Genomic DNA, 54,870 nt, shown 5'->3' on the forward strand with positions numbered 1-54,870 from the left:
TGAAGGTAAAGAATGTTGAAGGGTGCAATCTAAATTTTCAGATAAAGTCATAAAAAAATGAGCGTATTTACATACACTCATTTTTACTACATTTTACTAATATTTGCTTAACTGACTGGCATTACTCTAAATGAGGGCTTTTTTATAGGCAAGAGATTTAAAAATAGCCTAAGCATTTAAATCATCAGGCTATACTGATTTAAGGTATTTAATAAAATTAATCCTTAAAGGTCTCGTTTAGTGCATTCTGAACAGCTTCCACTCGAGATTTACAGGCTTTATACGCCTGCATAGACTCTTCAACGATTTTCATCAGATTATCAATATCTGGTTCTTGCTGAGATTCAAGTAATTCAGCATTCTTTTTCAAGATGTCATAGCCTTCCTGAAAGCTCAAAGTATCATGACTCATGGGGAGTTACCTGCGTAAGTTGTGCTGAAAATAGGCCATCGTGTAATTCAACCTGAACGGGTTGTTGGACATCAATTTGATGGATTGAACGAACCACATGTTCTTGCTGGCGCACAATGGCATAGCCTTTGGACAAAACATGTTTGGGATTTTGCAGCAGTGTTTCCCGCATCAGGGCATCTAGCTGCTGGTTAATCAGTTGGGTCTGTTGCTGGGCAAGGTTAGAGGTGTTGGACTTGAGCTGCTCTAAACGTTGCAAGGCATTCATAATCTGGTGATTGGCCAAATTTTGGATTAGCTTTAGATATTGCTCATTCTGGCTTTGATAAGCTTGAATTTGCTGTTGAGAAAGTCTCTGGATACTTTGCAGGTTATTTATAACTTCTTGCGTCAGCTCGACGACATGATTGCGAATTCCAGCAATCACTTTACTTGGTGTGTCGAAAGAACGATGAGCAATTTCATCCAGAATCGTCCTGTCTTTTTCATGACCAATACCAACCCAGACGGGAACTGAACGTTTGCAGAGCAGGGCAGCCAATGCATAGTCATTTAAATAAGCTAGATCATTGACTGCACCACCGCCACGAATGATTACGATCAGGTCAGGCGCGTTATGATAAGTTTGTGCCCACTGCTTTAAAGCTTGTGCCAAGCTTTGCATGATGCTTTGCGCTGCCGTATTTCCCTGAAAGGTCGCACTGTGATAGATAAATTCGCATACCTGAGCTTTTTGTAAAGCATCAGCATCTTTCTTGAAATCGCCCAGACCTGTAGCCTTTTCTGGAGCAATCACCAGAATCCGGTTTAGGTCAAAAGGTGTAGGCAGATTTTTATTGCGATTAATCAGACCTTCGGTTGTCAGTCTTTCTACAATCTGCTGATAACGTCGGGCTATATCTCCCAAGGTATATCCAGAATCAATCTCTACAATATTTAGGGAAAACCCATATTGCGGATCAAAGCTGGCTTTGACTTTGATTAAAACCTTAAGGTCCCGGCTTAGCTCAATACCACTTTCACGTTCAAATTGCGTCACAATTTTCTGTGCAGCAAATTTCCAGATGGTGGCCCGGCAACTGGCAATGACCTGATCATTGTCAGGATCTTTTTCTGCCAGTTCCAGATAGTAATGGCCAGCTTTGATATTTAAATTTCGAATCTCAGCTTTGACCCACACCGGTGTATCGAAAGTGATTTTAACTACTTCCTGAACCGTAGAAAGGTATTCTTTTAAGGAAAGCTGGAGATCGTCTTGCATGCCGAGATAAAGTTTAAAATTCAATCAAATATTAAATCAATATGATTGCTAGTACAAACACTAAGCTCAGCGCATAAAGAAGACTAGGATAAAAAACTGAGGCAAGAATTAGCTTAATAGTCTAAAAACAAAATATTAGAGTAATCCTTGGTTGATGAAAGGTAATAAACACTTTGTATAATAATGTAATGACATTGTCATCTTGAAGCCATTCCAATATTTAACTGAATCTAAATTTTAGTTAGTTTAAGAAAGAGATTACTTTTAAAAGCTAATTATTGATTGATATAAATCATAGGAAATAGTGAGAACTTAAATGGGGTTAAACCTAATGATATTAAAAAATGATCCTGCCGCTTTTTACAGAATTACAAACACTCAAGCCTTTTCAGATCTGACGCTATAAATGGAATATGCTACATTAAAGGCGAATTCCTTTAGAAGAATACCGCTCATGAAAAAAATAATTTTATCTGGTTTGTCCGGATTATTTGCATCCATCCTCCTTGCTGGTTGTAGTACAACCCAGTCGCCTGATTCAAACTCTGCGTCATTAGGAACAGCCAATCCAGCGAGTGCCTATTGTATCAATCAGGGTGGAAAGCTGGAAATCCGTAATGAAACTAATGGGCAAGTGGGCTATTGTCATATAAAAAATGGGCAAGTGGTCGAAGAATGGGAATATTTCCGAGCAAACCAGCCTAAATGTATCGCTGATCAGGCAGCTGCACTGGTGGGTCAATCGAATTTAACTGAAGCGCAAATCAAAGAAAAAACCAAAGCTCAAATGGTACGCATGGTTGCACCTGGCCAGCCTGTCACTATGGATTATCGTGAAGAGCGCGTGACGGTCACTGTAGATCCAGCCACTAAGAAAGTAGTTCAGGCCAGCTGTGGTTAAGATATGAAATGCTACTTTCGAGCAGGCAGTATCAATAAGAATAGGTAGAAATTTCATTTTAAATGACAAATCTGTGCTGATCTCTTATAGTGCCTCTCGGAAGGAGAAATTCATGAAAAAGTTATTTGCTTTATCGCTGATGGTTGCTCTGGTCGGCTGTGCAGAGAAAAAACCTTTAACCCCTGAAGAGCAGTGGCATGGCTATTGTCGTAGTGTGGGGAATGCTGCACGGACCATTATGCTGGATCGTCAGAATGCGATCGAGAAAGAAAAGGCTGTTGAGCATGCCAACAAGATTGATGACGACATTACTCGCGGTTTTATCCTGAATATTATCGATGAAGTCTATGCACTTCCGGAACAGGAAATTAAGACCGATGTAGATGCAGCCCGTGAGAAAGTCCGCGCTGAATTTACCGAAAAATGTATCGCCACACCGCATGATAAAATGCCAGATTACAAACCGTTCTAAGGAACGGTTTTTTATATTTAAATAAAACAAACTAAGAAATCATCATTCAAAATAAATAGTGGTTTATAGATATAAGAAAATTCTTCTAATAATAAAAATAGCCTAAGCAATATTAAATATAATTTGTGACAATTGCTAAATCTAAAATATAGAAATGCTTATCTTTATATTGAATAATGAATTTAACTCCAAAGCCTTGAGGAGAACAATAATATGGACGTCGTGAAGTATTTATATCACTCAGATCTGCTGTTAGAAGATGAAAAAGGATTGGCGATTATCGGTGGCGGACGCTATGTCCTGAGTGTAGGAGACAAGGTCGTGATTAAGCAGATCTTGGAGCAGGACAAAAAACGCTGTCTGGTCGAGATTTCCTTTGCCAGCAACAACCATAGTCAGACTTATGAAGATCAATGCGAATTAAAATTTGAGGGTTGTCGGGACGCTTTTCAGCAATATTTGAACTCGACGACAGTCCACTAAGGTGGAGTATCTTTTTCTAAGTAAATCAGGCAACATCGATGTTGCCTTTTTTATGCGTCAAATTTGGTTAAAAGTTGCCATATCTGTACTTAAATTATGCAAGGCGATGATGATTTGATTATTGAATGATCTTTATAAGCATCATTTAGTTATAAAATAATGAGCATCACAAAGAAACACTGTACTTGCATTAACTTTTAACTGGAATTTTAGTAAAATTTTAGAGTCCATATTATTTGTGAAGCTTTTATAAAGCAGGAATTCACAGGTAATTTTTTAAAAAAGAGGAATAACACCGTGCTAGAAGCTTACCGCCAACACGTTGAAGAACGTGCCGCACTCGGAGTCCCACCGAAGCCACTTGATGATGCTCAAACTGCTGCATTAGTTGAATTATTAAAAAATCCCCCAGCTGGTGAAGAAGCATACTTAGTTGACTTGCTTGAAAACCGTGTTCCAGCGGGTGTTGACCAAGCTGCATACGTAAAAGCTGCGTTCTTAGCTGCATTGGCAAAAGGCGAAGCGACTTCTCCACTAGTTTCTAAAGAACGTGCGGTTTACTTACTGGGCACTATGCTTGGTGGTTATAACGTTGCTCCTTTAGTTGAACTTCTAGAAGACGCAGAGCTTGGTGGTCTTGCTGCTGAAGCTTTGAAAAAAACGCTTCTTGTATTTGATGCGTTCCATGACGTAGCTGATAAAGCACGTGCAGGTAATGCAAATGCAAAAGCTGTTCTTCAATCATGGGCTGACGCTGAATGGTTCACAAACCGTGCAGACGTTCCAGAAGAAATCAAACTGACAGTTTTCAAAGTAACTGGCGAAACGAATACTGATGACTTGTCTCCAGCACAAGACGCTTGGAGCCGTCCAGACATTCCATTGCACGCAAATGCAATGCTGAAAAACGAACGTGATGGCATCAACCCAGAAGTTCCTGGTGAAGTTGGTCCATTAAACCAAATTAAAGATCTCATCGCGAAAGGCAACAAAGTTGCTTACGTAGGTGACGTTGTTGGTACAGGTTCTTCTCGTAAATCTGCAACTAACTCTGTACTTTGGTTCTTCGGTGACGAAATCGCTCACATTCCTAACAAGAAAGAAGGCGGTTATTGCTTAGGTTCTAAAATTGCTCCGATTTTCTTCAACACTATGGAAGACGCTGGTGCGTTACCAGTTGAAATCGACGTAGCAAACATGAACATGGGTGATGAAATCACTCTTAAAATCGACAAGGCTGCTGCTAAAGTAACTGCGTTCAAAGACGGCGCTCAAATCGCTGAAGCTGACCTTAAAACTCCAGTACTTTTAGACGAAGTTCGTGCGGGTGGTCGTATTAACCTGATCATCGGTCGTGGTTTGACAACTAAAGCACGTGAAGAGCTTGGTCTTGAGCCTTCAACTCTGTTCCGTACTCCAGTACAACCTGCTGACACTGGCAAAGGCTTCACCCTTGCTCAGAAGATGGTTGGTCGCGCTTGTGGTCTTCCTGAAGGTCAAGGTATCCGTCCAGGTACTTACTGTGAACCACGTATGACTACTGTTGGTTCTCAAGATACTACTGGTCCGATGACTCGTGACGAATTAAAAGACTTGGCTTGCCTAGGCTTCTCTGCTGACTTGGTAATGCAATCTTTCTGTCACACAGCTGCGTATCCAAAACCAGTTGACGTTCAAATGCAACACACGCTTCCTGATTTCATCATGAACCGTGGCGGTGTTTCTCTACGTCCAGGTGACGGTATTATCCACTCTTGGTTAAACCGTATGCTTCTTCCAGATACCGTTGGTACTGGCGGTGACTCACATACTCGTTTCCCAATCGGTATCTCATTCCCAGCGGGTTCTGGTCTTGTAGCATTCGCTGCAGCAACTGGTGTTATGCCACTTGATATGCCAGAATCTGTTCTTGTGAAGTTCAAAGGTAAAATGCAACCTGGTATCACTCTACGTGACCTAGTTCATGCAATTCCTTACGTAGCGATCCAAGAAGGTGACCTGACTGTAGAGAAGAAAGGTAAGAAAAACATCTTCTCTGGCCGTATCCTTGAGATTGACCTGACAGAAATGGAAACTGACCTGACTGTTGAGCAAGCATTCGAACTTTCTGATGCTTCTGCTGAACGTTCTGCTGCTGGTTGTGCGATCACTCTTTCTGAAGAGAAAGTTGCTGAATACCTACGTTCTAACATCACTATGCTGAAGTGGATGATTTCACAAGGCTATGGCGATGCTCGTACTATGGCGCGCCGTGTTGAGAACATGGAAAAATGGTTGGCTAACCCATCACTTCTTAAAGCTGATGCTGATGCTGAATACACTAAAGTGTATGAAATCGACCTTTCTACAATCACAGAACCAGTTCTTTGCTGCCCGAACGACCCAGATGATGCGAAACTTCTTTCTGACGTTCAAGGCGTGAAAATTGATGAAGTATTCATCGGTTCTTGTATGACTAACATCGGTCACTTCCGTGCAGCTGGTAAACTTCTAGACAAAGTACCTGGTGGTTCTTTATCTACTCGTCTATGGTTGGCTCCACCAACTCGTATGGACGAACACCAATTGATGGAAGAAGGTTTCTACAATACTTATGGTAAAGCTGGCGCTCGTACTGAAATGCCAGGCTGTTCATTATGTATGGGTAACCAAGCACGTGTAGCTCCAAACACTACTTGTGTGTCTACATCTACTCGTAACTTCCCGAACCGTCTAGGTCAAGGTGCTAACGTTTACCTAGCATCTGCTGAGCTTGCTTCTGTTGCTGCTGTATTAGGTAAATTACCTTCTCCAGAAGAATACCAACAGTACGCTGCTCAAATCGACAGTATGTCTGCTGACATCTACCAATACTTGAACTTCGACAAGATGAGCGAGTATACAGATGCTGCTAAAGACATCGATACCAAGAAAATTGCTGCTGCTCAATTAGCTTAATTGATCAAAAAGTAGTTTAGAATAAGGGCTGATTTATCAGCCCTTATTTTTTTATTTAGTATTTATAAGATGTACAAACTTATTTCGATTTTAAAAGAATTATCAGCACAACACGATATAAAAAATTATCATTGGGATATTCCCAAAAATTGCCCGATACAAATTCCAGATTATTTATCCTCAAACTTCGATAGAAATGTTTATCTCAAAGAACATTTCAATAAAGCCTTGAATAAAGGTGACTGTTTACCTGGTTATTATTGGATAATTCAAGAGTGGGGCGGGATTTCTTCTTTCAAACGTAATGAACTGAACGATGCCAAAATTTTGAAATTTTTAAAGGATCTTGAGGAAAAATCGCTTACTAAAGTATCTTTTGATCGTATTTCATCTTTTTCTAAAGTTGCTTCTTTCATTCAACCCAGTGAATACGTTATTTATGATTCAAGAGTGATTTATTCACTCAATTGGCTACTATTTAATTATGCATCTGAGTGGGAGCTGTTTAGTCAGCCACAAAGTCGAAATAGTGAGTTGATGAAATATGATATGCAAACAATATTTCGTCTGACAGGAAAGAGCCCTAAATACCGTAGTCATAAAAATGCTTATAATGAATATTGTGAGTTGATAAAAATGCTTTCTAAAGAAATCTATGAACAAGGTGGTAAGCCTTATTTGTTAGAAATGTTATTGTTTACTGTGGCACCAAATGCGATTGTAGAAGATATACAGAAAAAAGTTTCTCTAAAAATTGATTTAGAATTAACTGTTTAATTGAAAGATAATTTAAATAAGAAGTATGATTAGGGCTGACTTATGAACGCTTTTTTATATGAATAATCAATCTTGCTATATGTGTGATAATTTGGCGACAACAAAAGAACACGTGCCACCAAAATGCTTATTTCCAGAAAAAAAAGACTTAAAAGATATTAGTTTAGATTTAAGAAAAGGACTGATCAAAGTACCTTCATGTGTGAATCATAATTGTAAGAAGTCAGGTGATGATGAATATCTGTTGAATGTTTTATCAATGACAATTCAAACAGGTAAATATGGACTTTTAAATTTTGAAAGTAAGGTAATGCGTTCTTGGAGTAGAAAGGATCGAATATCTAAACTAAAAGAAAAATTAATATCGACAGCTAGAGCAGTAAAAATAAAAGATTCAGAGTCAGAAGATATTTTTGAAGCTTTGGAATTAACTGTAGATAGGGATAGATTGAAAGAAGTTTTAAGATGTTGTGCTCTAGGACTTTATTATTATGAATTTGGAAAGAGGTATAAGGGTTCAGTACACTCAACTCCTTTATTTTCACCAATCCCTGATAAGAATTGGATAGAACAACAAGGTCAAATGGAGGATTACTATTTTAATAAATTTAAGAATATTAAAAGAAAAGGAGATAATCCTGAGATTTTCCAATATGCGTTTTATCAAGATACATTTAATAATATGCTAGTAGTACTAATGTGGTTTTATGAAGGATGTAAAGCAATATCATTTTTCAGATAAGCATATATTTAAAAACTTCTACAAATTGCACATTTACTAAATATATCATGCAATTCAAATATTAAAAATTATTGAAAGTTGTCATAAAAGCCCAAACAATCTCGATTCCTCTGCATTGGTGGTTTCCTCAATGGAACTCAGGTTAAAGACCAAGGCGATAGCTTTGTCTGCGTCGAAAATGGTAAACAGGTGACTTACCATAAAAAGGAAATCTTCCATCAAGATGCTTGGGATCATGATTATTATGTTTGTGAAACTACGACTGACCAGCAAGCACGCAACTGGGTTTATGATATTCCACCACATTAATTGTCTCTATTCAGGCTGTAAATCAAACAATTACTAGAAACAATAACTTGCATAACATTTCTAAAATTGATTTTTCATACTATTTTCCTAAAACTGTATGAAAATAAAGCCAATAGGGAATATTATGAATTATGAAATCGATGCCTTTGGCACCTTGGTAATTGCAGTTTTTTTTCTTTTCATTGGGCGGTATCTGGTTAGTAAAATTGGCTTCTTTAGAAATTATAACTTACCCGAACCCGTAATCGGCGGTCTGATCGCAGCGATTACAGCTTTTATTCTCTATAAATTTTTTAATATCAGTGCCACATTTGACTCAGAAATCCAAACTATTTTGATGCTGATGTTCTTTACCTCTGTTGGTTTAAGTGCAGACTTTACCAAGCTCAAAGAAGGCGGGAAATCACTGCTGATCTTTCTGGTCTGTGTCATTCTATTTGTAGTTGTACAAAATGCGGTGGGTATGAGCTTAGCTACAGCACTTGGGCTTGATCCATTGATTGGTCTGATTGTTGGTTCTGTTACCTTAACAGGGGGTCATGGTACTGCCGGTGCTTGGGGTGAAGTTCTGGAAACTCAATATGGAATCCAGGGGGCAATTGTCCTCGGAATGGCAAGCGCTACTTTTGGTTTGATTATTGGTGGACTTGTGGGCGGTCCGGTTGCCAAATTCTTGATTAAACGCAATCAATTGGCAGAGACAGTAGCGCAAGAGACCAATGAGCAACAACTCGATACTAGCATCAACACCGCACCCTTCGAATATCCAAAGAAAACCCGGTTGATTACAGCCAGTAATGCAGTGTCGACTTTGGGGATGTTTGCGCTATGTATTTTTGTTGCGAATGAGATGACAGAGATCAGTCAGGGAAGATGGTTTGAACTGCCGACCTTTGTCTGGGCCTTAGGGACAGGGGTGATTGTACGTAACTTCCTGGAACATGTCCTAAAAGTCGATATCTTCGACCGTGCTATTGATGTATTCGGAAATGCGTCATTGTCTCTGTATTTATCTATGGCTTTACTGTCACTGCAACTTTGGTTACTGGCCGATTTGGCAGGCCCGCTCATTACCATTTTGTTTGCGCAGACAGCGGTACTGATTTTATTTACCGCAATTGTGACCTTTAGAATCATGGGAAAAAATTACGATGCCGCTGTATTGGTAGCAGGACATTGTGGTTTTGGTATGGGAGCAACACCGACTGCGATTGCCAATATTCAGGCGGTCACCAATAGTTATGGTCCATCACATAAAGCATTTTTGATCGTACCGCTGTGTGGTGCATTTTTTATTGATATTGTGAATGCTGTGGTGATTCAGAGCATCATTGCATTTTTCGGTTAAATTTTAATACAACTTTAAAATCATATAGACATGAAAAAGCCCCATGGTTAGGGGCTAGTCGTATGCACATCTGAGGCACATACTGTAAGAGGCTCATCTCATACTGAGCGTATTAAAGCACATTAACCTATCAATAGCCATTTAAATCATCTTTAGGCAGATAACTGTTGCTCAATGACTGGCCATAAGTTTTGATGTGAATTCTTGAACATCAGCATATGGCCAATCCCTTTATGACCATATTCTTGGGGCTTTAGCTCAATCATTTCTGTGGCTGCTTTTGGATATAAGCGCAGCAAGTCTTTGACATTCGCTTGAGTGGCGATTTCATCATCCGACGCCCAGATTGATGTGATCGGGCAGGTGATCTGAGCATGATAGTCATGTGCTGGTGCGATCTTTTTACCAATCGCATTAATTATATAACCTGGTTTACTACAAAATTCTGCCCATTCACGTGCCACATCTTTTGGCAGGTTTTCACCCATACCAATCGCTTGGGTTGGGCCATAGCCTTTAGTGATACGTGCCAATGGGAAAATGATATTGAACATCACTGGCGCTAGTAATTTGGTGCGGCCCCTTAAACCTTTAATATGACCCGTCGATCCGGCAATTGCCACGACTTTTTCCACTTTGACATAGTTTGGGACAATACCCAGCAGCTGTCCACCAGCACTATGACCAAGTAAGATGACCTTTGCTGCCTGAGTTTTAGCTAATAGCGCATCTATCGCAGCCGGAATGTCCAGTTGTCCCCATTGCACAATACTGGCTTTAGACTGCTTAACCGAACCTTTTAAAGATTCCCCAATACCTCGAAAATCAAATACCATTACGGCATAACCCTGAGTTTGCAACCAGCAGCTAAAAATATGATAAAACTGTTTGGTAATGCCAGTCGCAGGACAGATTAATATGGGAGATTTCTTACTTTCAGTCTCAGTGACTGGATAAAAACGTGCACTTAATTGATAGCCATCCTGGCACTTTAGAGTCAATGTTTCGAATTCAGACATGGGCTACACTATATTTTTGAATCAGAATGAATGCTTAAATTTACCTGACTTCTTCAAAGAAACTTGTTAAAACAATGACTAAAAAGTCAGTACGATGATAAAAACGGAATGAAAATATGCAGGGAATCGAACTTGATCTGGCAGTAAAGATCGCGATTATTTTTAGTGGAATATTCTTATGGGTGGGGATGTTAACCGGAGTATGGAAGTATTGGCAAATCCGCCAGTCTGTCAATTCACGGGCGCATTATTATGTGGATATTGCGCATCGCAGCAGTCTGCTTTATGCCCCTGCGACATTGATTCTGGCAGTATTGGCTTACTATTCAGCACTATCTTCGCAGATTAATTTGATCTGTGTATTGATCAATGTTCTCTTTTTCAGTTTCTCGATTAGTGCGTATATCTTGCATGGGTTTTTGAAAGACACCACTAATCAGTTTAAGCGACCGCATCAACTAGGTAAATTTCAGTTGCCGGGCGTGCTTATGACTTTGGCAATGTTAGGTTTAATTATTACAGAATTAGGAGGAACAAGTGTGCTTCTTTATGGGGCGGCGGTCGGATTATTCTAATTTTTTAATAGTTGATTTTATTTTTGAGCTTTAAGCTCAATTTATTTCTTTTCTGCCAGATGGATGACTGGCCAGATCATCCACTGGGGTATAAATTTATTAATAAATTATCGGTATTTCTGGTCAATCACAGCCCATAAGAAAAAGGCTGCCGACACAATCAAGGCATAACCGACGTACTCAAATTTTAAATTGCCTTGAATTAAACAATGCACAATCAAGGTCAGCATAAGCGCAACCGTGGTGCTCAAGAAAGTCACCAGATTGGTATTTGCCTTAAGAGCGTCAATGAAGACTTGCTTTTTGAAATGTACTGATAACATCTCCATCCCTCCCGTTTATTTGTATTATTGAAGAGTAAATCTTATTGATTTAGTCTGAATTGAATATACAGTTGTACTTCTTAATTTCAACCTTTGCAACTATTTAAGTGAACTTTAACAGTTAAAAAAGGCCTCCTTTAGTCGTATTACTGCACTAATCAATGATTGCATCTGAATCATCACCGTTAACATTTCAGCGAGGGCAGTTCGACTGAAGTGTGCAAGTGACCAATCATTGCTACCATAGAGAAAAGCAAATTCTACGCCAAAAATTTGTAGAGATAATCCAGAGAATGTAAGTCTATGTAGGATGATGAAGGTGAGTTGGTTTAATCAGGAAACAATATGTTTAAAAAACAGTAAAATAGAGAGTTGTATTGATCTTCTGCTAAAGAATGAAAACGGAAGTAAGAAAGAAGCTAATTAAAATAATTGATTAAAAGTTTATAAAGCTTTCTAAAATACAATTTGGCTATGATGAGAAGGTTAGGGTGTAAACAATAAATGCCGGTTTGGGTAAAACCTGACAGATATTGATCACGCTAAAACCGGATTTTGGGTAAAAATACGATTTTTATGACCTCTTAGAAAGATTAATTTCTGATGCGGTCAATCACAGCGGCAATGACAAGAACAATAAGAGATGGAATCAGCCATGCCATATTTTGTTCAGAAAGCGGTAAGTTCTGTAGCAATTCAGGTAATTCAAGACCAGCAACTTTAAGCCCATCAAAAACACCGAAAATAAATGCAACCAGTGTAGTCGGTGCAACAACTTGAGCAGGCTTTTTAAAGAAATGACCGCAGAAGCTTAGCAGGATCACTGCAATCGCAGGCGGATAAATCGCGCTCAATACAGGCACAGACACGGCAATTAGTTTGGTCAAACCAAGATTTGAAATCACCAGCGAGAAGCCGACCAGTACAAAGACAAAGGCTTTATAAGGCAGTTTGGTAATAGAGGAGAAGTATTCAGCACATGCACAGGTTAAGCCAATCGCAGTCACCATGCAGGCAACAAAGATCATGGTGGCAAGGAAATAAGCACCCATATCACCAAAAGCATGTTGTACATAGGCATGCAGAATAATCGCACCATTCGCAGCATTAGGGGCAACATCATGACTACCTAAGCCTAGTTTAAACAGGCTGAGATACACCAGCGTCAAACCGATACCAGAAATAATCGCTGCATTGACTGCATATTTGGTAATCAGCTTGCGATCCGTTACGCCACGAGAAGTAATCGCACGCACAATCACAATACCAAAGACCAATGCACCTAAGGTATCCATGGTCAGATAACCATTAACGATGCCTTCAGTGACCGGACTTGTAACATAGTTACCCACTGCAGCAGGTGGTTTGCCGGCAGGAATCAATACTGCAGCACCGCCTAAAATAATCAATGCGATAATTTTTACTGGAGACAGGAAGTATCCAACTGTATCCAGAATCTTATTTGGATAAAGGGAAACCAGAGTCACTACAGCGAAATAGATCACACTATAGATCAGCAGATTGCTAGGTGCATTGCCAAAGTATGAAGAGAAGCCGATTTCATAAGAAACGGTTGCAGTACGTGGTGTCGCAAACAAAGGCCCAACCGTCAGATAACACACGACAGTCAATAAAAGACTGGCAGCTTTACCTAAAGGAGAACTTAAGATCTGGATTGAACCTTCAACACGTGACAATGCCACGATGGTGATGACAGGTAGGCCAACTGCCGTAATCAGGAAACCTAGGGCAGCTAACCATACATGCTCACCGGCTTGTTGAGCCACAATCGGTGGAAAGATAATGTTGCCTGCACCAATAAACAGTGCAAAGGTCATAAAACCTAAGGCCACAATATCTCTTGTACGGAGACTTGTCATAGAGGGAGAACAAATAAATAAAAGAAAGCGATTTTAGTGTATATATGATGATTTTTGGAGTTTAATTTAATGCCGAAAGCCTTGATTTTACTGATCTTGATGATCGGATAATATGAACTTTAAAAGCTTGGTAGAAATATATCTTTGATATTCAGTTAAAAAAATTATAATTTATTTTTAAATAAATAAATCATTTAGGCTCCATTTCATCATTTTAAGCTTATTGTTTGTATAAATAAGCAGCATTGAGATTCTCTAGAGCAAGTTTTAAGAATTGTCATGCAGAGCGAACAAATGCGCATCTTGGCTGAAAAAGGACTATAATTTCCCGATTCACCTTGAGGATAGATCCATGCGAGCTCCAGCGATTACTCTGAAAACCGAACAAGATATCGAAAAATTACGTATATCTGGGCGTTTGGCTGCACAGGTTTTGGAAATGATCGGGGAGCATGTCAAGCCGGGTGTCACAACTGAATATCTGGATGACATCTGTCATGATTTTATCGTCAATACACTAAAAGTGACGCCAGCTAATATTGGCTATTATGGTTATACCAAAACCACCTGTATTTCACCGAATGAAGTGGTTTGTCATGGTATTCCATCTCCGAATACGGTCTTGCAAGATGGCGATATTATTAATATTGACGTTGCGATCATTAAAGACGGTTATTTTGGCGATACCAGTCGAATGTATTATGTCGGTACACCAACTCCTGAAGCCAAACGTCTGGTCGAAACCACTTATGAAGCTATGGTTGCCGGGATTCATGCCGTTAAACCGGGCGCAACCCTAGGCGATATTGGTTATGCAATCCAGTCTGTTGCACAGCGTGAAGGCTACACCATTGTGCGTGAATATTGTGGTCATGGGATTGGTAAAATTTATCACGAACAGCCAAACATTCTGCATTACGGACAACCAGGTCAGGGCATCAAACTGGTACCCGGTATGGTCTTTACCATTGAACCTATGGTCAACATGGGTAAAGCACGTGTTAAAGAGCTGAAGGACGGCTGGACAGTCGTGACTGCAGATAAATCCTGGTCAGCTCAATGGGAACACATGGTAGTTGTAACCGACACAGGTTTTGAGCTGTTATCACCATGGCCAGAAGGCACTGGCGAGTATCCGGAAATTTAAATTATTTTTCATGTTATGCATTGAAATACAGTAGCTTACATAAATTACAGCATACGTGTTATTAATGACAAAAGCCTACAAAATACTACATGAAGAAGTGGTTTAACCAGCCAAATTCTCTTAATCTATTTATAGTTAGTTGATATTTGCTTTGTTAGATGTCTGATTGCTGTGTATTAGATTTGGCTTGGCGGTAGTAGTTTCCTTTCGTTCACTTCATGCTGTAGTGAATCGTTTTTATTAGCTCATTTTTCCCCAAGAATGAGCTATTTTTTTTGCCGGAAATATGTCTATTTATACAAGATGCAGATGCTCAACCAGATAATCAATAAATACTCTTACAGCTGGTAACAGACCACGACGGGAAGGATAAACCAGATGGAAAATTCCATGTGCCGTTTTCCAGTCTGAAAGTACCCGAACCAGTTCGCCCCGTTCTATATATTGCTGCACGACATTATCGGGCAATAAGGTAATACCACAGCCTGAAGCTGCCAGTTGTGCCAGCATATTCAGGTCTGATCCCATTACGGTCGGGTTGATCCGGATTTTCTTCTGTTGCTGCTGCTCATTCTGCAATATCAGGAACTGTTCAGTATGTTCCTCAGCCATGCTTAAAATTTTATGTTCAGAGAGCTGTTCAGGTGTTTTAAGATCGCCAAATTCATTTAAATAGCCCTGACTGGCAAACAGATGCTGTTCAATTTTTTCAAACTGACGAATTACCAGATTCGGATCATCATCCAGGCTGGTCCGTACCCGTAAGGCCAGATCAAAACCTTCATTAATAATGTCCACACGTCGATTGGTGATCATCATCTGGACTTTAATTTCAGGATATTTTTTCAGGAAATCCGGCAGGATTTTTGCCATTTCATTCTGGGCAATGGAGACGGGCAGGCTGATTTTAATGGTACCACGCGGTTCAGTACTGAGATGATCCACCAGATCATGGGCGGCCTGTGCTGCACTGAGCATCACTTGTGCATGTCGATAGATATTCATGCCAATATCAGTGACTGCAAAATGGCGAGAACTACGCTGAATCAGGCGGACACCAAGGCGTTCTTCCAGATTATAAACACGGCGGCTGAGCTTGGATTTGGGAATATCGGTGGCACGTTCGGCTGCACTAAAGCCGCCATGTTCAACGACCTGCGCAAAACAGTAAAAATCATCCAGATCAGTCAGCATCGTTTAATTCCATTCCTGCAACAATAGGCTGATTAAAAAATGATTGTTGCATACTGTCAACTATAGAATACGAATTTTGAATGATGACTAGATCTCGGACTCAAGTAATTTAAGTAAGGTCTTCATGCCTTCTGTGGCCGTTTGGGAAATCTTGTGAAACTGAACTGGTAAATGCTGTTGATCTGCTTTGGGATCAATATAGTAAGCTGTGGAGTGAGCTGGAATCTCATGGATTAAACCAGCAACAGGATATACTTGCAAACTGGTTCCAATGACCACAAAAATATCAGCATTCTGTACACAATCTTGTGCTTCTTCATAAGCAGGAACTGCTTCACCAAACCAGACTACATGTGGACGTAGTGGATAGCCATCCTTACAGAAGTGTTTAGTTAAATCTAATTCAGTCCCTTCAATCGGATAAAACTCGGTGGTGTACTGACAATTCGGGCCTGAGGTTTTGGCTAGGCGGATATTACCATGCAGGTGAATGACCTTGGAGCTTCCCGCACGTTCATGCAGATCATCAATATTCTGGGTAATCACATGTACATCAAAATCATCTTCAAGTTCGGCAATGAGTTGATGAGCTGCATTTGGCTGTGCTTCCAGAATATTTTTACGTCGGGCATTATAAAAGCGTTGCACCAGTTCCGGATTTTTAGCCCAAGCTTCCGGTGTGGCCACTTCTTCTATACGATACTGTTCCCAAAGCCCATCACTGTCACGAAAGGTGTTAATCCCACTTTCCGCACTCATGCCAGCACCTGAAAACACCACCAGTTTTTTCATGATTTCTTCTCCTGAATCTTTAGGCCGCTGATGAACTCGACTGTAAATTGTCTTTCAGAAAGATACCGAGCTCCTTGGCAAATTTGAGTGGTTCGGTCAGTAAGGGGGTATGGCCAGATTTTGTAAAAAGTACCTGTTTAGCCTGAGGCAGGCTTTGGGCAATTAGGCGCTGACCTTCCACAGGATAAAGTTTTGACTGCACACCGCTAAAGAAAGTTACTGGACAAGTAAGCTTCGTCAGAGCTTCACGATAATCTTCCTGATGATATAAATAATTATTGATGTACCACGCCATATAATCCACCCGGCTAGAAGGAAGGAGCAGGCTTTGCAGACGAGGTTGGTTCAGGATGAACTTAAATACTTTCAAACTGGCTGGACGATCATTTTGTAGCTGGATAAAGCGCAGCCATAATGCTGCAATTTGCTGTCGTACTGAATTATCCAGATCCCGAATGAGTTCAATATGCTGATGTTCTGCAAGTAATGTTGAAAGCTGCTGCAAAATTTCAATAAATTCCTGATGGCGTGGACCAAAAAGTCCAAATGCCCAGGCATTATCGACCGGAATCTTCGGTGTTTGGTCAATATGCAAATAAGCTGCTATGTGTTTGGCAAAGTTCCCATAGCACAGGCCATGCATGGTGGTTGTCGCGCCCATAGAGTAAGCAATTACAATGAATTGATCTAAATTGAGCTGCTGGATCACCGACTGAACATCAAGCCAGTGACTGGAAATCGCATCCAGGTCTTGCGGGATTTTGCAGTGACTAGACGCCCCAAAACCGCGCCATTCAGGAATAATAAAGCGGAAGTTTTTCTGATGTGGATAGAGAAAAGCTGCCCATTGCCAGCTCAACATGCCCAGACCGGATAGGACCAGTACCGGTTGACCCTGACCGTATTCACGTACAAATAACTGTTCGCCATCTGGCATGGTATAGAAGGGCATGCATATCTCCGTATTTATAATTTTTCTACATCGAATTGTTTAAGTCTGGGAATGACCTGTTCCAGCCAGGCAATCCAGCCCAGTTCCTGATCAATACCCAGTTGCAGAATCATTTTATGAATATACAGGGTTCGGTCATTTTCGTCAGCTTGAGCAAAGTCTTTGGCGAAAATATGCTGATAGGTTTTAAGCTTTTCTTTATGTATTTCTAGATGTCGTTCCAGTTCAGGTAAGGTGCTGTTGCCGCCAAGTTGGGCTTCTGCACGCAGACGAACCATCAATTCTTCACGAAGCTGTGCAGGAGAGCTATGCTCCAGCATCCAGTTAGCCAGTTCTTCCCGGCCGAGTCGTTCTACCTGATAGGTTTTTTTACGGCTATGAGAATCTTCCTCTTCTATGGTCGAAATCCAGCCTTTTTGCAGCATGGCATTTAGTTCACGATAGATCTGCTGATGGGTGGCATTCCAGAAGAAGCCCATGGAGCGGTCAAAACGGCGTGCCAGTTCAATGCCGGTGCTCGGTTTCTCAATCAGGCTGGTGAGTAAAACATGTGATAAAGACATAAACGTCTCAAAAAAGTGACTCGGGATTATTATGCAACATGTTGCATAAAAATCAATTCTGCACTATAAATTAGTGCAACAAGTTGCATAAGGCTGATGCTTGATGGAAATAAATCAGTCAGCCTGAATAAAAATAGCCAGCACATCTGCACGCTAGGGAGTTGAAATGTCTAAATATCCGAATTTACTTGCCCCACTGGACCTAGGTTTTACCACGCTTAAAAACCGTGTCTTGATGGGCTCTATGCATGTGGGCTTAGAAGAAGCACCAGGTGGTTATAATCGGATGGCTGCCTTTTATGCAGAACGCGCCAAGGGTGGCGTAGCATTAATTGTGACAGGTGGTATCTCACCGAATGATCATGGCGTCACTTTTCAGGGCGGTTCCAAGCTCGACACGATTGAAGAAGCTGAAAAGCATAAAATCATTACTCAAGCCGTGCATGAGGCTGGCGGGAAAATTGCCATGCAGATCCTGCATACCGGCCGTTACTCTTATCAGGCGGAAAATGTCGCGCCGTCTCCAATTCAGGCACCGATTAATCCAGTCAAACCGCATGCTTTAAGCTCTGCTGAAGTGCAGCAAACCATTGATGACTTTGCCAACTGTGCCAGACTGGCTCAATACGCCGGTTATGACGGTGTCGAAATCATGGGTTCAGAAGGTTACCTGATCAATGAGTTCATCGCAGCGCGTACCAATCATCGTGATGATGAATGGGGTGGTAGTTATGAAAACCGTATCCGTTTCCCGATTGAAATTGTACGCCGTACCCGTGAAATGGTCGGTGAGAATTTTATTATTATCTATCGTCTTTCCATGCTGGATCTGGTTGAAGGCGGTTCAACTCTAGAAGAAGTAATCCAACTGGCCAAAGCCATTGAGAAAGCGGGCGCGACGATTATTAATACCGGTATTGGCTGGCATGAAGCGCGTATTCCGACCATTGCTACCAAAGTGCCACGTGCGGCCTTTACTTGGGTTACGCGCAAGCTAAAAGGTCAGGTGAGTATTCCTCTTATTACCTCTAACCGTATTAATACGCCGGAAATGGCAGAATATGTCCTGGCTACAGGCGATGCCGATATGGTGTCAATGGCACGTCCAATGCTGGCAGACTCTGAGTTTGTCTTAAAAGCAGAACAGGGCCGTAGTGATGAAATTAATACCTGTATCGGTTGTAATCAGGCCTGTCTGGATCATATTTTCTCGATGAAAATTGCTACCTGTCTGGTGAATCCACGCGCGTGTTATGAAACTGAACTGATCTTTAAAGAAACCAATGTAGCGAAAAATATTGCAGTGATTGGTGCAGGACCAGCGGGTTTAAGCTTTGCCATCTATGCAGCAGGTCGTGGTCATCATGTCACTGTATTCGAAGCTTCAGCGCAGATTGGTGGGCAATTTAATATTGCGAAGACCATTCCAGGTAAGGAAGAGTTTTATGAAACCTTACGTTATTTCAAACGTCAGATTGAGTTGCAACCACGTATTCAATTGAAATTAAATTGCACCGCGACCTTTGATCAGCTGATTTCAGCCGAATTTGATGACATTGTGGTTGCCACTGGGGTGACACCGCGTCAGCTCGATATTCCTGGAATTGATCATCCTAAAGTGTTGTCTTATCTGGAGGTACTAAGAGAGCGTAAACCAGTCGGCCAGCGTGTAGCGATTATTGGTGCAGGGGGTATTGGCTTTGATACGGCTGAGATGCTCAGTCATGGGACCGAAAGTGGTAGCGTCAATCCGGAAAAATTCTATGATGAATGGGGAATCGATACTAACTATGAAAATGTCGGTGGACTCAAGACCGCCAATGTAGAACAGCCTGAACGTGAAATTTATTTATTGCAGCGTAAAGCAGCTTCTGTCGGTTCAAGTCTGGGTAAAACCACAGGCTGGATTCACCGTGCTGGCTTAAAGCATCGTAATGTCAAAATGATTGCTGGTGCAAGCTATGAAAAAATTGATGATCAAGGTCTGCATGTGATGGTAAATGATCAACCTGCAGTGTTAGACGTAGATAATGTCATTATCTGTGCTGGTCAGGAATCTTATACTGCCATGTTTGATGAACTAAAAGCTGCCGGTAAAAACGTGCATCTCATTGGTGGTGCGAAAGAAGCAGGTGAGCTGGATGCTAAACGTGCAATCCGTCAGGGTGCTGAATTGGCTGCGGTGATTTAATTGATAAAACTTAAAAGATGACAGTTTTTGCTTTCATGCGAAATTGTCATGAAAGAAAGTTGATTCGCAACATTCCCTCTCCTTTGTTAAAGGAGAGGGTTAGGGAGAGGATTCTATTCTGAAACACCAGAATCCCCCTAAATCCCCCTATTTGCAAAGAGGGACTTTACAACAAAAAGGAAATAATAATGACACTACAAACAACCCAAACTGCAATTATGCGTTGGCATGAAATGTTGGAAACACGTGACATGTCCATATTGAATGAACTCCTCGCGGACGATGTCGTATTCCGCTCACCCGTGGCTTTTCAGCCTTATCCCGGGAAACAGGTTGTATTTTTTATCTTGACCAATGTGGTTCAGGTCTTTGAAAACTTTACTTATCACCGCGAATTTCTTAGTGAAGATGGTAACAATGTTGTACTTGAGTTCTCCGCCAATGTCGGCGATAAGAAACTTAAGGGAATCGACATGATTCAGTTCAATGATGAAGGTCAGATCATTGATTTTGAAGTAATGATACGACCAAAATCTGGACTTGAAGCCTTAGCTATAGAAATGGGCCAGCGGATTCAGGCTTATCAGGCTAATACTTAATTTCCTAAAATTGATTCAAGTCGGCATGAAGTTTGTACATCACTGATAGAAAACTAGAGGGGAATACAGATGAAAATGTGGCTTAAAAAAATGAGTCAACTTTCAAGTGAATATCTGGACCGCTTTAGCGGAGCCGATCTTCCAACACTTTATTATAATCCGAATGGTTTATTTTCTGGTGTGATTGAACGTTTACCACTTTTAAAACAGAAATATCGTCCAACACCGTGGTTATCGAATGCGCATGCGCACATTCTATATCTGGACTTGATAAAAAAACGCACGATTAAGCTGCAATATGATGTGCTTGAGCAGCTGAATATGTCCGATGGCGGCATTACTGGCATTGCCTGGTATGGTTTAGATTTACCGCCAAGTACACCTACCATTGTGCTATTGCATACCATTACCGGCTCTCCGGAATCCATGCGGGAGCTGGTGCGTGACCTACATAAATATACAGGCTGGCGTGTTGCTCTGTGTTTGCGCCGTGGTCATGCTGACCTGCCAATGCCTGTGCCAAAAATGAACTTGTTTGGTTCAACCCAAGATCTGCGTGAACAGTTGCTCTATATTCAGGACAAGTTTCCTCAATCCGATCTCTATGGTGTGGGTTCCTCTGCGGGGACAGGACTGTTGGTTCGCTACTTGGGTGAAGAGGGCGAGCAAACCCCACTCAAAGCAGCCTTTGCTTTATGCCCAGGCTATAACACTGAAACCGGTTTTGCCTATGTACATCCGTTTTATAGCAAAGTCATGGCTAAAAAACTGATCAAACGTTTTATCCATCCTTATCAGGAAACCTGGCAGATTTATCCTTCATGGAAGCAATTGCTTGAGGTGAAAGACTTGTCTGAATTTGAACAGCGCTACTATGAGCTGGCAGGCTTTTCAGATTATGAAAGTTATACCAAGGCCACCAATCCAATTTATGTATTTGAAAATGTCAAAATTCCATTGATGATTTTGAATTCGGAAGATGACCCGGTCTGTCATATCCAGAATCTGGAACCGTATAAGGATGTCATTCGAGCCATGCCAAATATTGTGGTCGTCACCACTAAAAAAGGTAGCCATTGTGGCTTTTATCAGGGCTTAATGCAGACAGAATCATGGGCCACTCGTCTGATGGCAGATTATTTACTGCAACTTTCCGATACTCCAACGGCAGCTTGAAAGAGATTTTTAAACCATAAAAAACCCAGCATAAGCTGGGTTTTTTTGATGAAGGATTATATTAGTTTTCAAGTGCTGGCATAGCAGCAGCAATTGCATCTGCAACTGCATCATCTTCAGACTTATTTGCAGAAGATGAGTTGTTTTTAGGAGCGGCTGGTGTTGCTGCAGGTTTTGCAGGCTGCTCAGTGCTTGAATTTGTTTCAGCTGCAGGCGCAGGCTCTGATTGAGCAGGTTCCGGCTTTTTAACTTCACGGCGAATTTCAGTCGTAGTATTCGCAGTTTGTTCGCGCTGGATTTCAACAGCCGGTGCTGCTGGTGCTTCTTCAACCGGTTCAACTGGTGTTGATTCTAATGGTTCAACAGGCTCAAGTTGTACAGGTTCCGGAGCAACCACTTCAGATGCTGGAGTAACTTCGGTTTGTTCTTCTTCTTTTGGAGCTTCTTTTTTTACACAACCAGTCAGTGTAAGGCCAGTCAGGATCAGGGTACAGATTAAAAGTTTCTTCATCATCATTGCATCAAACAGAATAGTGTAGGGTGTGAATGTTCCTATTATAGCAGCAAAATGCAATATATAAATCATATGAACTTACTGTAATTTTTTTCAGGAATTGCTGTTAGAATAGTCAATTGTTTATTGTTCTTTGATTTGATGCGGATTGACTTTGCTTTATTGGTACAAGGTAAAGTAAAATTGCGCAACATTGCAGGCCGATTTAGGCTCGATTGTACGAGAAACCCAATGACCCATTTTATTTTCGTGACTGGTGGTGTTGTTTCATCACTAGGTAAAGGTATTTCAGCTGCTTCTGTTGCTGCACTTTTAGAAGCCCGTGGTTTAAAAGTGACCATGGTAAAAATGGATCCATACATTAATGTCGATCCAGGGACTATGAGCCCATTCCAGCACGGTGAAGTTTTTGTTACAGAAGACGGTGCTGAAACAGACTTAGACTTGGGTTACTACGAACGTTTCTTGCGTCGTGCGAAAATGACCAAACTGAATAACTTTACATCAGGCCGTGTTTACCAGGATGTTCTGAATAAAGAACGCCGTGGTGACTACCTAGGTGGTACTGTACAAGTTATTCCACACATTACTGACAACATCAAAGAACGTGTACTTCGCGCTGGCGAAGGTTATGACGTTGCGATCGTTGAGATCGGCGGTACTGTAGGTGACATTGAATCTCTCCCATTCATGGAATCTGTACGTCAGTTAATGGTTGAACTTGGTCATAAACGTACGATGCTGATGCACTTAACGTTACTCCCATACATTAAGTCTGCAGCAGAATTAAAAACCAAACCAACACAGCACTCTGTTAAAGAACTTCTGTCTATTGGTATTCAACCAGACATTTTGATCTGCCGTACTGAACATGATGTTGATGCAGATACGACGCGTAAAATTGCCTTGTTCACTAACGTAGAAGCGCGTGCAGTAGTCGTGTGTAAAGATGCACGTACGATCTACCAGATTCCACGTACTTTCTATGAACAAAATGTTGACGATTTAATCTGTGAACGTTTCGGCTATGACAATCTTCCAGAAGCAGACCTGTCTGACTGGGATAATGTGGTAGAAGCTTTACTGAATCCTGAATACACTGTTCGTGTTGCGATGGTTGGTAAATATGTTGAACTTCCGGATGCCTACAAGTCTGTGAACGAAGCACTTTTACATGCCGGTATTCAAAACCGCGTGAAAGTCCAGATCGACTATGTCAATGCTGAAGAACTTGAAAGCCAAGATGTCAATGAAGTATTGAAAGATGCGGATGCGATTCTGGTACCAGGCGGTTTTGGTGAACGTGGTACTGAAGGCAAAATGAAAGCGATTCGTTTTGCACGTGAAAACGGTGTGCCATTCTTAGGCATCTGTTTAGGTATGCAGCTTGCAGTGATCGAATATGCACGTAATGTGGCGGGTATCACTGATGCGACTTCAACAGAATTCAACCGTTCAACCAAATCTCCATTGATTGGTCTGATCACTGAATGGTTAGATGAGCGCGGTGAAGTTCAACAGCGTTCAGTAGATTCTGATCTTGGCGGTACCATGCGTCTAGGTGCACAGAAGTCTGAACTGGTACCGGGTACCAAGACTGCTGAAGTGTATGGTTCGGATGAAATTATCGAACGTCACCGTCACCGTTACGAGATGAACAACCGTTATATCCCAGTGCTGGAAGAAAAAGGCATGAAGATTTCTGGTTATTCTCCAGTGCAACACCTGGTAGAAACTGTTGAAATTCCTGCACATCCTTGGTTTATTGCAGTACAATTCCACCCGGAATTTACCAGCTCGCCACGTGATGGACATCCATTATTTGCCGGTTTCATTGATGCTGCGAAAAAACAGTACCAAAAAACTAAATAATGCGAGTTTAAGACACAACTAGGAAGTTTAAATGTCACAATTAAAACCACAAGAAATTGTACGTTTAGGCGATATACAAATGGCAAACCACTTGCCATTTGTACTATTCGGCGGCATGAACGTACTTGAGTCGAAAGACTTAGCTTTTGAAATTGCAGAGACTTATGTTGATATCTGCAAACGTTTAGATATTCCATATGTCTTTAAAGCAAGTTTTGACAAAGCCAACCGTTCAAGCCTGAACTCATTCCGTGGGCCTGGCCTGGAAAAAGGAATCGAGTGGTTAGCCGACATTAAAAAACATTTTAATGTGCCAATTATCACTGATGTACATGAGCCGTATCAGGCTGCTCCTGTGGCAGAAGTTGCTGACATTATCCAGCTACCTGCATTCTTAAGTCGTCAGACTGACCTGGTTGAAGCGATGGCAAAAACTGATGCCATTATCAACATCAAGAAAGCCCAGTTCCTTGCTCCGCACGAAATGCGCCACATTTTGCATAAGTGTCTGGAAGCAGGGAATGACAAGCTGATTCTTTGTGAGCGTGGTTCTGCTTTTGGTTACAACAATCTGGTTGTAGACATGCTGGGCTTCGACATCATGAAAGAAATGAACGTGCCAGTATTCTTTGATGTAACACATGCATTACAAACTCCAGGCGGTCGTGCTGACTCTGCCGGTGGTCGTCGTGCGCAGATTACTACACTGGCGCGTGCCGGTATGGCAACAGGTCTTGCAGGTTTGTTCCTAGAAGCTCATCCAAATCCGGATGTGGCAAAATGTGATGGTCCTTGTGCCTTGCGTTTATCTCAACTAGAACCATTCCTGGCTCAATTAAAAGAGCTGGATACTCTAGTGAAAGGATTTGAAAAATTAGATACCCATTGATGCAGTTTTAAGCATCCTGTTATTAATCAACTGAGGAATTGTTCATGAGCCAAATCGTTGACATTCGTGCACGTGAAATTTTGGACTCTCGTGGTAACCCAACCATCGAAGCAGACGTTATCCTGGCATCTGGCGTAGTTGGCCGTGCATGTGCACCATCTGGTGCTTCAACTGGTTCTCGTGAAGCTTTAGAACTTCGTGATGGCGATAAAGCACGTTACCTAGGTAAAGGTGTTAAAACTGCGGTTAACAACGTAAACACTCTGATTCGTGATGCGTTAGTGGGTAAATCAGTATTCGAACAGAGAGACATCGACAATACGATGATCGCTTTAGACGGTACTGAAAACAAAGAAAAATTAGGTGCAAACGCAACTTTGGCAGTATCTCTTGCTGCTGCGCGTGCTGCTGCTGAAGAAAAGAAAACGCCGCTTTACCAATATATCGCAGATCTTCGTGGTCAAAAGATTTTGACTATGCCTGTTCCAATGATGAACATCCTGAACGGTGGTGCTCACGCAGACAACACTGTTGATATTCAGGAATTCATGATTGAGCCTGTAGGTTTCACTTCATTCTCTGAAGCGTTACGTGCTGGTGCTGAAATCTTCCATTCTTTAAAATCAGTTTTGAAGAAACAAGGTTTGAACACTGCAGTTGGTGATGAAGGTGGTTTTGCGCCAAACCTTCGTTCTAACGAAGAAGCTATTACTGTGATCCTGTCTGCAATCGAGCAAACTGGTTACAAAGCTGGTTCTGATATTATGCTTGCGCTTGACTGTGCATCTTCAGAATTCTACAAAGATGGTCAATATATCCTGGCTGGTGAAGGCAACAAATCGTTCACAAGCAACCAGTTTGCTGACTACCTTGCAGGTCTGGTAAATCAATACCCTATCATCTCGATTGAAGATGGTCTGGACGAATCTGACTGGGAAGGCTGGTCTTACCTGACTTCTATCCTTGGCGATAAAATCCAGTTGGTGGGTGATGACCTGTTCGTTACGAATCCTAAGATTCTTCAACGCGGTATCAACGAGAAAGTAGGTAACTCAATCCTGATCAAGTACAACCAGATCGGTACATTGACTGAAACTTTAGATGCAATCTACCTTGCGAAAGCAAATGGTTACTCTACTGTAATCTCTCACCGTTCAGGCGAAACTGAAGATTCAACTATTGCGGATCTTGCAGTGGGTACAGCAGCGGGTCAAATCAAGACTGGTTCACTTTGCCGTTCTGACCGTGTAGCGAAATATAACCAATTACTTCGTATCGAAGAATTGACTCAAGCTGCATATCGCGGTAAAGCTGAGTTCAAAGGTTTGAACTAAGCGACTCATGTCAATGTTAAATGTATTCGACTCCTTGATGAGTAAAGTACTGTTGGGCCTTGCGATCGTTTTGATCGCAGGGTTTCAATATTTATACTGGTTCGGTGAGGGTGGTTATAATGACCATCAGGCATTGACCCAGAAAATTCAGCAACAAGTAGAATTGAATGAAGAACTGAAAGAACGTAATCGCGTTCTGGCCGCAGAAGTTTATGATTTGAAGAATGGTATTGAAGCCATCGAAGAGCATGCCCGTCTCGATCTAGGTTTGATCAAGCCGCATGAAACCTTTGTGCAAATGAGCACTATTAGTACTCAATATAAACCGATTTATCTTAATCCGAATAAAGTAGACCTGAGAACCAATGAATCAGCTGATGTTCCAACAACACCATAAATTGTGGGTCATTTTACCAGCTGCAGGTTCCGGTAGCCGATTTTCCAAAACCGAACTTAAACAATACCAGATGATTCAGGAACGGACCGTTCTTGAACACACGGTTTCCCGTCTGAATCAATTGCCATTAGCAGGTTATGTCCTTGCGATTGGTGCACAGGATGATGTTGCCAAGACTCTGCCACTTTCTCATCTGGATAAAGCACATTTTTGCTTGGGCGGTGCAGAGCGCGTCAACTCTGTACTAAATGCCTTGGAATATTTATCTGAGATTGCTTCAGAAGAGGATTGGGTTTTGGTGCATGATGCAGCCCGTCCTTGTGTGAGTCAAAGCTCCCTGATTGATCTGGTCAATACAGCAATTCAAACTGATCAGGCTGCGATTCTGGCCATTCCGGTACGGGATACCTTAAAACGTGTCGTAAAGGATCATGGTATTGAAATGACAGTAGATCGTTCGACATTATGGCAGGCGCAAACACCACAAATGGCGAAACTTGGAACTTTGAAGCGTGCGATTCAGCAGGCACTCGCAGATGGTGCTACCATTACCGATGAAGCCAGTGCACTGGAACATATAGATGAACCCGTCCAAGTAGTACAGGGGCGTTCCGATAATATTAAAATTACCTATCCAGATGATCTGGAACTGGCGAAGTTGATTCTGGCTGCCCAGCGCTAAATATATTGCAATAAAAATGGAATAAATCGGTCAATGGCGATTTATTCCGGAGCACTTTAACTTATAATTTTGCCATCATGAATTTTCTACCCGTGGGCCAATGATCCCTTCACAGCAGTATCGTTTTTTGCGGCAGTCCGCACGCGATGGTCGTAGTATTAATCCCCAGAATGCCTCCCGATGGACCAAGTTGCACCTTGATCCATGGCTGCTTTGTTTCCTGATTTTAAATGCGATCTTGGGTCTGATGGTGGTTTACAGTGCCACCTCTGAAGATTCGGGGATGGTGATTCGCCAGGCGATCAGTTTTGGTGTGGGTTTTGTGGTAATGTTTATCTGTGCCCAAGTACCACCCAAGGTCTATCAGGCTGCCAGTCCATATTTTTATATGTTCGGTATCTTTATGCTGCTGCTGGTCTTTGTGATTGGTGAAAAGCGTCTTGGGGCAACCCGCTGGATTACGTTGCCGGGTGTGGGGAGCATGCAGCCGAGTGAGGTAATGAAGTTTGCCATGCCACTGATGATGGCCTGGTACTTTGCCCGTAAACCTTTCCCTCCAAAGTTTCTGGATATTGTCGGTGCCTTGGTGATTTTAGGCGTGCCTTTCGTACTGGTGGCATTACAACCTGATTTAAATATTGGTCTGGTGATTCCCGGAATCTTTGTACTGTTCTTAAGTGGCATGTCATGGCGTTTAATTGCTGGAGCCTTTGCTGCTTTGGCCGTTGCAGTGCCGCTACTGTGGATGTTCTTGTTGCAGGAATATCAAAAGAAACGGATTCTGACTTTATTCGATCCAGAATCGGATGCCTTGGGCGCAGGCTGGAACATTATCCAGTCCAAAATTGCCATCGGTTCGGGCGGAATTATGGGAAAAGGTTACTCACAAGGTACGCAGTCTCATCTAGGTTATCTGCCTGAACATCATACCGACTTCATCATGTCGACTTATGCCGAAGAATTTGGTTTTATCGGGGTGTTTCTGCTATTCAGCCTGTTTACGGCCATTATTATTCGCTGTCTGATTATTGGCATGAATAGCTTTCATAACTTTGGCCGTTTGTATGCCGGTGCGATCGGACTGACTTTCTTTTTCTTCGTGTTTTTAAACTCAGGCATGGTCAGTGGGATTTTACCTGTAACGGGTGACCCTTTGCCATTGATGAGTTATGGTGGTACAGCCGTAATTTCCATGTTGGCAGGGATGGGTATTGTGATGTCAATTCATACTCATCGGTAGAAAATTCAATGAAGTAAGTTTTCAAAGCCAGAGTAGTTCTGGCTTTTTTATTGCTCGTATTTATTAAAAGTAGCTTTATGCTATAACTATTCAATGACTTAGATAAATCGTATGTAATTTTTATTGTTGAGGGGAAAATGCATAAATTAATCATAACCATTGGAATTTTGGGCTTATCTGTTTCAGCTTGGGCCAAACCACTGAGTCAGGCTGAATTTAAGGCGCAAACCAAACAAAAATATGATGAGTTAGAGCTAAAACTTGCCGTGTTGAACTCATCGGTAGACCGACGTGAGCATCCTGCACTTATGATTGCTAAAGCCTGTGAATATGCAACCGGTTTAAAGCAGTTAAAGTATCTATCAGAACAGAATCTGCATCTTGCGACAGCGCAGGATGAATTCCGGTTTGTGAGTACACTGGATAATCAGTTTACTCAATCCCTTCAGGATTTGGGAACTACCTATGAAACAGGCTGTGTTTCACAAAAGAAATAAAGAACAAAAAGCCCTCAAATGAGGGCTTTGTTTTTGGCTGTTTAATACCTAATTAAGAAACCAGGTGTAATAACCCCATAGCATTAACGGCCAAGCCAGAAACGGACTAAATAGCCATTTCCAGAACCAGTGCTGAGGGATAAAGCCAACCCCGTGAATAAAACCGCCTGAAATGCCGATCATGATAAACATCATGGCGCGGTGGCTATATTCCCCGTTGGCATCCAGCATTGCAGCAGGATGAACCAGCAACACCGCTGCGAGTGGAAAAGCCAATAGGCAAGAAATCACCATTGCAAAAGGGTTAGATTTTTTTTCTATCTTTACTTGTTCAACTGCAGCGTCTGTCATCTCTTATTTCTCATCCAGGTCTTGATGATTTTCAATATATAGTGCACTGAGTACACCAGCGAAACAGGCCATCAAAATGCCGAGAATCCATGCGAAATACCACATAATTTTATCTCCTAAGACACAGCCTTAGTACAGGCTGTGTGAATTCTCTTGAATATGTTTTTTGGTAATCACGCCCCACATCTTGTAGTAACACCAAGTGGTGTAGCACAGAATCAGTGGAACGAAGATGCATGCAGCCACAGTCATCACAGTTAAGGTATTTTGGCTGGAGACCGCATCCCACATGGTTAAGCTTGCAACTGGATTAATGCTAGAAGGCATCAGGAATGGGAACAGGGCAAAACCGGCAGTCAAAATTGCACCGATCACTGCTAAAGATGAACCCAAGAAGCTCAAACCTGCTTTGGCTTTAGATGCAGCCAATACCACAATGATGCCACCTAAAATACCTGCAACTGGTGCCAGTATCGTGATTGGATAAGTGCTGTAGTTGTTCATCCAGCCTGGGTTGGCATTGGTCAGGACTTCTTTGGCTAATGGATTGGCAACACCATTGGTATCAAAAGGTGTAACCAGGGTATAGCCTTGAATACTACCGAAATATAACCATGCACCGACTGCCAGGAAAGCTACCAGATAAACAATCCCCATGATTTTGGTTGCTTTGGCAGAACGTTCACGTAAATCGCCATCTGTACGTAGCATCAACCATGCACCACCGTGTGCACACAGCATAGATAAGCTGACAACACCACATACCAGTGCAAATGGATTGAGCAGGGCAAAGAAGCTGCCGCTATAAGTTGAACGTACAGTTTCATCTAGGGTGAATGGAACACCCAGGAACATATTGCCGAATGCGACACCGAAAACCAGTGCGGGCACAGCACCACCAACTGCCAGGCCCCAATCCCAGGCATTACGCCATTTGGTATTTTCCAGTTTGGAGCGATAGTCAAATCCTACTGGACGCAGGAATAAGGCAAACAGAACAAGCAGAAGTGCCCAGTACATACCAGAAAAGGCAGTTGCATAAACCATTGGCCAGGCAGCAAACAGGGCACCACCCGCAGTAATAAACCAGACCTGATTACCGTCCCAGTGCGGGGCAATCGTATTGATTGCCGCACGACGTTCTTCATCATTCTGACCCACGAATGGCATGATCGCCATGGAGCCCATATCAAAGCCATCAGTCAGGGCGAAACCAATCAGCAAGACGCCAACCAGTACCCACCAGATTATTTTGAGTAATTCATATTCGATCATGCTTGAGCCTCCTCATTTGCCTTTTTTGCAGCTTCAAGTTTCTCGAAGTGGTATTTACCAGTATGTAGAGAACTTGGGCCAAGGCGTGAGAATTTAATCATTAAGTACATTTCAATGATCAGCAGTACAGTGTAGAACGCTGCTAATGCAATGATTGAACCCCATACATCGCCTGTGCTTAAGCTTGAAGTCGATAAATGTGTAGGCAGAACCTCACCAATAGTCCAAGGTTGACGACCTACTTCAGCAACAAACCAGCCAGTTTGTGCCGCAATCCATGGAAGTGGTAGTGCAAATAATGCAAATTTTAATAACCAAGGTTTGTTTTCTGCATTGCGTTTAGCCACCGCAAAAGTCGCAAGAACAAACAGAACCAGCATCAGGAAGCCAGAAGCGACCATGGCACGAAATGCCCAGAACAGGCTTGGTACATGTGGAATAGTATCTTTTGCTGCTGCCTTAATTTGCTCGTCAGAAGCGTCTACAACATTTGCAGTGTATTTTTTCAGAAGCAGACCGTAGCCCAAATCTTTTTGAGTTTCTGCAAATGCAGCTTTCAGCTCAGGAGACTGATCGCCAGCACGTAGTTTTTCCAGTTGTTCATAAGCCACCATACCGTTACGGATACGACCTTCATGTTCAACCAGCAGGTCTTTAATACCAGTAACAGGAGTATCTACAGAACGTGTAGCGATAATCCCCATAACATAAGGAATTTTCACAGCATAATCGGTAGACATGGTTTCTTTATTTGGGAAGCCAAATAAAGTAAATGCTGCAGGCGCTGGTTCAGTTTCCCATTCTGCTTCAATCGCAGCCAGTTTGGTTTTCTGTACATCACCAATTTCATAACCAGACTCATCGCCCAGCAGGATCACAGAAAGAGTTGACGCTAAGCCGAAAATGGCAGCAATCGCAAATGAACGGCGTGCAAATGGCAAGTCACGTTTTTTCAGCATATAGTAACTTGAAATCGCCAGTACGAAGATGGCACCAGTCACATAACCTGCAGAAACAGTATGTACGAATTTAACCTGTGCAACCGGGTTAAAGATCAGTGCTGCAAAGTCCACCATTTCCATACGCATGGTTTCATAGTTGAATGCTGAACCAACCGGGTTTTGCATCCAGCCATTGGCAACCAGAATCCACAGTGCAGACATGTTAGATCCCAGTGCAACTAACCAGGTCACGCCCAGATGCTGTACTTTGGATAAACGGTCCCAACCGAAGAAGAATAAACCAATGAAAGTAGATTCAAGGAAGAAGGCCATCAAACCTTCAATAGCCAATGGTGCACCGAAAATATCACCCACATAATGCGAATAATATGCCCAGTTGGTTCCGAACTGGAACTCCATGGTCAAGCCTGTGGTTACCCCTAAGGCAAAGTTAATCCCGAACAGTTTTCCCCAAAACTTAGTCATGTCCTTGTAAATTTCTTTGCCGGAAATCACATAGGTGGTTTCCATAATGGCAAGCAGAAATGCCAGGCCTAAGGTCAGTGGAACAAAAATAAAGTGATACATCGCGGTCATAGCGAACTGGAACCGCGAAAGATCGACCACGCTTTCAGAAATCATCAACGTGTCTCCTTGATTTGGGAAGGATTGCCGGCGATACGCTCGGCGACTTGAGTGTCAAAATCTTTTGGAATAGTAGGCGCATCAAACCAAATATTTTTAATTACCAGAAGTAGAATGATCTTGATAATTAAAATCGCAGTAATCTCTCTTACTGTTTTTTGGTTTAAATTTTTAGAAACTAAGCTCATGTGAACAAGCCTATTATGTGGTTTGTTATATATTATTAATCGATTGTAACTAAAAAATAAATAGACCAAATAGTTTAAATAAATATATATTTATAAGTTATTGAAAATATTAATAATATTTAATTAAAAGTTTGATAAGTATTCTAAATATTTGTGATTGTTTTTTGTAACAATAGATTATTTTAATCTGATTAAAATGGTTGGAATTTATTTTTCAAGTATATTAATCCTGATTATTTTGCTGGGGTTTTTATTCAGTTTTTATTCTAATTAAAATAGTCGGGATTAATTAAAAAATAAAAAAGAACCCGCATCAGGCAGGCTCTTTTCTAATATGGAATTGGGGAGGGCTTCAGAAGTCGTAACGCATACCGACCGATAGTCCGAAGCTGTCTTCACCACGTGCGCCAGCCACTGCATTGCTACGGCCTTGTGCCCAAGGTGTCAGATTTGAGTTTTCATCATTTAATACACTGGCCAGATTGCTGTAGATGCGGACTGCTGGGTCAAGACGATGTTCAATTCCAATCGCCAGTAAAGTAGCATTGGCATCATCGGCATCTACATCACGGTGAAAGACCTGTCCACGCAATGAGGTTTTGGCTGCTAATTTATATTCACCCGCGATGCCAAAGACCTGAGCATCAGGATTGACTTCGGTATTGTCATGCTGAAGGAACTGATACAGACCACCGAGTTTCAAGTCTGGCGTGATTTTGTAGGCACCTGCAATCCGGAAACCATCACGTTCACCACGACTGGCTTCTTCTTCATAATGTTCATATGCCGCTGCAAAATCAACTTTATCTTTTTGGTAGGTAAGGGCAAGGTCATAAGCCTTATCTTTATCTTTTTCACCATCCTTAGATGCATCCGGGCTGTTGGCTTCATGTAGGGAAAGTGCACCCAGAACATTAAATCCATTGCCGAATTTTGGTGATTTATATTCAATGCTATTGGCATTACGTTCATCAAAACGCAGATTCCCTACTCGGGTCACATTACGTACATCGCCGACCATATCTCCAAAGAAGTTAACTGGACTGCGCGCCACTTTAAATGGGCTGTCGAAACGGCCGATCCGTGCCTGACCGAACTCACCTTTTAAACCGACAAAGGTATCACGAGTAGCAAACTCGACATCATCATTTGCAGAGCCACTGGCAAAGTTAATTTCCTGCTCAATCTGGCCAAATACGGTCATGCCATTTTCAAGTGTTTGTTCAGCTTTAAATCCAAGGCGTGATGCATTGGAGGAAATTCCAATTTCATTATAATCCTGGCCATCATCCAGATAATCTAAAGACACATGTGCACGGCCATAGACTTTAACATCAGCAGCGACTGCCATGAGCGGTGTAAAAACGCTTGCCCCAATTGCGAAAATGCAAAGTGATTTTTTCATATAAAGCTCCAATCAGACTTTTTTAGGTCTTTTGAGGTGTATGCAGTAGCTCGGTCTTGGCTACCATCCTGTATTGGTGCTCAGTATTGAGGATGAATAAGTCAGTATGGTTAAGGAAATATTGCAGATCTATGAAATCTAAAAAGGGAGCAATTTTAATTTTTAAGATTCTGTGCAGGATTTTTTTGCTTTAGTTAACGCTGATCCAGTAGATGAGTAATGCGGTTTTAATAAAGTCATTTAAGAGGAATACTGTATTTATGAATGGTGATAAAAAATGAAAAATAAGGCATAAAAAATGGAGCCGAAGCTCCATTTTTAAGGACGAAGAATGAATTAAAGAGCAGCTTTAATTTTCTCTGCCAGTTGTTTGATTTTTTCCTGATCACCCATTTGTGCAGCATGTTTGCCGAGATTGTGCAAAGAGGTAGGTACCAGATGGAAATGAACATGCGGAACAGTCTGACCCGCCGCAGCGCCAGAGAGCTGCATGAGTACAATGCCATCTACACCTAAACCTTTTTCAATCGCTTTGGCAATTTTTTGCACCACCTGAATGGTATAGGCTGCAACTTCAGGATCCAGGTCAAGCAAGGTAATTGCTGGAGTTTTAGGAATGACCAGAGTATGACCATCGGCCTGTGGCATGATGTCCATAAATGCAAGAACTCGGTCATCTTCATACACTTTAATTGCTGGAAGTTCACCACGCAGAATTCGTGCAAAAATATTTTGGTCATCGTAAGTCATAAGTGCATTCCTTGAGCAGAATTGAATTGTATTATTTACAGTTCAATTCTTTCTGACGTTCTTTGATCGCGTCAAGACGTTGCTGCTCTTTTTCTGAAAATTTTGGCTTGGTTGTGTAGCAATTGTCATTAAACTTTGCTTTTGCTTCAGGATCCTTGAAACAGAAACCTTTTGATGCATAAATGACATCATGGTCATTTTTCAATTTTTTGCATTCCTGTTCAGATGCAAGAACCGATGTTGAAGCCCCAAACAAAGTTGCAGAACCGACGAGTGCTGCAACAAATAACTTATTCATAAGAGTTTCCTCAGTATCACTGCATGTGGCTAGTCTATAGTCACAATATTAGGTTTGTTTATTATTATTCAATGGCGAGATATTACTCAATGGTAATATTACTCCATGATTCATACATTTTTACAGCACTGGAAAAGTCACTATTTTTATCCGACAGATTGCTAGCAGCTTGCACCAGACTTTGACCTAAAGCGAGAAGTGGTACTGCCAGTTTGGCATCGCGCGCAAGATCAAGTGCAATGCCTGTATCTTTGGCTAAAAGAGGCAGGGCAAAGGTAACAGGGAAGCTACGGTTCAAAACACGCTGTGGTAAAACGGTTTCAGTCACATTGCTTTTACCGCTTGATGCATTGATACAATCCAGCGCTTCATTCAGGTCAACGCCGTGCGCTTTCAGTGTGGTAAAGCCTTCTGCTGCTGCACACAGGTTTACAGCCAGTAACATATTATTTACCGCTTTTACCGCAAAGCCGGCACCTGATGTGCCCACATGCTTGATCAATTTGCCAAACGCCTGCATCGCTGGCAGGGCTTTTTCAAAGCCTTCCGCATTACCGCCGACCATCACAGTCAATGTGCCATTTTCCGCACCAATGGTCTGGCCACTCACAGGCGCATCCAGGAAAATCACACCCTGTTCAGCAAGTGCTTCTTCTAAGCGTCGGGCAGCGTCAGGAACACCGCTGGTACAGTCTACCCAGATACTGCCAGCTTTAAGGCTGAGGCCTTGGACTAATGCTTCAACATCGGCACTGGTCGGCAGGCAGGAAAAAATAATATCTGCCTGAACTGCCTGTTCTAAAGCGACAGCTTGGGTGCCATATTCAGCAGCATGTTCTTCAGCCTTGGCAAAAGTACGGTTCCAGACATAAACTGTCTCAAAATGCTTGGGTAAATGCGCTGCCATGCGATAACCCATTGCGCCTAAACCAATAAATGCCACTGACTGAATCATGTCATACCCTCTGAATAAAATAATAAATACCTGAAAATTGCCGGCTCTTCCGGAATTAAGCATCTATCCGGGTTGAGCGTTGTGCCAGCCAGGTGGTCAGTTTCGGCCAGAATGTATTGGCTGTTTTCTGATTGGACATCAGTCCAAGATGACCACCCGGGATAAGAGTAAACGTCTTATCGGTACTACTTGTCAATTCCATCAAAGGTTTAGCTGACTGTTCTGTAACAATCTGATCGGTTTTCCCAGCCCCGACCAGTAAGGAACAGTTAATATTTTTTAGGTCAATCGTTCGGCCGTTTAAAGTCATTGAGCCATTTTTTAAAGGATTTTGCAGCCATAAGTGCAGCACCATGTCCTGATTGATTCCACCCGGATAATCAATCATCTTGTTCAAAAAATTGCCCATGGTGGCATGTTCATAGACATCTTCAACATTTTCCAGGTTCATCAAAAACTGCTTCTGGCTTTTAAACCAGCCAATCGGATCAAGGAGCTTAAATCCCAATGCATTGATGATGCCGGGCGAATGAATATATTCCTTAGGAATCAATCCTTGGTGAATCGCCTGTTGCAGGGTTTTATTTTTGGAAATGAGCTTGTTGGTGGTGCTAAAAAGCTTGCCAACGCGACCGGATGCATAACTGTCAATCGGGCTACCCAGTACAATCAGGTTTTTAACATGTTCAGGGGAATGTAGCGCAGTATAAAGCGTGACAAAAATTCCAGCCATACTCCAGCCATGCAAGGAAATAAACTGACTGCCTGAATGCGAGCAGATTCGTTCAATAGCCTGAGGAATCGCGCCGTCGATAAAAGACAGGAAATTCAAGTGACGGTGTTTATAACGGAAACGTTTCCATTCCACTAAATAGACATCAAAACCGCTATGCTGAAAATGCTTGACTAGTGAACGGTAAGGATACAGATCATAAATATCCATATTAATCGCAAGAGGGGCAACAAAGACTAACGGCTCACGGTACTTTTTTTCAGGCGCTGCATAATAGCGAATTTTGCAGAACTCAGTCGCAGCAATATATTCAAAGGGCGTTTTTTGCGAAAGAATCAGGGAAGACGAGTTAAATAACCGTGCATTCAGGTGTTTTAATTTTTTCTTCTGGCGTTGAATATTTTGTTTTAACTGAATCATGTAAATAATTTATCCGTATACAAAGGAGAATTGGTCGAAGTCTAAGCAATAATTGCTTATTATGCCTTGACCTGAAATAGCTTAGACGCTCAAAATGTTGGCAATTTTTTACAAAAGGCAGCCTTTGGGCTGAAGTAAAGTGATGAGCCAGCAAGACGATTTTAACTATCAATTAGAAACTTTAGCCATCCGTACCGGTCACACCCGCAGCTTCGAGGGTGAGCATGGTGAACCGATTTTTCTAACATCGTCATTTGTTTATGAAAATGCGGCTGAAGCCGCAGCGAAATTTTCAGGCCAGGAGCCGGGTAATATTTACTCTCGCTTTACTAATCCAACTGTTGCCATGTTTGAAAAGCGTCTGGCTGCCTTAGAAGGCGCAGAACGCGCTGTTGCGACCAGCTCTGGTATGGCTGCGATTATGGCAGTAGCGATGGCTTACCTGAAAGCAGGCGATCATGTCATCTGTTCACGCGCCGTATTTGGTTCAACAGTTTCTTTATTTGAAAAATACGTGGCTAAATTTGGTGTCGCAGTTGAGTTTGTCGATCTGACGGATCTGGATGCATGGAAAAATGCCATCAAGCCAGAAACCAAGTTACTTTTTGTTGAATCTCCGTCAAACCCACTGGCTGAAGTGGCAGATATTCAGGCTTTGGCAGATATTGCACATGCCAATGATGCATTGCTCGCGATTGACAACAGCTTCTGTACACCAGTGTTACAACAACCACTCAAATTTGGTGCAGACTTAGTCGTATATTCTGCGACTAAATATCTGGATGGCCAGGGTCGTGCACTCGGTGGCGCTGTGGCAGGTAACCACAAACTGCTTGAAGAAATTTTTGGTTATGTACGTACTACCGGTCCTTCTATGAGCCCGTTTAATGCCTGGGTATTCCTGAAAGGTCTAGAAACTTTACGTTTACGTATGCGTGAACATTCTGCCAATGCACAAAAACTGGCAGAATTCTTAAATGCACATCCGAAAGTAGAAAAAGTTTACTATGCAGGTTTGCCTGAGCATATCGGTCATGAACTGGCTGCAAAACAACAAACCGGTTTCGGTGGTATCGTATCTTTCGAAGTGAAAGGCGGTCGTGAAGGTGCCTGGAAAGTAATTGACAATACCCAGTTCATTTCAATCACCGGTAACCTGGGTGATGTGAAATCAACGATTACTCATCCGGCAACTACGACGCATGGTAAATTGTCTCCAGAAGCCAAAGCAGCAGCGGGTATTCGTGAAGGTTTAATTCGCGTTTCTGTTGGTTTGGAAGAGATTGATGATATTATTCGCGACATTACACGCGGTTTAGATCTAATCTAATTTTATAAATATATGTTCGGAGATCTTTATGAACATTAATATGTTGATGCAGCAAGCACAGCGCATGCAAAAAGAAGTCGAAAACAACATGAAAAAAGCCAAAGAAGAGCTTGCGCAAACTGAAGTGCATGCTGAGGCTGGTGGCGGTCTGGTGAAAGTTACCATGACTTGCCGCAATGTGGTGAAACGTATCGAAATCAATCCTGAACTGTTACAGGACGATCCAGATATGATCGAAGATCTGATTGCAGCAGCGATGAATGATGCAGCGCGTCAAGCAGAAGTGATCTCTGAAGAGAAAATGAAATCTGCAAACTCAGGTATGGGCTTACCACCTGGTCTGGCTGGTTTATTCTAAGGAAGTATGCGCAATGTTTAGTGATCGTTTTGATCAACTGGTTCAAGCATTACGCATTTTGCCAAGCGTTGGGCCGAAATCGGCCCAGCGTATGGCTTTGCATTTAATCATGAAAAATCGTGAAGGGGCGATCGGTCTGGCACATGCCTTGACTGAAGCAACCGATCACATTCATGAATGCTCAATCTGCCATTCATTGACAGAAGATGAAGTCTGTAATATCTGTACCTCACTTGAGCGTGATGATGAACTGCTTTGTGTCGTGGAATCACCGGCAGATGTCATGGCAATTGAACAAAGCGGCAGTTTCCGCGGTAAATATCATGTTCTGGGCGGCCATCTGTCACCTCTAGATGGAATCGGGCCTGAAGAAATCGGTATTCCCTATTTACTGCAACGCTTAAGTCAAGGACAGATCAAGGAAGTGATTCTGGCCACCAATGCGACTGTCGAAGGACAGGCAACTGCACATTATCTGGTTGAAGCCAGTAAACATTTACCTGTGCAAATGACGCGTATCGCTCAAGGGGTGCCTCAAGGCGGAGAACTGGAGTATGTCGATAGTCATACGTTGAGTCAGGCAGTGCATAACCGGATGCGAATTAAGTGAAATATTAATTATATTCTCTTAATATATAATATAAAAAATATATTAGTAAAAATATAAAATGTTTACTAGATAAGCTATATTCGAAAAATATGGAACAAAAAGTGTGATTTGGTTGTCACATTTTTATATAAAAATTCTATATATCGGGTAATATAGCTTCATCGAGCATCTAATTTTAGACTCAGTCTTTATGTTTCAATTTATTCAACATCAGCACGACTTAAATCATGTCCTGAACCTTATGGATCAAAATCCAGTCTATGGCTTGGATACAGAATTCATTAAGGTAGACACCTTGTGGCCAAAACTTGGTGTTTTTCAAATCAATGTCAATAACAAGGTCTACCTGCTGGATGGAACAACACTGGATCTGAGTGAATTTCTGAATAAGATTTTTAATGCTCAACAGAATATTTTCCATGCCTGTAGTGAAGATATTGACCTGATTTATCATTACACCCAGAAAAAAGCCCTGAGCAATGTCTTTGATACACAGGTCGGCATGTCATTCCTCGGACATGGTTTGCAGGTCAGCTATCAGAATGCCTTGAAACAGATGCTGGATGTCGATATTGAAAAAGATCAGACCCGCTCTAACTGGCTGGCACGACCTTTAAGTTCTGAACAGTTACTGTATGCAGCCAATGATGTGCATTATCTGGTGCAGTTGTCGGATAAAGTCAAACAGGATCTGGAAAGCAAATATCTGCTCGATTTCGCTCTTGAGGATTGCCGTTTTCTGACCCATGAAATTGGTGAAGAAACACCGACTGCCTTACTTTATCAGGATGTCGGTAATTATCGTCATTCACGCCGTCAATTAATGCAGTTGCAACAACTGGCTGTATGGCGTGAGCAGATTGCCAAGGCGTTGAATCAGCCGCGTAGTTTTATTCTGAAAAACTCGACCATGATTGATCTGGTAGAGAAATTCCCGCGCAATAATTTCCAGCTCAGTCAGATGAAAGACATCCGGGCGAATATTGTCCGTGAACATGGCAAGACCATTTTGGATCTGTTGAAATTCCTGCCTGACCAAGCCGACTGGCCATTACGTCTGGCACGCCCAATCCGCCATTCATCCAGAGAGATTGGCGAGAAGGTTGAAACAATGATCCAGAATATATCCAATGAAATCTCCGTACCGAAAGAAGTGCTGATGCGCAAGAAATGGCTGAATGCCTTATATCAGCATGTAGTATGTCATAAGGATGAACAGGATCTGCCAAACTACTTGCTCGGTTGGCGCTATGAGTTATTAACTCTGCCGCTAATTAAGGTATTGCATCAGGATGAGTCTTATCTGTCGACCCAGATGAAAGTGGTTGAGTGATTTTTACTGGATTGATTAAAGATAAAGCAATTATACAAAATCACGACTGATGCATTGGAGGCGGCTAATGTTTCTGTCGTTTTTTTGATGTATCCTTGCGATTGTTTTTTCAGAAAAGTCGTTTGAAACATGCAAGTGTCTATCTACAAATCTAGCAAAAAAGATGAAATGTATCTTTATGTGGCGCGTCCTGCAGATGAGAACGAAGCCGAAACATTTGAACCACTAGAGGTATTGGCTGAACCGGTACGTGTTGCTTTTGGTCGTGCGACTTTTGTCATGCATCTTGAATTGAGTGAATCGCGTAAACTGGCACGTGCCAATGTTTTACATGTGATGGATTCAATTTCTACTCGTGGTTTCTTCCTGCAAATGCCACCAGAAGGTTTGATTAACCCGAATGCGCCAGCGCCAGAAGGTCTTCGTGGGGCTTAAGCTCAGTTCAGGAGTTGTGAAATGAATGGTTTTGTAGCTGTATTGGACTCAATTCCTGACCAGAGTATTGCGTTTGCAGTGTATCTGCTGGGCAGTCTGATTGCGTTAGCCTGCTGGTATGGCGTGACCAAGCGCATGCCAAAGGCAATGGGCGGTTTTTTATGGTTGTTAGCCTTTGCCGTGCTATTAACCCCAACCGTTTCTGAAGGCAGTAATGCTTCAGTTGCACCTGCTATTTTCGGGCTGCTGTTTGGTATTCTGACCAAGGAATATGAACTCGTTTGGATTAATGCGTCACTTATTTTATTTGTCATTGGTATCGGGTCTGTGATTGGCTATTGCTGGTCGACCTATGCATCCAGTAAAACGGGTCTTGAGTCAAACAAGAAAAGTTCACCGCTGTAAATAGAAAAATAAGGTTCAATCATGTCTGCTGATATTCAACAATTCTCAGGTACGGATCAGTACATTGCCACTGACAGTTTAAAACTAGCTGTGAAAGCTGCGCGTAGTTTGCAAAAACCCTTGCTGGTTAAAGGTGAGCCGGGTACAGGTAAAACCTTGTTGGCTGAACAGGTGGCACAAAGCCTTGGACTGAAGCTGATTACCTGGCATATCAAATCAACGACCAAGGCACAGCAGGGCCTGTATGAATATGATGCGGTATCACGCTTACGTGATAGTCAGTTAGGTGATGATCGCGTTTATGACATCAAGAACTACATCAAGCCGGGTAAACTCTGGGAAGCATTTACCAGTGAAGAACGCTGTGTATTGCTGATTGATGAGATCGATAAAGCAGATATCGAGTTCCCAAATGACTTGCTACACGAACTCGACAAGATGTCTTTCTTCGTTTATGAAACGGGGGAAACCATTACTGCGACTCAGCGTCCGATTGTCATCATCACTTCAAATAACGAGAAAGAACTTCCAGATGCCTTCCTGCGCCGTTGTTTCTTCCACTATATCGAGTTTCCGGATGAAGCGACCATGCGTGAAATTATCGATGTACATTTTGAGAATATTTCAGCAACGCTGGTGAATGAAGCTCTGCAAGTCTTCTTCAAGTTACGTCAGATTCCAGGCTTGAAAAAACCACCTTCAACTTCAGAACTGATCGACTGGCTAAGCCTACTCATGGCAGATGATATGCCGGAAGACATTTTAAGAAATACCGACAAGTCCAAAGCGATTCCGCCTTTGTACGGCGCGCTGATCAAAAATGAGCAGGATGTACAACTGCTTGAACGTCTAGCCTTTATGTCGCGTCGCTAAGGGAGAAACACGCATGTTTGTGCGATTGTTTTATACCCTCAGAAAATATGGCGTACCAGTTTCCACCCGTGAGCTGATTGATCTGAATCAAGCGGTGGCGGCAGGCGTGATTTTTGCTGATCAGGGCGAGTTCTATCAGCTTGCTAAAACTGTGATGGTCAAAGACGAGCGCTACTTCGACAAGTTCGATCGCGCCATGAAAGATTACTTTGATGGTATCGCGACTTTTGATCTGGATGAACTGCTGAATCAGGTGCATAAACTACCCAAAGACTGGTTTGATCTGGAACTTCTGGAAAAGCACTTAACCCCTGAACAGCGTGAAGAACTGAAAAAAGCCGGATCGCTGGAAGAACTGATGAAAATGCTGGAAGAACGCTTGCGCGAACAGCATAAAAAACATCAGGGCGGGAATAAGATGATTGGTACTGGTGGCACATCGCCATTTGGTGCCTATGGTGATCATCCTGAAGGTGTGCGCATTGGCGGGCCGGGGCGTAAACGTTCCGCCGTCAAAGTCTGGGAACAGCGTCAATACCGTAATCTGGATGATGATCAGATTCTTGGTAGTCGTCAGATGCAGATGGCACTGCGCCGTTTGCGTAAGTTCGCTCGTCAGGGTGCGGCTGAAGAACTGGACATTGATAGTACTATTCGTGAAACCGCCAAACAGGGGATTCTGGATGTGCAATTGGTGCCGGAGCGTCGTAACCGTATTAAAGTACTAATGCTGTTTGATATCGGTGGATCAATGGATGCGCATATCGCTCAGTGTGAAAAACTGTTTAGCGCCGCTAAGACCGAATTTAAGACTCTGGAATATTTCTATTTCCATAATTGTCTATACGACTATGTCTGGAAAGATAATGTCCGTCGTTCCAGCTCGCGCATGAATACCTGGGATCTGTTCAATACCTATGGACGGGATTACCGGGTGATTGTAGTGGGTGATGCCAGCATGGCACCCTATGAGTTGAACTCCGTCGGTGGTTCGGTCGAATATATGAATGATGAGGCAGGACAGGTCTGGTTACAGCGTCTGCGTCAGCATTTTGATAAAACCGCTTGGCTCAATCCTGAAGAAGAAAAATACTGGCATTACACGCATACTATTGGCCTGATTAAGCAAATCTTTGAAGATCATATGTTTCCAATGACCTTAAAAGGTATTGAGGATATGACCAAATATCTGGCGCGTTGATTCCATTTATCTATAAGTGACTTTATCTATAGTTATTAGTGCTTTAAAACGAATTATTCTAGTATAAAGTCACTTGTTATACCTTATTCCAATAATCAGGAATTATTATGGCTCATCAAATTAATGGTATTGCGTTGCCCAATGAAGAGGGTTTCTTTGGTCAATATGGCGGTCAGTTCATTCCACCGGATCTAAAACAGGCCATGGATGACATCAATGTTGCCTATCAGGAAATCCGTCAAACTGAAGAATTTCAAAATGAATTAAAAGACCTGTTTGCTAACTATGTCGGCCGTCCTAGCCCTTTGTTTCATGCTAAACGCCTTTCTGACCAGTTAGGTGGAGCACAGATCTATTTAAAACGTGAAGACCTGAATCATACCGGTGCACATAAAATCAATCACTGCCTGGGTGAAGCACTGCTGGCGAAATATATGGGTAAAACCAAAGTCATTGCAGAAACCGGTGCAGGTCAGCATGGTGTAGCATTGGCTACTGCATGTGCTTTGGTGGGTATTCCATGTGAAATTCATATGGGCCAGGTGGATATCGAAAAAGAACATCCAAACGTCGTAAAGATGAAAATCTTGGGTGCTAAGCTGATTTCTGTGACGCGTGGTACTGCGACCCTTAAAGATGCAGTCGACAGTGCTTTTGAAGAATACTTGAAAGATCCGAAAAACTATATCTATGCGATTGGTTCGGTGGTAGGACCGCATCCATTCCCAATGATGGTGCGTGATTTCCAGTCCATTATTGGCGATGAAATCAAGGTTCAAACCAATGAACGCTTCGGTGCAAACCCAGACTTTGTGGTGGCATGTGTGGGTGGTGGTTCAAATGCCATGGGGGCATTCACGGCATTCCTGAATGATCCAGAAGTGAAACTGGTGGGGGTAGAGCCTGCAGGTCATGGCTTAAATACTGATAAGCATTCCGCAACGCTGACTTTGGGTAAACCAAGCCAGTTGCATGGTATGGCCTGTTATGTACTCGAAGATGAGCAGGGTGAGCCTTTACCTGTGCATTCGATTGCTTCTGGGCTGGATTATCCAGGCGTAGGGCCACAGCACAGCCTGCTGAAAGATCTAGGTCGTGTGGAATACACTACAGCAACAGATCAGGAGTGTCTGGATGCCTTTATGACCCTGTCACGCGTTGAGGGAATTGTGCCAGCATTAGAAAGTTCACATGCAGTGGCTTGGGCAATTCGTGAAGCGGGTAAACTGCCTAAAGAGACTAAGATTGTAGTGAATCTTTCAGGTCGTGGTGATAAAGACTCTGACTATGTCGCAGAGAAACTCGGTCTTTAATTTGATCTAATAATCAAAAAATCCCAGTCTTAAGGCTGGGATTTTTTATATCTAATCTGGTTTTGATATGACATTGTCATTTGTTTGTAATGACATTTTGAGTTTGAATCTTAATTTACGTATTTAACTAAGAAAGAATTTTAGCCTGAAATATACTGTTGTAACTGATCAATCAGCTTACGTTGATCTTCCATTGCAGCTTTGACCAAGTCACCAATCGAAATCAGGCCAATCAGTTTGTCATTTTCAACTACAGGTAAGTGGCGTAAATGGCGGTCAGTCATTAATGCTAAGCAGTCTTCAACAGAAGTTGCAGAAGTCACGGTTATGACTTTAGGTGTCATAATTTCATTGACCGTGGTATCAAAAGAGGTTCTTTGCATCAATGCGATTTTACGGGTGTAATCACGCTCTGACAAAATGCCGACCACACTGTCTTCGTGGGTAACGACCAGCGCCCCGATTCCTTTTTCTGCCATCAGGCTAATTGCTTCTAAAACTGTAGAGTCTGGACGGATGGTATAAACTGCCTGATGTACTTTATCACCGAGCACTTGTGCTACGTTGGTCATTCTATTGAGTCCTTTTTATCTAATTATTATTAGTCCTAGAGTATGTATCCAGCTGAACATCTCTAGGTGTCTATTTTATGTCTTTATAAATAACATGTTTTTAGGCAAAGTGCAGTCTTTGTTGTGAAAAAAACAGGTGACGCATCTGTGGAATGGATAATTTTAGTTTAGTGCCATTGCCGCTACATAAAGTAGGTGTCACGGCTAGTCGGGACAGTGTAGGTAACAAGTTGTTTTCGAAATCTTCCGGGTTGATTCTACGGGGTACATAACCTGGCCAATGTTCCTTGGCATAATTTTTGGCATCCAGAGAATTAAGCCAGAATGGAAAAATATAATCTTCCTGATCACGCATCATCGCCCAACCCTGATGATAGACGCCCCACAAAACGCCGCAATACATCATAGATTTGAGGATGGTCAGCCTCAAAAGAAAGTTTTTACAAATCGGGTCGTATTGAATAATTTTTCGCATTGTCGTTAAAATAAAGTGCTATTAGAGTTCAGCTCTATTCTAGAAAGTTCCAGTGAAATTACTGTTTCAGCTTTGCAAGCAATCGTAATAAATTATGTCTTAATTGCAGTATTTCGAAAAAATGGCATAAAAAAACGTCACCGAGGTGACGTTTCTTCAGGCTTGCATGGTGGCCATGTTCTGCCAGTATTGTGCTTTGAGTGAATCTCGTTCTACACGAAAACCCTGATAATACAGTTCAGCTAAAAAGAGAGCTGCTTTACCGTGACCGGCGCGCGCTGCATCTTCTAATTGTTTTACTGCATCGACAAAGTTCATTTGCGATTGAATGGTATTCACTGCATCTGCATACAGATGTTCCAAATCATGTTGAGAGATATTCTGCATAATATAAAAACTCCTTAATTTTAATTATGATTTCGGATAGACTTTTAAGTCTAAATACAAATATAACTTAGTATTATTAAACTAATATTACAGAATAATGGAAAAGTCAACTATATCAGCTTTCCTGTTTACTTAATTTATAGTTTGTACGATCAAACTATACACACTTGGAAGTTTGGTTGGTATAGATTTTAACAATAGAACAAAAGAAAAGGAGAACAACATGATGCAAAGAACTCTTGAAGGGCTCAGTTTTGATATGCCCCCAACAGCCAGTCAGATTACAGAATTGGCGCATGTACACCGTAAAAAACTGGATGAGGCAATTTATGACAAATATACCCATCTAGGTGATTACAGTCTGGCTCAACGTAAAGAAGTTTATGATTTTACCCGCGCTCTGGACGAAACCCAGCGTGCAGAGTTTTATAGTCACTATAATGATGAATTGGTCCGAATTGCAGATGAAGATCGACTGCATCCACCTGAAGCAGAAGCCGGCTTAAGCAAGTTTGCAATTTTACTGGTTTTAGGTCTGGTGGCTATGGTCATTGCCTGGAGTGTGTACGAATTGTTGAAATCCTAACCGATTTATAGTCATATCGAGATGTGTATTTATACTGGTCATTCAATCTTTGACTTGAACTTCATGGGGCCCAGCCATACACTAGCTGCAACTTGAGGTAGTGTATGGCTATAGATAGCAAAAAATTAAGCAATTTTCTGAATAAAATTAAGCTTGAACAAATTTATAATGCGGTTGTTATTTTTATTGTGGCATTAATTTTATGTCTGGCTACATTTGCCATTTATCGTCCACTGACGACTTCTCAATTTAATTTACTTCAGCAACTTGCAGAACAGCAGAGCTTACCCCAAACACAGGATATGGCTCAAACTTTGCTGCAACAGCAACGCATCCATCGCGGTCAATATCTTAAATTGATGCAGGCGTATCAACAGGAATCTCTACGGGCTCGTCAGCTTCCGCCGGTTTCTGTGGAGATGCCTTAGGTATTGGAATCGTATTCGGCAGTGGTGTAGAAGGATCTAACAGGTTCTGTTCCAATCGTAGTTTTAATGCTTCTTTATCTAATTCTTGACTTACCACGACCAGTGTCAAGCGTTCTGGATGCAGATGTTTGCGCACGGCATTTTGCACATCTGCTGCGGTAATTTTGGCTAGACGTTCTGGATAGCGTGATAGATAGTCGGCTTGCTCTGCATAAAAGCCCATCGTGCCTAACTGGGCATTGATCGTGGCATTGCTGCTGTAATTATTCGGAAATGCTCTTAACATCCCGGCCTTGGTTTCTTCCAGGCGCTTAGTATCAATTGGCTGATTTACAAAGTTGATAAAAGCTTGATGTGCGACCTGAATGCTATCCAGTAATTGATCTTGTCTAGTGGAATAACGGAAGCTAAATATACCGGGTGCCTGACTAAAGCTGAATGTACTATAGGCACCATAGGTATAGCCACGTTTTACCCTTAATTCCTGCATCAGTACTGCATTAAAGCCGCTACCACCAAACATGCGGTTGGCTACTTCCAGAGCAAGCCGATCTTCAGTAAAACGGTTTGGTCCTAAGTGGCCGAAGGTCACATGTGCTTGGGATGAGTTATAAGGCAAATGCACAATATCAAAACCCGATTTTTCCTCAGGATTAGCTAATGCAACTGCTTTGTGTCCTTGAGGCAAATTGCCTGCAATTCGTTCAGAAAGTCCCAGTGCCTGTTTAGGACTGAGTTTGCCGGTAATGGCAATATTCATGTTTTGTGCCACCAGAAACTGATCACGAAATTTTTTCAGTAAATCTGCTGTGATTTTTTTGGTACTGCCAATCGTGCCGGTAATGGGTTCGGCATAAGGGTGTTGGTCATACAATGCCCGATAAAACCGGATATCCATCAGTTTGCTTGGATTTTCCTGAAGCTGTTTTTGTCCTACTTGAGTATTGCTGAGTGCTAATTGAATACTGGAAGGCTTGAATGTAGCATTTTTGAGAACTTCCATCATCATGCCCAAAGCAGGTTCCATTTTCTTGGGATCTGACAAAGTTCGCAGGCGAACGACAAACATATCGCGATAAGCCTGTACGCTAAATTGTGCGCCTGTGGCATCAAAGACTGAAGCTACCTGTGCGGCCGTATATTTATCTGTTCCTTCGCGCATCAGTTTGGCTGCTGTGCTGGATAAGCCAAATAAACCTTTAACAATTTCCTGATCTCGTGCTGATCCGGCATTAAAGGTCAGTTGAATATCGACCATAGGTAAATCACGGGTTTCAACAAATAAAGTGCGAACTTTGTAGTGATTATTCAGGTCATGAATAAAAGGTGCTTGAAATGCCTGCTTTTGATTAATGTTTTTTAAACTTTGCAGGAGAGGGATCGCTTGTAACTGACTGGGATTATCATTCAGATCAGGTTGGGTATCTAAATAATTTTCTGCCCAAAGGCTTGAACTGAGGCTTAAGCTGGTTAAAAGGATAAGAGAGCGAACTTTAGACATTGTAATAACCATTATTGAGCTTTCTGTTCAGGCAAAAGGTAGAGCGTACTTAAATTTTCACGGACAAAATAGGCATTAGCAACCCGCTGAATGTCCTCTGCACGGACACTGTCATAATGCTGAGGCAGTTCATCCATCAGGCGGTAACTCAATCCGTTTACTTCAAGGTTTCCAATCATTTTGGCCTGTCCGCTCAGACTGTCCTGACTATAAATCAGATTTGAAATAAAGCGTGTGCTGATCCGTGCCAGTTCATACTCAGAAATAGCTTCAGTTTTTAATAAATCAATTTCTTTCTGGATGGCCGTTTGTGCTTCTGCCAAGTTAACGCCTGGAGCCGGAAGTGCGGAAATACCAAACAGGCTGTCTCCACGGTTATAAGGATCATAAGACACACTCACAGAAGTAAGCACTTTGCGGTCGCGAACCAGGCGATCCTGCAACCGAGAAGAAATTCCGCTATCCAGTAGGCTGCGGATAATGGTTAGGGCATAGGCATCTTGAGGATTCTTGGCGGTAGCCAAAGATTTTACATTCCATGTCATATACAGATTAGGCACCTGGACATTGCTCTCAATTTCCATATGACGATAGCCTAAGCGCTCAAACTCGAGTACGTCATTACGTGATGGTGTAGGACGCGCCGGAATATCGCCAAAATATTTCTGTACCTGAACGAGAGCTTCTTGAACGTCAACATCTCCGACAATCACCAGAATGGCATTATTCGGGCTATACCAGTCTCGATACCATTTTTTGACATCACTCAGCTGAATATTATTAAGCGTTTTCATGTGACCAATCACGGGCTGACGATAGTGACTGGTTGGATAACTGATCCATCTAAAGCGTTCAAATGCCTGGGCACGCGGATTATCATCAGTACGCTGACGCCGTTCTTCCATTACCACTTTAATTTCCGGATCAAAATCTTGCTGGCGTAACAATAGGTTGTTCATACGGTCAGATTCAAGTTCTAGCGCCATCGGAAAATAGGCTTTGGGATAGAGCTGATAATAGTTCGTGTAATTGGTAAAGGTTGCGGCATTAATACTGCCCCCATAAATCCGGCTCAGGCGGGTAAATTCATCATTGGGAACCTTGCTTGTGCCTTTAAACATCATATGTTCCAAAGCATGAGAGACACCGAGAATATTGCCGGACTCATCACTACTGCCGACTTTATACCAGATCTGTGTCATCACCATCGGGGAGCGATGATCTTCCCGGATAATGACTTTTAAGCCATTACCTAAATATGTTTCGATGGTGGTGCGGGATAATTCACTCTGGGTTGCGGCATGTACGGGGTTAAAACCGAAACTCAGGATGAGTACTGCGACTGGAGAAATCCGCTGTTTGATGATTCTGGATAAGGAGGAGATAGCAAAAAAAGATAGGGACACAAAGTCTTCCAATGAATAGATATTTGTATTTAGGATTATTTTTCAGAAATCTTGTATTGAAAGCAACCAAACACTGTTATTTTTTGGTTGTTTATTCATGGATTGGATTGCCCGCTCAAAACACTGCAAGTTATGCTAGAATTCAATTTTTTAACGCAATGCTTTTCAAGGATTCGGCATGCAACAGCAATCTAATGGGCAAAACAAATTTTTGATTGATGCTGATATCGGAGATGATGATGTCACATTACCGAGTTTACCTGCGGTTAATGTGCCGATTGTAGAAACACCAAGCACAATTGCTGAAGTTTCTGCACCTGTAGCGACAGAAGCTCAGGAAGAAGAACCTGCTACAAAAGGCGGTTTCTTTAGCCGTATGAAAGAGGGTTTAACCAAAACCCGTAAAAATCTTGCCGATGGGATGGTCAATATCCTGATTGGTGGCAAAGAAATTGACGATGAATTATTAGAAGAAGTTGAAGAACAGCTTTTGGTTGCAGATATCGGTGTTGATGCAACTAAAACAATTATTGCCAATTTGACTGAACGTACCGCACGCGGTGACCTGATTTATTCTCACTCGCTGTATAAAGCACTTCAGGAAGAACTGGTGGCTCTGCTGGCTCCGCGTGTTAAACCGCTGCATATCGATTCAAACAAAAATCCTTATGTAATTCTGGTCGTGGGTGTAAATGGTGTAGGTAAAACCACGACCATTGGCAAGCTCGCAAAACGTCTGCAAGGCGAAGGTAAAAAAGTCATGCTGGCTGCGGGTGATACTTTCCGTGCTGCTGCAACTGAGCAGTTACAGATCTGGGGTGAACGCAACAATATCGCCGTCGTAGCCCAAGGTCATGGTGCTGACTCTGCTTCAGTCATTTTTGATGCTTTTGAAAGTGCACGTGCCAAAGGTGTGGATGTTTTAATTGCAGATACTGCAGGCCGTCTGCATAACAAAGGTCATCTGATGCAGGAATTGACCAAAGTTAAACGTGTGATGCAGAAGATTGATGCGACTGCGCCACATGAAGTGATGCTGGTGGTGGATGCCGGTACAGGACAGAATGCCATTAATCAAGTTGAAATGTTTGATGAAGCAGTAGGTTTAACGGGTTTAACCATTACCAAGCTGGATGGTACTGCAAAAGGTGGTGTGCTGTTTAATATTGCCAGCCGTACCCATGTACCGATTCGCTTTATCGGTGTAGGTGAGAAAATTGATGACTTACGTCCATTCTCGGCAAAATCATTCGTTGCTGCATTGTTTGAAACTGAAAAATAATTAATGCGACTTGCGTCACATAAACTCCGCTAAATGCGGAGTTTTTTGTTTTTAAGGAGTTTGAATGCTCTAAAAAGCAGCATAAAAAAATAGCAAATCCTGCCTGCCTGAATAAACCCATTATAATTGTATGGGATTTTCCTGGTGATTGAAGTTCAGGCTATATGTAGAGGGTAGAAAATGGCATTACTCAATAAAATTGGGCAGGTATTAACAACTGACCTGACTAAGGATTTTAAATTTCCTAAAAAAAGTAAAGCAGTTGAAAATTTAGAATTCACTTTTGTTGAGAAATTAAAAAAGTGCCGTGGGACCTATCAGCTAGGTAAGCGTGTGCATTACAGTCAGGCTTATCTGACCGAGCTGATTCAGGAAGCTGTGCATAGTTGTCCTTCAGCCTATAATTCACAAAGTGCACGCATTATCGTGCTATTTGCCGATTCACATCATCAATTCTGGAACATTGTGAAAGATGTTCAATGCCAGCATGTGCCGGCATCGGTCTACGAGGGGATTAGAATCAAGCTGGATCAATGTGCAAATGCCTATGGTACGATTTTATTCTATGAAGATCAGCGCGCCATTCAATAATTACAGAAGAAAGTTCCATTTAGTGCTGATGATTTTCCACTATGGTCAGAGCAGACTTCCGGCATGGTACAATTTGCTGCGTGGACTGCGCTGGCAGATGCTGGTCTAGGTACTTCTTTGCAACATTATAATGCGCAGATCAATCACCCTGTAGCTGAGCATTTTAAGATTGATGAAAACTGGTTGCTACGTGCTCAGCTCTGTTTCGGTTCAATTGAAGAAGCAATAGAAGATAAAATTGAGTCTGTAAACCCAGACAGCTTCCAGGTATTTAGCTAAGACCTGTGATTCTTGAAATTAGTATGTGCTAAGGTGACTGATACAAAGGATCAACCTTAACATCTCTGAGAATGTTCTATAAATAAAACACATTGTTATCGAAATAAGACTGTTTTAGGCAGTGAAAATGCTTAAGATGATCTTATCGGTTTTAAATAATCAGAATAGAACGAGGTGAGATCATGGCATTCCTAGATCATATTAAAAAACGCCGTAGTATTTATGCCATTGGGAAAAATGTCAGCCTGGATCAGGCAGAAATTGAGAACATCATTAAAGAGGCGGTGAAACATAGTCCATCATCTTTTAACTCGCAATCCTCACGCGTGGTGATTTTGTTTGGTCAATCACATGATACTTTCTGGCATATTGTGCGTGAAACTTTACGCGACCTGGTGTCAGCAGATGCTTTTGAGGCTACCAATAGCAAAATAGATGGTTTTGCGGCAGGTTATGGAACTGCACTGTTTTATGAAGACCAGAATGTCATTAAAGGAATGCAAGAAAAATTTGCGCTGTATGCAGATAATTTCCCGATCTGGTCAGAGCATGCCAGCGGTATCGCTCAGTTTGCAACCTGGACAGCTTTGGCTGAACATAATGTTGGTGCATCACTACAGCATTACAATCCGATCATTGATGAAGAAGTGGCGCAAACTTTCAGTATTCCATCGAACTGGAAGCTTCGTGCTCAATTGGTATTTGGTTCAATCGAAGCCCCTCCAGGTGAAAAAACCTTTATGGATGATGCAGAACGATTTAAGACCTTTGCATAATCGATTTAGAGATGAGAAAGAAGTACTGTTAAGTACTTCTTTTTTTATGTGTGATATAGCAGAAATCAGAAGATAGATAGTCTGATAAATGCTGAGTAAAGTACTGTAGAGACAAAGCATTTGTCATAGAATTGTCATTTATACACGGCATAGTGCAATGAAAATTTTATATATTAACCAGAATGAGTGAGTGACATGGATTTACGTATCACAGCAGCTGTAGTTGCATTATTGAGCAGCACATCAGCTTTTTCAGCCGTGACATTAACCGTACCTGAAGAAATCAAGATAATCGCAGTGAATGATCAGGAAGTACGTTCAGGTCTATTACGCTCAGATCAAACTTATAAACTGGATGCTGGTACGAATGCGATTAGTGTTCGCTATACTGAATTTTTCCAGCACAATGACAATTCTCATGACATTTTAAAATCTGGCGTAGTAACTGTAAAAACTCCAGAACTTAAAGATGGTGAAGCTTATAAATTGGCTTTAATTAACGCGCCTAAAAATTTTGATGAAGCGAAAAAATATAAAGATCAGCCAATTATTGGTTTATATGATGCAAAAAATCAGCTTCTGGTTCAGCAGGCGGGAGCAAAAGATGCAGCGAAACCATTACTAGGGCAAAGCGTTTTAGGAAAATCTGTGGATTTGACAACGAATAAAGTAATAACTCCAACAAATCAGCCGGCAGCGGTCTACACTCAAACTGCAAGTACACCGAATATTGCTACTGCAAACGTTCAGGAAAATGCATCAGTTGGTCAGCTTGATCAGCAATTAATTCAGTTATGGAAGCAGGCATCTAAAGCTGAACGACAAAAATTTATGAATTGGCTTGGCGAGCAGGAAAATTAAAATTTATTGTTCAATATTAAAAGGGATCGTATGCAACGATCCCTTTTAATAAAAACTAAACCAGTCGAAATTCACATTTGCTTAAAATTTCAGGCCAAAAGTGACTGGAAAAAAGCATTAAAACTGCTAAAAATAGCAATTCAGATTAAAAAATAAACGTACAATGCGCTTTTTTGAATATTTTTAAGAAAAGCTCTTGCACTGGTTCGGAAACTGTATAGAATACGCAGCACACCAACGCAATGCATGAAACGAAACGTTAAGTGGTTGGGTTGGAGCTTAAAACTGACGAGGTTTTAAGTAAGATCATTAAGAGATTATGAAGAACAACTTGTGTGGATTTTTACTGGTTGATTGATCGAAATTATTTTCATTGATTGAATGGTAGAAATTACTCGAAGTTTATTTGAGAAATATTTGTCAGAAAAT

The 54,870-nt window shown here is 41.9% G+C and carries 59 protein-coding genes and 1 pseudogene; 35 read left to right on the forward strand and 25 right to left on the reverse strand.

What is annotated here, in order from left to right; genetic code table 11:
* Nucleotides 1–217: 217 nt before the first annotated feature.
* Nucleotides 218–412 carry an exodeoxyribonuclease VII small subunit gene (xseB, locus tag FTU03_RS10980; RefSeq protein WP_005235956.1) on the reverse strand — a complete coding sequence of 65 codons (195 nt, stop codon included), beginning with the start codon at nt 410–412 and terminating at the stop codon, nt 218–220.
* Nucleotides 402–1,673, reverse strand: coding sequence for an exodeoxyribonuclease VII large subunit (xseA, locus tag FTU03_RS10985; RefSeq protein ID WP_179993010.1), 1,272 nt, complete (start codon nt 1,671–1,673; stop codon nt 402–404). The genes xseB and xseA overlap by 11 nt, the downstream gene beginning before the upstream one ends.
* A 454-nt stretch (nt 1,674–2,127) precedes the next feature.
* Between xseA and FTU03_RS10990 the strand changes: the two genes are divergently transcribed.
* From FTU03_RS10990 to gltS, 8 genes are all read left to right on the forward strand, one after another.
* Nucleotides 2,128–2,574, forward strand: coding sequence for an I78 family peptidase inhibitor (locus FTU03_RS10990; RefSeq protein WP_004783808.1), 447 nt, complete (start codon nt 2,128–2,130; stop codon nt 2,572–2,574).
* Nucleotides 2,575–2,686: 112 nt separating this feature from the next.
* The gene (locus FTU03_RS10995) at nt 2,687–3,046 is read left to right on the forward strand and encodes a hypothetical protein (RefSeq protein WP_004783806.1); all 360 of its coding nucleotides are present in this window, start codon (nt 2,687–2,689) and stop codon (nt 3,044–3,046) included.
* 213 nt (nt 3,047–3,259) lie between these two features.
* On the forward strand, nt 3,260–3,529 hold the full coding sequence (locus FTU03_RS11000) for a hypothetical protein (RefSeq protein ID WP_004783805.1): 270 nt from the start codon (nt 3,260–3,262) through the stop codon (nt 3,527–3,529).
* A 297-nt stretch (nt 3,530–3,826) separates the two neighbouring features.
* A complete protein-coding gene (locus FTU03_RS11005) occupies nt 3,827–6,466 on the forward strand; it encodes a bifunctional aconitate hydratase 2/2-methylisocitrate dehydratase (protein WP_004783803.1) in 2,640 nt (879 codons plus the stop codon).
* Between the two features lie 69 nt (nt 6,467–6,535).
* A complete protein-coding gene (locus tag FTU03_RS11010; protein ID WP_179993009.1) occupies nt 6,536–7,243 on the forward strand; it encodes a hypothetical protein in 708 nt (235 codons plus the stop codon).
* 58 nt (nt 7,244–7,301) lie between these two features.
* Nucleotides 7,302–7,985 (forward strand): hypothetical protein, encoded by a 684-nt coding sequence (locus FTU03_RS11015; RefSeq protein ID WP_257218526.1) that lies wholly within the window; start codon nt 7,302–7,304, stop codon nt 7,983–7,985.
* 114 nt (nt 7,986–8,099) lie between these two features.
* Nucleotides 8,100–8,294, forward strand: coding sequence for a hypothetical protein (locus FTU03_RS11020; protein WP_179993012.1), 195 nt, complete (start codon nt 8,100–8,102; stop codon nt 8,292–8,294).
* Nucleotides 8,295–8,418: 124 nt separating this feature from the next.
* Nucleotides 8,419–9,642 (forward strand): sodium/glutamate symporter, encoded by a 1,224-nt coding sequence (gene gltS / locus FTU03_RS11025; protein ID WP_104484060.1) that lies wholly within the window; start codon nt 8,419–8,421, stop codon nt 9,640–9,642.
* A 152-nt stretch (nt 9,643–9,794) separates the two neighbouring features.
* On the opposite strand, the gene FTU03_RS11030 is transcribed toward gltS, so the two are convergent.
* Complete coding sequence (locus FTU03_RS11030) at nt 9,795–10,661, reverse strand: alpha/beta fold hydrolase (RefSeq protein WP_179993008.1); 867 nt, start codon at nt 10,659–10,661, stop codon at nt 9,795–9,797.
* Nucleotides 10,662–10,777: 116 nt separating this feature from the next.
* Between FTU03_RS11030 and FTU03_RS11035 the strand changes: the two genes are divergently transcribed.
* Nucleotides 10,778–11,236, forward strand: coding sequence for a hypothetical protein (locus tag FTU03_RS11035; protein WP_179993007.1), 459 nt, complete (start codon nt 10,778–10,780; stop codon nt 11,234–11,236).
* A gap of 107 nt (nt 11,237–11,343) precedes the next feature.
* On the opposite strand, the gene FTU03_RS11040 is transcribed toward FTU03_RS11035, so the two are convergent.
* A complete protein-coding gene (locus FTU03_RS11040) occupies nt 11,344–11,559 on the reverse strand; it encodes a hypothetical protein (protein ID WP_004783783.1) in 216 nt (71 codons plus the stop codon).
* 593 nt (nt 11,560–12,152) lie between these two features.
* Nucleotides 12,153–13,439, reverse strand: coding sequence for a branched-chain amino acid transport system II carrier protein (gene brnQ / locus FTU03_RS11045; RefSeq protein ID WP_159123164.1), 1,287 nt, complete (start codon nt 13,437–13,439; stop codon nt 12,153–12,155).
* Between the two features lie 352 nt (nt 13,440–13,791).
* On the opposite strand from brnQ, the gene map reads away from it, so the two are divergent.
* Entirely contained in the window at nt 13,792–14,586 is a 795-nt protein-coding gene (map, locus tag FTU03_RS11050) for a type I methionyl aminopeptidase (protein WP_179993006.1), read from the forward strand.
* Between the two features lie 294 nt (nt 14,587–14,880).
* Here map and FTU03_RS11055 read toward each other — a convergent pair whose 3' ends face one another.
* The 4 genes from FTU03_RS11055 to FTU03_RS11070 all read right to left on the reverse strand — a co-directional run bounded on the left by FTU03_RS11055 (nt 14,881) and on the right by FTU03_RS11070 (nt 18,087).
* Nucleotides 14,881–15,780, reverse strand: a complete 900-nt coding sequence (locus FTU03_RS11055) for a LysR substrate-binding domain-containing protein (RefSeq protein WP_166134896.1) — start codon at nt 15,778–15,780, stop codon at nt 14,881–14,883.
* A gap of 87 nt (nt 15,781–15,867) precedes the next feature.
* Complete coding sequence (locus FTU03_RS11060) at nt 15,868–16,572, reverse strand: NAD-dependent deacylase (RefSeq protein WP_179993005.1); 705 nt, start codon at nt 16,570–16,572, stop codon at nt 15,868–15,870.
* Between the two features lie 19 nt (nt 16,573–16,591).
* Nucleotides 16,592–17,524, reverse strand: a complete 933-nt coding sequence (locus FTU03_RS11065) for an alpha/beta fold hydrolase (protein WP_179993004.1) — start codon at nt 17,522–17,524, stop codon at nt 16,592–16,594.
* Between the two features lie 14 nt (nt 17,525–17,538).
* A complete protein-coding gene (locus tag FTU03_RS11070; RefSeq protein ID WP_166134890.1) occupies nt 17,539–18,087 on the reverse strand; it encodes a PadR family transcriptional regulator in 549 nt (182 codons plus the stop codon).
* Between the two features lie 166 nt (nt 18,088–18,253).
* On the opposite strand from FTU03_RS11070, the gene FTU03_RS11075 reads away from it, so the two are divergent.
* The 3 genes from FTU03_RS11075 to FTU03_RS11085 all read left to right on the forward strand — a co-directional run bounded on the left by FTU03_RS11075 (nt 18,254) and on the right by FTU03_RS11085 (nt 22,053).
* Nucleotides 18,254–20,278, forward strand: a complete 2,025-nt coding sequence (locus FTU03_RS11075; RefSeq protein ID WP_179993003.1) for an NADPH-dependent 2,4-dienoyl-CoA reductase — start codon at nt 18,254–18,256, stop codon at nt 20,276–20,278.
* Between the two features lie 188 nt (nt 20,279–20,466).
* Nucleotides 20,467–20,877 (forward strand): nuclear transport factor 2 family protein, encoded by a 411-nt coding sequence (locus tag FTU03_RS11080; RefSeq protein ID WP_179993002.1) that lies wholly within the window; start codon nt 20,467–20,469, stop codon nt 20,875–20,877.
* A gap of 69 nt (nt 20,878–20,946) precedes the next feature.
* A complete protein-coding gene (locus FTU03_RS11085; RefSeq protein ID WP_166134882.1) occupies nt 20,947–22,053 on the forward strand; it encodes a YheT family hydrolase in 1,107 nt (368 codons plus the stop codon).
* Between the two features lie 61 nt (nt 22,054–22,114).
* On the opposite strand, the gene FTU03_RS11090 is transcribed toward FTU03_RS11085, so the two are convergent.
* A complete protein-coding gene (locus FTU03_RS11090; RefSeq protein WP_373683629.1) occupies nt 22,115–22,570 on the reverse strand; it encodes a hypothetical protein in 456 nt (151 codons plus the stop codon).
* Between the two features lie 228 nt (nt 22,571–22,798).
* On the opposite strand from FTU03_RS11090, the gene FTU03_RS11095 reads away from it, so the two are divergent.
* The 7 genes from FTU03_RS11095 (at nt 22,799) to FTU03_RS16240 (ending at nt 29,478) form a co-directional block, all read left to right on the forward strand.
* Nucleotides 22,799–24,439 (forward strand): CTP synthase, encoded by a 1,641-nt coding sequence (locus FTU03_RS11095; RefSeq protein ID WP_104426986.1) that lies wholly within the window; start codon nt 22,799–22,801, stop codon nt 24,437–24,439.
* 31 nt (nt 24,440–24,470) lie between these two features.
* A complete protein-coding gene (gene kdsA / locus FTU03_RS11100) occupies nt 24,471–25,328 on the forward strand; it encodes a 3-deoxy-8-phosphooctulonate synthase (protein ID WP_004783756.1) in 858 nt (285 codons plus the stop codon).
* Between the two features lie 44 nt (nt 25,329–25,372).
* Nucleotides 25,373–26,662 carry a phosphopyruvate hydratase gene (gene eno / locus FTU03_RS11105; protein ID WP_179993000.1) on the forward strand — a complete coding sequence of 430 codons (1,290 nt, stop codon included), beginning with the start codon at nt 25,373–25,375 and terminating at the stop codon, nt 26,660–26,662.
* A gap of 7 nt (nt 26,663–26,669) precedes the next feature.
* Nucleotides 26,670–27,059, forward strand: a complete 390-nt coding sequence (locus tag FTU03_RS11110) for a septum formation initiator family protein (RefSeq protein WP_004783752.1) — start codon at nt 26,670–26,672, stop codon at nt 27,057–27,059.
* Nucleotides 27,028–27,741, forward strand: a complete 714-nt coding sequence (gene ispD / locus FTU03_RS11115) for a 2-C-methyl-D-erythritol 4-phosphate cytidylyltransferase (protein WP_179992999.1) — start codon at nt 27,028–27,030, stop codon at nt 27,739–27,741. Before FTU03_RS11110 ends, ispD begins: the two co-directional genes overlap by 32 nt.
* Before the next feature lie 100 nt (nt 27,742–27,841).
* Nucleotides 27,842–28,981, forward strand: coding sequence for a rod shape-determining protein RodA (gene rodA / locus FTU03_RS11120; protein WP_125279132.1), 1,140 nt, complete (start codon nt 27,842–27,844; stop codon nt 28,979–28,981).
* Between the two features lie 137 nt (nt 28,982–29,118).
* The gene (locus tag FTU03_RS16240) at nt 29,119–29,478 is read left to right on the forward strand and encodes a hypothetical protein (RefSeq protein WP_257224160.1); all 360 of its coding nucleotides are present in this window, start codon (nt 29,119–29,121) and stop codon (nt 29,476–29,478) included.
* Nucleotides 29,479–29,526: 48 nt separating this feature from the next.
* Here the strand turns inward: FTU03_RS16240 and FTU03_RS11130 are convergent, their stop codons facing one another.
* The 10 genes from FTU03_RS11130 to FTU03_RS11175 form a co-directional block, all read right to left on the reverse strand.
* Nucleotides 29,527–29,829 carry a cyd operon YbgE family protein gene (locus FTU03_RS11130; RefSeq protein ID WP_159123153.1) on the reverse strand — a complete coding sequence of 101 codons (303 nt, stop codon included), beginning with the start codon at nt 29,827–29,829 and terminating at the stop codon, nt 29,527–29,529.
* A 3-nt stretch (nt 29,830–29,832) separates the two neighbouring features.
* On the reverse strand, nt 29,833–29,934 hold the full coding sequence (gene cydX / locus FTU03_RS11135; protein ID WP_004783742.1) for a cytochrome bd-I oxidase subunit CydX: 102 nt from the start codon (nt 29,932–29,934) through the stop codon (nt 29,833–29,835).
* Nucleotides 29,935–29,958: 24 nt separating this feature from the next.
* Complete coding sequence (gene cydB / locus FTU03_RS11140; protein WP_179992998.1) at nt 29,959–31,104, reverse strand: cytochrome d ubiquinol oxidase subunit II; 1,146 nt, start codon at nt 31,102–31,104, stop codon at nt 29,959–29,961.
* Nucleotides 31,101–32,687, reverse strand: a complete 1,587-nt coding sequence (locus tag FTU03_RS11145; RefSeq protein WP_125279135.1) for a cytochrome ubiquinol oxidase subunit I — start codon at nt 32,685–32,687, stop codon at nt 31,101–31,103. The genes cydB and FTU03_RS11145 overlap by 4 nt, the downstream gene beginning before the upstream one ends.
* Complete coding sequence (cydP, locus tag FTU03_RS11150; protein WP_004783737.1) at nt 32,687–32,878, reverse strand: cytochrome oxidase putative small subunit CydP; 192 nt, start codon at nt 32,876–32,878, stop codon at nt 32,687–32,689. Before cydP ends, FTU03_RS11145 begins: the two co-directional genes overlap by 1 nt.
* A gap of 352 nt (nt 32,879–33,230) precedes the next feature.
* Entirely contained in the window at nt 33,231–34,283 is a 1,053-nt protein-coding gene (locus FTU03_RS11155; protein WP_159124444.1) for a porin, read from the reverse strand.
* A 336-nt stretch (nt 34,284–34,619) separates the two neighbouring features.
* The gene (locus FTU03_RS11160) at nt 34,620–35,033 is read right to left on the reverse strand and encodes an HIT family protein (protein ID WP_159124443.1); all 414 of its coding nucleotides are present in this window, start codon (nt 35,031–35,033) and stop codon (nt 34,620–34,622) included.
* Between the two features lie 31 nt (nt 35,034–35,064).
* Nucleotides 35,065–35,331: a YARHG domain-containing protein gene (locus FTU03_RS11165; protein ID WP_159124442.1), complete on the reverse strand. Its 267-nt coding sequence runs from the start codon at nt 35,329–35,331 to the stop codon at nt 35,065–35,067.
* An 82-nt stretch (nt 35,332–35,413) separates the two neighbouring features.
* On the reverse strand, nt 35,414–36,286 hold the full coding sequence (locus FTU03_RS11170; RefSeq protein ID WP_166134859.1) for an NAD(P)-dependent oxidoreductase: 873 nt from the start codon (nt 36,284–36,286) through the stop codon (nt 35,414–35,416).
* Nucleotides 36,287–36,341: 55 nt separating this feature from the next.
* Nucleotides 36,342–37,439: an alpha/beta fold hydrolase gene (locus FTU03_RS11175; protein ID WP_034171075.1), complete on the reverse strand. Its 1,098-nt coding sequence runs from the start codon at nt 37,437–37,439 to the stop codon at nt 36,342–36,344.
* Nucleotides 37,440–37,581: 142 nt separating this feature from the next.
* Between FTU03_RS11175 and FTU03_RS11180 the strand changes: the two genes are divergently transcribed.
* From FTU03_RS11180 to trpB, 9 genes are all read left to right on the forward strand, one after another.
* Nucleotides 37,582–38,769: an O-succinylhomoserine sulfhydrylase gene (locus tag FTU03_RS11180; protein WP_125279139.1), complete on the forward strand. Its 1,188-nt coding sequence runs from the start codon at nt 37,582–37,584 to the stop codon at nt 38,767–38,769.
* A 28-nt stretch (nt 38,770–38,797) separates the two neighbouring features.
* Entirely contained in the window at nt 38,798–39,127 is a 330-nt protein-coding gene (locus FTU03_RS11185) for a YbaB/EbfC family nucleoid-associated protein (protein ID WP_004783723.1), read from the forward strand.
* 13 nt (nt 39,128–39,140) lie between these two features.
* Entirely contained in the window at nt 39,141–39,737 is a 597-nt protein-coding gene (gene recR, locus FTU03_RS11190) for a recombination mediator RecR (RefSeq protein WP_125279141.1), read from the forward strand.
* A 190-nt stretch (nt 39,738–39,927) separates the two neighbouring features.
* Nucleotides 39,928–41,070 (forward strand): HRDC domain-containing protein, encoded by a 1,143-nt coding sequence (locus tag FTU03_RS11195; protein WP_179992997.1) that lies wholly within the window; start codon nt 39,928–39,930, stop codon nt 41,068–41,070.
* 129 nt (nt 41,071–41,199) lie between these two features.
* Nucleotides 41,200–41,505: a YcgL domain-containing protein gene (locus FTU03_RS11200; protein ID WP_004783715.1), complete on the forward strand. Its 306-nt coding sequence runs from the start codon at nt 41,200–41,202 to the stop codon at nt 41,503–41,505.
* Nucleotides 41,506–41,526: 21 nt separating this feature from the next.
* Entirely contained in the window at nt 41,527–41,910 is a 384-nt protein-coding gene (locus FTU03_RS11205) for a hypothetical protein (RefSeq protein ID WP_159124440.1), read from the forward strand.
* A gap of 21 nt (nt 41,911–41,931) precedes the next feature.
* A complete protein-coding gene (locus FTU03_RS11210) occupies nt 41,932–42,783 on the forward strand; it encodes a MoxR family ATPase (protein WP_104426039.1) in 852 nt (283 codons plus the stop codon).
* A gap of 13 nt (nt 42,784–42,796) precedes the next feature.
* Complete coding sequence (locus FTU03_RS11215; RefSeq protein ID WP_179992996.1) at nt 42,797–43,984, forward strand: VWA domain-containing protein; 1,188 nt, start codon at nt 42,797–42,799, stop codon at nt 43,982–43,984.
* Nucleotides 43,985–44,091: 107 nt separating this feature from the next.
* The gene (trpB, locus tag FTU03_RS11220; protein ID WP_179992995.1) at nt 44,092–45,297 is read left to right on the forward strand and encodes a tryptophan synthase subunit beta; all 1,206 of its coding nucleotides are present in this window, start codon (nt 44,092–44,094) and stop codon (nt 45,295–45,297) included.
* 140 nt (nt 45,298–45,437) lie between these two features.
* Here trpB and FTU03_RS11225 read toward each other — a convergent pair whose 3' ends face one another.
* The 3 genes from FTU03_RS11225 to FTU03_RS11235 all read right to left on the reverse strand — a co-directional run bounded on the left by FTU03_RS11225 (nt 45,438) and on the right by FTU03_RS11235 (nt 46,734).
* Nucleotides 45,438–45,869 carry a CBS domain-containing protein gene (locus tag FTU03_RS11225; RefSeq protein WP_125279146.1) on the reverse strand — a complete coding sequence of 144 codons (432 nt, stop codon included), beginning with the start codon at nt 45,867–45,869 and terminating at the stop codon, nt 45,438–45,440.
* A gap of 100 nt (nt 45,870–45,969) precedes the next feature.
* Entirely contained in the window at nt 45,970–46,344 is a 375-nt protein-coding gene (locus tag FTU03_RS11230) for a DUF2750 domain-containing protein (RefSeq protein WP_034171083.1), read from the reverse strand.
* Nucleotides 46,345–46,500: 156 nt separating this feature from the next.
* A complete protein-coding gene (locus FTU03_RS11235) occupies nt 46,501–46,734 on the reverse strand; it encodes a hypothetical protein (RefSeq protein WP_034171084.1) in 234 nt (77 codons plus the stop codon).
* A 220-nt stretch (nt 46,735–46,954) separates the two neighbouring features.
* Between FTU03_RS11235 and FTU03_RS11240 the strand changes: the two genes are divergently transcribed.
* Nucleotides 46,955–47,317, forward strand: a complete 363-nt coding sequence (locus FTU03_RS11240) for a hypothetical protein (protein WP_081402667.1) — start codon at nt 46,955–46,957, stop codon at nt 47,315–47,317.
* A gap of 104 nt (nt 47,318–47,421) precedes the next feature.
* A complete protein-coding gene (locus FTU03_RS11245; protein WP_179992994.1) occupies nt 47,422–47,745 on the forward strand; it encodes a hypothetical protein in 324 nt (107 codons plus the stop codon).
* Here FTU03_RS11245 and FTU03_RS11250 read toward each other — a convergent pair.
* Together FTU03_RS11250 and FTU03_RS11255 are read right to left on the reverse strand one after the other, a co-directional pair.
* Nucleotides 47,669–49,246, reverse strand: coding sequence for a pitrilysin family protein (locus FTU03_RS11250; protein ID WP_179992993.1), 1,578 nt, complete (start codon nt 49,244–49,246; stop codon nt 47,669–47,671). The genes FTU03_RS11245 and FTU03_RS11250 overlap by 77 nt on opposite strands.
* A gap of 11 nt (nt 49,247–49,257) precedes the next feature.
* A complete protein-coding gene (locus FTU03_RS11255) occupies nt 49,258–50,598 on the reverse strand; it encodes a M16 family metallopeptidase (protein ID WP_373684503.1) in 1,341 nt (446 codons plus the stop codon).
* A gap of 232 nt (nt 50,599–50,830) precedes the next feature.
* Between FTU03_RS11255 and ftsY the strand changes: the two genes are divergently transcribed.
* From ftsY to FTU03_RS11275, 4 genes and pseudogenes are all read left to right on the forward strand, one after another.
* Complete coding sequence (gene ftsY / locus FTU03_RS11260) at nt 50,831–51,934, forward strand: signal recognition particle-docking protein FtsY (protein WP_179992991.1); 1,104 nt, start codon at nt 50,831–50,833, stop codon at nt 51,932–51,934.
* A 180-nt stretch (nt 51,935–52,114) separates the two neighbouring features.
* Nucleotides 52,115–52,804 (forward strand): annotated as a pseudogene (locus FTU03_RS11265) (nitroreductase family protein).
* A gap of 182 nt (nt 52,805–52,986) precedes the next feature.
* Nucleotides 52,987–53,580 carry a nitroreductase family protein gene (locus FTU03_RS11270; protein WP_179992990.1) on the forward strand — a complete coding sequence of 198 codons (594 nt, stop codon included), beginning with the start codon at nt 52,987–52,989 and terminating at the stop codon, nt 53,578–53,580.
* Between the two features lie 195 nt (nt 53,581–53,775).
* Entirely contained in the window at nt 53,776–54,441 is a 666-nt protein-coding gene (locus FTU03_RS11275; protein ID WP_166134835.1) for a DUF2057 domain-containing protein, read from the forward strand.
* The last annotated feature ends 429 nt before the right edge of the window (nt 54,442–54,870 follow it).

Origin of the sequence: Acinetobacter sp. YH12046 (genome assembly GCF_013419905.1) — a bacterium.
Lineage (GTDB): Bacteria > Pseudomonadota > Gammaproteobacteria > Pseudomonadales > Moraxellaceae > Acinetobacter.

Bases quoted from the DNA above. Each gene is read 5' to 3' on its own strand.
- xseB (WP_005235956.1), bottom strand. From the start codon at position 412: ATGAGTCATGATACTTTGAGCTTTCAGGAAGGCTATGACATCTTGAAA.
- xseA (WP_179993010.1), bottom strand. From the start codon at position 1,673: ATGCAAGACGATCTCCAGCTTTCCTTAAAAGAATACCTTTCTACGGTT.
- FTU03_RS10990 (WP_004783808.1), top strand. From the start codon at position 2,128: ATGAAAAAAATAATTTTATCTGGTTTGTCCGGATTATTTGCATCCATC.
- FTU03_RS10995 (WP_004783806.1), top strand. From the start codon at position 2,687: ATGAAAAAGTTATTTGCTTTATCGCTGATGGTTGCTCTGGTCGGCTGT.
- FTU03_RS11000 (WP_004783805.1), top strand. From the start codon at position 3,260: ATGGACGTCGTGAAGTATTTATATCACTCAGATCTGCTGTTAGAAGAT.
- FTU03_RS11010 (WP_179993009.1), top strand. From the start codon at position 6,536: ATGTACAAACTTATTTCGATTTTAAAAGAATTATCAGCACAACACGAT.
- FTU03_RS11015 (WP_257218526.1), top strand. From the start codon at position 7,302: ATGAATAATCAATCTTGCTATATGTGTGATAATTTGGCGACAACAAAA.
- gltS (WP_104484060.1), top strand. From the start codon at position 8,419: ATGAATTATGAAATCGATGCCTTTGGCACCTTGGTAATTGCAGTTTTT.
- FTU03_RS11030 (WP_179993008.1), bottom strand. From the start codon at position 10,661: ATGTCTGAATTCGAAACATTGACTCTAAAGTGCCAGGATGGCTATCAA.
- FTU03_RS11035 (WP_179993007.1), top strand. From the start codon at position 10,778: ATGCAGGGAATCGAACTTGATCTGGCAGTAAAGATCGCGATTATTTTT.
- FTU03_RS11040 (WP_004783783.1), bottom strand. From the start codon at position 11,559: ATGTTATCAGTACATTTCAAAAAGCAAGTCTTCATTGACGCTCTTAAG.
- brnQ (WP_159123164.1), bottom strand. From the start codon at position 13,439: ATGACAAGTCTCCGTACAAGAGATATTGTGGCCTTAGGTTTTATGACC.
- map (WP_179993006.1), top strand. From the start codon at position 13,792: ATGCGAGCTCCAGCGATTACTCTGAAAACCGAACAAGATATCGAAAAA.
- FTU03_RS11055 (WP_166134896.1), bottom strand. From the start codon at position 15,780: ATGCTGACTGATCTGGATGATTTTTACTGTTTTGCGCAGGTCGTTGAA.
- FTU03_RS11060 (WP_179993005.1), bottom strand. From the start codon at position 16,572: ATGAAAAAACTGGTGGTGTTTTCAGGTGCTGGCATGAGTGCGGAAAGT.
- FTU03_RS11065 (WP_179993004.1), bottom strand. From the start codon at position 17,524: ATGCCCTTCTATACCATGCCAGATGGCGAACAGTTATTTGTACGTGAA.
- FTU03_RS11070 (WP_166134890.1), bottom strand. From the start codon at position 18,087: ATGTCTTTATCACATGTTTTACTCACCAGCCTGATTGAGAAACCGAGC.
- FTU03_RS11075 (WP_179993003.1), top strand. From the start codon at position 18,254: ATGTCTAAATATCCGAATTTACTTGCCCCACTGGACCTAGGTTTTACC.
- FTU03_RS11080 (WP_179993002.1), top strand. From the start codon at position 20,467: ATGACACTACAAACAACCCAAACTGCAATTATGCGTTGGCATGAAATG.
- FTU03_RS11085 (WP_166134882.1), top strand. From the start codon at position 20,947: ATGAAAATGTGGCTTAAAAAAATGAGTCAACTTTCAAGTGAATATCTG.
- FTU03_RS11090 (WP_373683629.1), bottom strand. From the start codon at position 22,570: ATGATGATGAAGAAACTTTTAATCTGTACCCTGATCCTGACTGGCCTT.
- FTU03_RS11095 (WP_104426986.1), top strand. From the start codon at position 22,799: ATGACCCATTTTATTTTCGTGACTGGTGGTGTTGTTTCATCACTAGGT.
- kdsA (WP_004783756.1), top strand. From the start codon at position 24,471: ATGTCACAATTAAAACCACAAGAAATTGTACGTTTAGGCGATATACAA.
- eno (WP_179993000.1), top strand. From the start codon at position 25,373: ATGAGCCAAATCGTTGACATTCGTGCACGTGAAATTTTGGACTCTCGT.
- FTU03_RS11110 (WP_004783752.1), top strand. From the start codon at position 26,670: ATGTCAATGTTAAATGTATTCGACTCCTTGATGAGTAAAGTACTGTTG.
- ispD (WP_179992999.1), top strand. From the start codon at position 27,028: ATGAATCAGCTGATGTTCCAACAACACCATAAATTGTGGGTCATTTTA.
- rodA (WP_125279132.1), top strand. From the start codon at position 27,842: ATGATCCCTTCACAGCAGTATCGTTTTTTGCGGCAGTCCGCACGCGAT.
- FTU03_RS16240 (WP_257224160.1), top strand. From the start codon at position 29,119: ATGCATAAATTAATCATAACCATTGGAATTTTGGGCTTATCTGTTTCA.
- FTU03_RS11130 (WP_159123153.1), bottom strand. From the start codon at position 29,829: ATGACAGACGCTGCAGTTGAACAAGTAAAGATAGAAAAAAAATCTAAC.
- cydX (WP_004783742.1), bottom strand. From the start codon at position 29,934: ATGTGGTATTTCGCATGGATTCTCGGCATTTTGATGGCCTGTTTCGCT.
- cydB (WP_179992998.1), bottom strand. From the start codon at position 31,104: ATGATCGAATATGAATTACTCAAAATAATCTGGTGGGTACTGGTTGGC.
- FTU03_RS11145 (WP_125279135.1), bottom strand. From the start codon at position 32,687: ATGATTTCTGAAAGCGTGGTCGATCTTTCGCGGTTCCAGTTCGCTATG.
- cydP (WP_004783737.1), bottom strand. From the start codon at position 32,878: ATGAGCTTAGTTTCTAAAAATTTAAACCAAAAAACAGTAAGAGAGATT.
- FTU03_RS11155 (WP_159124444.1), bottom strand. From the start codon at position 34,283: ATGAAAAAATCACTTTGCATTTTCGCAATTGGGGCAAGCGTTTTTACA.
- FTU03_RS11160 (WP_159124443.1), bottom strand. From the start codon at position 35,033: ATGACTTACGATGACCAAAATATTTTTGCACGAATTCTGCGTGGTGAA.
- FTU03_RS11165 (WP_159124442.1), bottom strand. From the start codon at position 35,331: ATGAATAAGTTATTTGTTGCAGCACTCGTCGGTTCTGCAACTTTGTTT.
- FTU03_RS11170 (WP_166134859.1), bottom strand. From the start codon at position 36,286: ATGATTCAGTCAGTGGCATTTATTGGTTTAGGCGCAATGGGTTATCGC.
- FTU03_RS11175 (WP_034171075.1), bottom strand. From the start codon at position 37,439: ATGATTCAGTTAAAACAAAATATTCAACGCCAGAAGAAAAAATTAAAA.
- FTU03_RS11180 (WP_125279139.1), top strand. From the start codon at position 37,582: ATGAGCCAGCAAGACGATTTTAACTATCAATTAGAAACTTTAGCCATC.
- FTU03_RS11185 (WP_004783723.1), top strand. From the start codon at position 38,798: ATGAACATTAATATGTTGATGCAGCAAGCACAGCGCATGCAAAAAGAA.
- recR (WP_125279141.1), top strand. From the start codon at position 39,141: ATGTTTAGTGATCGTTTTGATCAACTGGTTCAAGCATTACGCATTTTG.
- FTU03_RS11195 (WP_179992997.1), top strand. From the start codon at position 39,928: ATGTTTCAATTTATTCAACATCAGCACGACTTAAATCATGTCCTGAAC.
- FTU03_RS11200 (WP_004783715.1), top strand. From the start codon at position 41,200: ATGCAAGTGTCTATCTACAAATCTAGCAAAAAAGATGAAATGTATCTT.
- FTU03_RS11205 (WP_159124440.1), top strand. From the start codon at position 41,527: ATGAATGGTTTTGTAGCTGTATTGGACTCAATTCCTGACCAGAGTATT.
- FTU03_RS11210 (WP_104426039.1), top strand. From the start codon at position 41,932: ATGTCTGCTGATATTCAACAATTCTCAGGTACGGATCAGTACATTGCC.
- FTU03_RS11215 (WP_179992996.1), top strand. From the start codon at position 42,797: ATGTTTGTGCGATTGTTTTATACCCTCAGAAAATATGGCGTACCAGTT.
- trpB (WP_179992995.1), top strand. From the start codon at position 44,092: ATGGCTCATCAAATTAATGGTATTGCGTTGCCCAATGAAGAGGGTTTC.
- FTU03_RS11225 (WP_125279146.1), bottom strand. From the start codon at position 45,869: ATGACCAACGTAGCACAAGTGCTCGGTGATAAAGTACATCAGGCAGTT.
- FTU03_RS11230 (WP_034171083.1), bottom strand. From the start codon at position 46,344: ATGCGAAAAATTATTCAATACGACCCGATTTGTAAAAACTTTCTTTTG.
- FTU03_RS11240 (WP_081402667.1), top strand. From the start codon at position 46,955: ATGATGCAAAGAACTCTTGAAGGGCTCAGTTTTGATATGCCCCCAACA.
- FTU03_RS11245 (WP_179992994.1), top strand. From the start codon at position 47,422: ATGGCTATAGATAGCAAAAAATTAAGCAATTTTCTGAATAAAATTAAG.
- FTU03_RS11250 (WP_179992993.1), bottom strand. From the start codon at position 49,246: ATGTCTAAAGTTCGCTCTCTTATCCTTTTAACCAGCTTAAGCCTCAGT.
- ftsY (WP_179992991.1), top strand. From the start codon at position 50,831: ATGCAACAGCAATCTAATGGGCAAAACAAATTTTTGATTGATGCTGAT.
- FTU03_RS11270 (WP_179992990.1), top strand. From the start codon at position 52,987: ATGGCATTCCTAGATCATATTAAAAAACGCCGTAGTATTTATGCCATT.
- FTU03_RS11275 (WP_166134835.1), top strand. From the start codon at position 53,776: ATGGATTTACGTATCACAGCAGCTGTAGTTGCATTATTGAGCAGCACA.